The following is a 56148-nucleotide window of genomic DNA, read 5'->3' as shown; positions in this document are numbered from 1 at the left end:
GAGCTGCGCGAGGAAATGGCCGACTTCATCCTGCGCCACAAGGAATGTCCCGAAGCGCTGCAGAAGTCGATGGCCGAGCGGCTTTACCTCGAGGACGTCAAGAGCGAGACTACCTTCGGCCCGTTCACGCTGGCCCAGACGGTCAAGGTGTCGGTCAATCCGAAGACGTTGCGCCCCTATTATCTGGTCCACTGGGCCTGCTTCGACGGCAGCGCCAACCTGCCGCTTGTCTATATGGTGACGGTCGAGGATTCCTCGGACGACATGATCCGGCAGCTTGTCGACTCCAGCGGCAAACTTAATGAGAGGATCGACATTCCGCTGCCGGTCGACGGCTTGCTCAATCCCGAGCTTGCCCACCGTTTCGACGATTTCACCGAAAAGAATTCCGCCTACGCGCTGTCGCCGGCGACCATCGCGGTCAACCTCGACAAGGATTTCGAGCCGCTGCATCCCAAGCAACTGCGTCGCGTCGTGCTCGGCCCGTTCTATTCTGCAGGGATAACCGACAACAATTCGACGGTGAGCGAAGTGCTGGCCAAGGTGCGCAAGCCGGAAAACGCCTGGCTGCTGACCTGGACCATCCAGGAGGTCTTTTCCAAGGCCGAAAAGCCAGGCCGCAAGGGGCTGTTTTCGAGCGAAAAGACGACACAGGAATTCTTCATCAATACCGACGATCTCGAGGCCGCGCGGCAAGGCGTGTCCAACTACGAGAACCATGCGCTGATTCCGCACGAGGCCTATCAGGCGCTCTATGCCGCCGGCGAGGCGCAGAAGATCTTTTCGGGCTACAAGGTCCACATCCTGTCCAAAGGGCAGGTCATCAGCGACGTCTGACCGTCAAATCGCGGAGCATCCTCCATGGACACCGGCCTGACCACCATCCCGGAAGCGGCAATTGAAAAGCACCGTGCCACTGCGCAAAGTTTCATCACCCGCATCGTCGTGCTGGAGGACCCATCGCGCGAGTCCGGCACCGCGCTTGCCGGCACCAACCGCCGCTTCGTCTCTACCGTCTCGGTCGGCTCGGCGCGCCGCACGCGCGAGGTCGAGCTCTCCAAAACCGTCGCCGCCGTCCATTCCGACGACCAGTTGCTGACCATCCCGCAGCACACGCTGTTGTTTCGCGCCCGGCGCGGCACAGCGATAGCGCTGGCCATATCGGATGTCTTCGCCGAGGGCTCGGACCTCGAAAGTCTGCAGGCGAAAAACGCCCGCTCGCCGCTCGAAGGCGATGAAGCTGCCACCTTCAAGAAGCTGCTGTCGGCCTCTGCCTACATCTCCGCCTTCAGCCTTGCCTCCTATTTGTTCCAGCTGATCGACAGCGACGGCGAGGCGCCGAACGACACGCCCGAGCCGGACTTTCTGTTCGACACGCCACAGGATGCGGTGAAGTCGATCGTGGCCGGGCTCGACAGGGCGATAGCAGGTTCGAAGGACGATGCCGACCTGATGACCCGCGCCCGCGCCTTTGCCCGCGTCGCGATCGACGGGCTGTTGGCGCGAAAGGGCCGCTTCGACGGCATCGGTCCGTTCGAGAACGCGCATATCCGCATCGACGTCGACGATTTTACCCTTGACGGCTTCGACGTCGCGCCGGGTAAGCGGGCAAAGCCGCTGGTGATGACCTTCAAAAAACCGGAAGAGGTCGTCGGCAACCACATCGCCAAATACCAGTCGGTCAAGCTTGCCAAGATGCTGATGGCCTACGATTTCGAGCGTGAGCTGAACCCATTCGTCGAACTCGGCGGCTTCCTGTTCACCTTTATCGGCGATGGCGCGCCCGGCACCGGCAAGACAACCTTGATCCAGATGATCGCTGGTCTTCTCAATGGTTATTGCCAGGTCGCCGGCTATCCCTTCGCCTACGAGAATTTCGGCGTCGACCAGATCTCCTCCTACCAGGGCAAGTCGGGCCAGAACTGCCGCCAGTTCATCAACAATGTGCTGAACCCGCGCGTCATCGGCTTTGGCACCATCGACGATATCGACCAGGTGGCGGCACGCCGGTCCGACGACCGCGCCTCGGCCGGCCAGCAGGAAATCACCGGCGTCCTGATGGATGCCTTTGGAGGTGCGGCGACCGTGGTGCGCGGCAACTGCTCGTTCGGCATGTTCTCCAACTATCCCGAGAACGTCGACGACGCATTGCGCCAGCGCGCCGGCGCGCGCTGGCTGGTCGATGGCCCGCAGAGCCGCGACGACTACATCGACATCTTCGTTCTGCTCGCCGGCAAGAACCACAAGATCCCGCTCGGCGAGCACAAGCTCTACGCTGCCCAGGAAATCCAGCGCGCGGTGATGGAAGCCTACGAGGAGCATGAAAAGCCGCAGGAAGACGGGCTGATGAAGGTCTATGAGCGCTACATGAAGGAGAATGGCGCGCCGAAGACGATGGCTGACATCGGCACCTATCTGCACTTGATCAAGGATGCCGAGCCGCGCTTTACCGGCCGCGCCATCAAGAACGTTACCGATGCCATCAAGATGCGCGCCATGGACATCGAATTGCCGGACGAGTGGTTCGAAAAGCCGGAAGCCTTCATGCACAAGGGTTACGACGACAAGAAAGCGATGATCGAGGAGCTGCGCGGGCCATTCTCGATGGACATGGTCATGCAGGAGATCAACCGCTATGCGGATTCCGAATTCCGCTATTCCGACAAGTCCGATGATGCGGCGGTGACCAAGATGATCCGCGACACCCGTCTGCGGGAGCGTGCCGTCCGCGAGATCGAGGGGTTGAAGAAAAAGGGGCTGTGGAATGCGTGAGATGCGCCGACGCCACCTTCTCCCCTTGTGGGAGAAGGTGGCGTCGAAGGCGACGGATGAGGGGTATTCGTCAAGCTGGAACACCCCTCATCCGACCGAGCTTCGCTCGGCCACCTTCTCCCACAAGGGGAGAAGGAGCGTTCGCGCCCCTCATCCGCCCTTCGGGCACCGTCTCCCCGTGAACGCGGAGAAGGAATAATGGCCAAGAAACCCGATCTGTTGCGCGACAACGAGCTGATCTACGGCCGGCTGCTGACGATCGACGAGCCGCACCTGATCCAGCGCTACAACAAGGCGATGGTCGCGTTCGGCTTGAAGCCGACCAAGTTGAAAAGCTTCGAGATCGACCGCACTGGCTTCTCGCCGCAGGTCGCCGAGGAATGCGGCGACTACAGCTACCTCGATCCGAACGAGGTCAACCGCCGCTTCATTATCCTGACGCCGTCGCAGATCGACCTGCCGGTGGTGCACACGGCGTTCTCCAACACCTCGCTGCTGATGTACGAGTTCATGTCCAAGAACCAGCGCGCCATCGATGCGCTGACGATCAAGGACGTCATCTACGGCGAGATCGAGGATTCGGTCCCCAAGGTCGACGACATCGAGGACCTGCTGTCGATCAACCAGGTCGAGTTCAAGGTGCTGTCGGCCGAGGATGTGCTCGGCAAGGCCGCCGAGCTCGGCAAGCTGGTCGACCGGCTGAAGCAGGAGCCGGATGCCTGGCGCGACAACGCCATGCTGGCCCACATGGTCGAGCTGGCGAAGGTCTGCGGCGACATCCGCGAGAATGCGCTGGTGCCGGACCAGGTGATCTTCCGTCACAATGCCTATTGGACCAGCCATTTCGGCGGGCTCTATGTGTTCGTCGATCCCGACGTGACGACGGTGATCAGCGACCCGGCAGCGCCCGGTTTTCGCCGCTCGCGGCCGTGGCAGGTGAGTTACCTTTCGATCCACGATGCCGACAAGGTGTTCAAGTTCCTCGCCTCGACCGGCCGCATCGAGCTGCCGCGCGCCTCATGGATCGAAACCTCCGGTTATCTCGAGCATCGCGCCGAAATGGTGGTGCGCGCGCTGATCCGCGACGCCGATCCCGACCGCAATCTGACCGACGTCGACAAGGTCTGGCTGCAGACCTGGATCCACGGCCATACCGATCTGATCACCAGGGACGGCAATTTTCCCTTCCTCAACGCCGCCAAGCGCGAGATCGCCCAGCTCGGCCATCTCAAGATCGAGGACGTGTTCCCGCAGCAGCGCTTCCTGGTCATCCGCGCCAAGCCGGACCATCCCGACGCCTGGCTGACCAACCAGCTGATCTCGGACTTCGTGCCGCAGGACTTCGTTTCGCGTTACGTCTTCAACAAGCCGGGCTTCTACAGGGACTATGAGGGCTTCAGCGACGCCTGGCGATCGCATGTTGTGGACGTTCTGAAAACCACATATCTGAAGGACAAGGTGGCGTTTCGCACGCGCCTCTACGGCTTGACTGACTGAGGGGTGACATCGCCATGCTTGATCCGATCGTGAGTTTCTTCACCCGGATTTTCCAGTGGATTGGCCGCGGCATCGGCCTGCTCATCGGCGCGATCCTGTGGCCGTTCCTGTGGGCGGGGCGCTGGTACACGCAACGCGGCTGGATCCTGAAGGCGGTGCTCGGCCTGGCTGTGCTCGTGCTGATCGGTCTCTATGTCAACTTCTTCTACGCCACCCAGTGGTGGAACAATTTCGACCCGAATTACGTCGACAAATACACGTTCGAAAAACGCAACAGCTCCGCCGGTGAACAGGTTTCCGCCGGCGCCGGCACCGACACGGCCAAGACCTGCGGAAATTCAGCCATTGCCCAGGTTGCGGCCGACCTGACCGACTTCAACGTCAACCAGAATGCCTGGGTGTCGTCGATGATTCTTTACAAGCTCGGCCTGTTCGGCATCGACTGGGATCACACGCCGTTCATGGACAACAAGGCTTCGTTCCAGCGCGGCATCAACCAGGCGGTGCGGCGTACTGCGACCGAGCTTGCCGATAATCTCGGCCGCGTCCGCACCACCTCGCAGATCGACGCCGACCTGCAGGATGCCCGCGGCAATCTGCAGTTCGACGAGGAAACCTGGTATTTCGGCTTGAACCCGTTCGGCCCCAAGACGCCGACGCCGAGCTACTATCGCGACGCGGTGCGCAAGCTGCGTTCCTTCAACGCCCGCCTCGCAGCCTGCCAGGCGACGTTCGATGCCCGCGCCGACAATCTCAAGCAGTATATCGACCGCATTTCGTCCGATATCGGTTCGACCTCGGCGATCCTCAAGGAGCGTGCCGAAAACCACAATAATGGCTGGTTCGACACTCGCGCCGACGACCGCTTCTGGTTCGCCTATGGCCAGCTCTATGCCTATTACGGGCTGATGAAGGGCGCACAGGCCGACTTCGAGGACGTCATCAAGGAAAAGCACCTGCAGAACCTGTGGGATACGATGGACGCGCAGTTCGTCTCGGCACTGCGCATCCAGCCCTTCATCATCGCCAATGGCCGCGAGGACGGCTGGCTGTTGCCGACACATCTGACGACGATGGGTTTTTACATACTCAGGGTGCGCTCGAACATGGTCGAGATCAGCAACGTGCTGACGCAGTAGCGGATCGTCCCGCACAGCCGGCGCTGGTGAATTTGCGCCGTTGCTTCTGTCGCTTTTCGCGTATTACGCGGCTGTTTTGAGACGGCGGAACCGCGCCTGCTCTGGCTTCTATACGGCGCGGCAACCGGCGCGAAAAGAACCTGTAGCAGGGCAGCCGGCCGCAGAGGCATTTTCTTCGTAGGAAACATAGTTGCATGAAAGTTGACGCCGCGGCAGCGACAGGGGTAGAACATGCCCGCGCCTGCAATGCCGGGCTATTCTTGCGACCACACTAGTCAAATCCGTCCAATTCAGAGGGAAGTCGTCCATGGCCGAAGTGAAGTCCGACATCGAGATCGCGCGCGGCGCCAGGAAGAAGCAGATCCAGGAGATCGGCCAGAAGATCGGCATTCCGAGCGAACATCTTCTGCCCTACGGCCACGACAAGGCGAAGATCTCGGCCGAGTTCATCAAGTCGGTGAAGGGCAACAAGGATGGCAAGCTGATCCTCGTCACCGCCATCAACCCGACACCGGCCGGCGAAGGCAAGACGACGACGACGGTGGGCTTGGGCGATGGCCTCAACCGCCTCGGCAAGAAGGCCATCGTCTGCATCCGTGAGGCTTCGCTCGGACCGAATTTCGGCGTCAAAGGCGGTGCCGCCGGCGGTGGCTACGCGCAGGTCGTGCCGATGGAGGACATGAACCTCCACTTCACCGGCGATTTCCACGCCATCACCACCGCCCATAATCTGCTGTCGGCGCTGATCGACAACCACATCTACTGGGGCAACGAGCTCGGCATCGACACCCGCCGCGTCGTCTGGCGCCGCGTCATGGACATGAACGACCGGTCGCTGCGCGAGATCATCTGTTCGCTCGGCGGCGTCGCCAACGGTTTCCCGCGCGAGGCCGGTTTCGACATCACAGTCGCCTCGGAAGTCATGGCCATCCTGTGCCTGTCGACCGACCTGAAGGATCTGGAAAAGCGCCTCGGCGACATCATCGTCGCCTATCGTCGCGACAAGTCGGCCGTCTATGCCCGCGACCTCAAGGCCGACGGCGCCATGGCCGTACTCTTGAAGGACGCCATGCAGCCCAATCTCGTGCAGACGCTGGAGAACAACCCGGCCTTCGTGCATGGCGGCCCCTTCGCCAACATCGCGCATGGCTGCAACTCCGTCGTTGCCACGACGACGGCGCTGAAGCTTGCCGACTACGTCGTCACCGAAGCCGGTTTCGGCGCCGATCTCGGTGCCGAAAAGTTCTTCGACATCAAATGCCGCAAGGCCGGCCTGAGGCCCGCCGCGGCGGTCATCGTCGCCACGGTTCGCGCCATGAAGATGAATGGCGGCGTCAAGAAGGAGGACCTCGGCAAGGAGAACGTCGAGGCGGTCAAGAAGGGATGTGCGAATCTCGGCCGCCACATCGAGAACATCCGCCAGTTCGGTGTGCCGGCTGTGGTCGCCATCAACCATTTCTACTCCGACACAGAGGCCGAGATCCAGGCGATGAAGGATTACGTCGCCTCGATGGGCGAAGAGGCGATCCTGTGCAAGCACTGGGCCCAGGGATCGGCCGGTATCGAGGAACTGGCCAAAAGAGTCGTGGCGTTGGCCGAATCCGGCGCGTCGCAATTTGCCCCGCTGTATCCCGACGCCATGCCGCTGTTCGAGAAGATCAACACCATCGTCCAGCGCATCTATCGCGGTTCCGAAGCGATCGCCGACAAATCGGTGCGCGACCAGCTCCACGCCTGGGAGCACGCCGGCTATGGTCATTTGCCGGTCTGCATGGCCAAGACGCAATATTCCTTCTCCACCGATCCGAATCTGCGCGGCGCGCCGACCGGCCACACCGTACCGGTGCGCGAGGTCAGGCTGTCTGCCGGCGCCGGCTTCGTCGTCATCATCTGCGGCGAGGTGATGACCATGCCCGGCCTGCCCAAAGCGCCATCCTCGGAAAAGATTTTCCTGAACGAAATGGGCCAGATCGAAGGCCTGTTTTAGGGATAATCAACGCTTGAACGGCAAAGGGCGCCGCAACGCTGCGGCGTCCTTCTGCCTGTTCGCAACAGTCTCCTACGCCGCGCTTCGCGCTAGCGCGCGCTGGTTGGAGGCATAGGGTGTGTCGTGCTGGGGTACCACGCCGGTCTTCAGGCAATCGATCCACTCGGCGGTTTTGAGAACGGCCGCGAAGCGCGACTGCAGGACGATCGTCACGACGCGATGGATTTCCTCCCCCGAGGCGTAGCCGGCGCTGTTGGCGTACGGCAACGACCCCGTTGCGTCCGACAGGAACTCGACCTCGAAGCCCATATGCACGGCGTGGATGACCGTCGACAGATCGCAATTGTGAGTCATGTAGCCGATGACCGTGATCGTATCGATGGAGTTGGCGCGTAGCCACTCCTCGAGGTCCGTGCCGGTGAAGGCGCTGGGCAAGTTCTTTTCGATGTAGTGGTCGCGGTCTCGCCTGGCGATTTCCGGGTGCAACTCGGCGCCATGGCTGCCCTTGGCGAAGACCGGTGAGGTTTCCGGCGCCAACTGTTTGATGACCACCACCTTGACGCCTGCCTCGGTGGCCGCGTCCATCGCTCGCGCGACATTGACGACGCTGTCGCGGAAGGGCGGATGCTGGATGGCGAGGTTGCCGCCATCATAGTCGTTTTGAACATCGATGACGATGAGGGCGCGGCGCGGAGCTTTGCCTTTGGCTGGTTGCGACATGGGGTTTTCCTTTCCCGTTGGACATTGATGGGTGGACGATAAGCTCGGCACCGGATTGCAAAAAGTGTCCCGATTGACATTATTCGAAAGAATTGGGACAATCGGTCTCACCCGTTGCTGGAGCTCCCATGACCGATCCTGCCGTTGCCGCCATCGCCTTCGATGGCATCAGCCCGTTTCATCTCTCCGTGCCGTGTCTCGTGTTCGGAGCGGATCGCACGGAGCTCGGCCTGCCGCGCTTCGACTTCCGGGTCTGCGCGATTGAGGACGGGCCGATCCGCACCGATGCCGGGCTGACCATCAGCGTCCCGCACGGGCTTTCCGCGCTCAATGACGCCGACATCGTCATCGTGCCAAGCTGGACGGATCTCGGGAGCTCGCCTCCAGCCGCATTGATCGACGCGTTGCTTGGCGCGCACGAGCGCGGCGCGCTGATCGTCGGACTGTGCTTGGGAACGTTCGCTGTTGCGGCGACCGGACTGCTTTCGGGGCGGCGAGCGGCGACGCACTGGGCCTACGCGGATCAGCTGCAGGAACTCTATCCCGACATTCTCGTCGAACCGGAAGTGCTCTACATCGACAATGGCGATGTCGTGACATCCGCCGGCGTCGCCGCCGGGCTCGACTGCTGCCTGCACGTCGTACGGGCTCGTTACGGCGCCGAGGCGGCACTTCGCCTTGCCCGGCAGATCGTGCTTTCTCCGCATAGGCAGGGCGGGCAGGCGCAATTCATCGAACGTCCCATCGCCAGGACCGGCAATGCGGACCGCTTTACCCAGGCTCTCGAAACGGTGCGCAAAACCCTGGGTGATCCGCACAGTCTGGACAGCGTTGCCGGTCTCGCTGGCCTCACCCGCCGGACGTTCACGCGCCGTTTCCAGAAAACGATCGGCACCAGTTTCGGCGACTGGCTGACCGACCAGCGCGTTCAGCTGGCGCAGCGGCTGCTGGAAGCAACGGAAAAATCGATGGACACGGTTGCCTTCGAGGCCGGCTTCGGCAGCGCTACCTCGCTGCGCCAGCACTTCGCAGCGCGCCTCAGAACCTCGCCGGCGCAGTACCGGCGCGAATTCTCGAAGAGTGCTCAGGAGGAGCGCGTGGCGCATATGCCGAGGTGAAATTCGGCTCGCGCTCGATTCCAGGGCAATCGCTTCAGGCCGACGTTGGACTGCCATCTGGCCCGAGTAGGCTATCTTTTCTCTCGAAGCGATTGCCCTGCTCTCGATCCTGTCGTGCTTGAAAGGCTTTGCGTCATCTGTCATATATTAAAGCGACAGATGACGCGAAGAGGGCTCGCCGTGGCGATGGCATTGGAAAAGGCTGCGCCAGCAGCAAAAAACAATGAACTTCAGAAGGTGGCGAAATTGCTAGGCGGCAGCCGCATTCTGGCAAGGCGCCTCAGCAGCGCTTTGGATGCCCACGAGTTGCTTCTGCACGGCCTGCCGGCTTCAGCGCTGGACCATCTTATCGGGCAACTCGTCTTCATCCAGAAGACCGATTCGCTGGAGAAGGCCATCGGCATGAGCCTGCGCACCTACCAGCGCCGCAAGGATGCTCCGTCCAAGCCTCTCAGTCAGGACCAGAGCGGACGAACCTGGAAGTTCGCGGAGATCCTGTCGAAAGCGACCGACGTGTTCGGTTCGCAGGCGGAGGCAGAGCAATGGCTGGAGCGCCCGGCGATTGGGCTCGACCAGCGTCGTCCAATCGACCTTCTGGCGACGCCGGCGGGGATCGAGCTTGTAGAAGACTATCTGGAACGGCTTGAATATGGCGTTTATGCATGACGCCGCTGCCGGCGGCGCTTGGTGGCTCCGACCTCATCGGATGGCGCCTCGATCAAGCCGCGTTTGCGCCTACATGGGATAGTGGCGAGGGCGCATACAGGGTGGGCGGACGCTGGAACAGCAAGGGCGTGCGCGCCGTCTACTGCTCGATCGATCCGTCGACTGCGATCCTCGAGGTTGCGGTCCATAAGGGCTTCAGGGCGCTCGACACGATTGCGCATGTCATGACGGCAGCAATCGTCAGCGATGTCGCGGATGTGCATATCGTCGACCCCGCCGCCGTGCCCAACCCCAACTGGTTGCGCCCGGGCATTCCGAGCTCCGGGCAACAGGCGTTTGGCGACGATCTTCTGCAACGGCACCGGTTCGTGGTGATTCCGAGCGCCGTATCGCAGCATAGCTGGAACCTGATCTTCGACGCGAGCCTCGCCAGAGGGGCATACGCCATGAAGACCCAGGAGGCGTTTGCGCTCGACACACGGTTGCATCCACCTCCGGCCAAGTGACATAGCCGCCCCCATGTCCATCAGAACGAGGACGTGACCGGCGACAGAAGCACGGTGCTCAGTTGTTGCTGATTACCCGTGCCGGATTGCCGACCACCGTGGTGTTCACCGCGACGTCGCGCGTCACCACAGCACCGGCGCCGACGACGGCGCCATCGCCGATCCTGACTCCGCCGAGGATGACGGCACTGCCGCCGATCCAGGCATTGTCGCCGATCTCGACCGGCTTGGCGATCTCCAGCCCTGCCCGTCGCCCGGCAGCCTCCTTGTGGTGCTCGGCACAATAGATCTGCACATTGGGGCCGAGCAGCGTTCCCTTGCCGATGCGCACTGGCGCCGTATCGAGAATGGTGCAGCCGGCATTGAGAAAAACGCGGTCGCCGAGAAAGATGTTGAAGCCATAGGCGCAGTGGAACTGCGCCTCGATCCGGGCGCCCTCGCCCGCAGCGCCGAGCAGCGTCCGCAATCCAGGCCCGATGTCGCGACGCTGCCGGGGCGGCAGGCTGTTGTGCTCGAACACCGCGTCTCGCGCCGTGATGCGCAACGCCTCCAGTTCCGGATCGAGGCAGCAATACCACTCGCCCGCCGCCATTTTCGTGCGTTCGCTTTCGGCCATGGCCGCAACTCCAGTCTCAATCTTTGCCAAAGCACAAGTGCTGCAAATGCGGAAGCGCCGGCGGCGACACCACCTCTGGTCAAATACCGGACCTATGGTAGCTTGCTCTCTCGGACCTGTCCCAAGCCGGCCATCGAGGGGATCAATCATGCTGTACATTTTTGCACTCCTGATTGGCATCGTTGCCGGGCTTCGCGCCATGACCGCGCCCGCCGCCGTCGCCTGGGGCGCCTGGCTTGGCTGGTTGCCGGTCGCGGACACCTGGGCGAGCTTCATGGGCCACTGGATCGCCGTCGGCATCTTCACCATCCTGGCCATCGCCGAACTGGTCACCGACCAGCTGCCCTCGGCGCCGAGCCGCAAGGTGCCGCAGCAATTCGGCACGCGCATCGTCTTGGGCGCTTTCACCGGCGCGGTGATCGGCGCGACCGGCGGCGCCACCATCGGCGGCCTGATCGCCGGCGCCATCGGCGCGGTGATCGGCACGCTGGGCGGCGCCGAGGCGCGTAAACGCCTGGCCGCCGCCTTCGGCAAGGACCCGCCGGCCGCCTTCATCGAGGACGCGGTGGCGATCGTCGGCGGGCTTCTGATCGCGGCGGCGGCGGCATGACGGCAAAGACATTCGACGCCATTATCGTCGGTGCCGGGCAGGCCGGCCCACCGCTCGCCGGCCGGCTGAATGCGGCCGGCATGAGCGTGGCGCTGATCGAGCGAAAGCTGGTCGGCGGCACTTGCGTCAACACCGGCTGCACGCCGACCAAAACGATGGTGGCAAGCGCCTATGCCGCGCATCTCGCCCGCTCGGCCGCGGATTACGGGGTGACGCTGTCCGGTCCCGTCGGCGTAAACTACAAGGCGATCAAGGCGCGCAAGGACAAGGTCTCCAACGACGCCCGCGGCAATCTCGAAGACTGGATTGCCGGCATGGACAAATGCACGCTCTATCGCGGCCATGCGCGCTTCGTAAGCGCCAACACGGTGCGCGTCGGCGACGATCTGCTGAGCGCCGAAAAGATATTCCTCAACACCGGCGGGCGCGCCTCGGTGCCCGACCTGCCCGGCATCGACGGCATCTCTTACCTGACCAATTCCTCGATGATGGATCTCGACGTGCTGCCGCGCCATCTCATCGTCGTCGGCGGCAGCTATGTCTCGCTCGAATTCGCGCAGATGTTCCGCCGCTTCGGTTCCGAAGTCACGGTCATCGAAAAAAGCCCGCGTCTGATCGGTCGCGAGGACGAGGATGTCTCGGACGCCATTTTGTCGATCCTCGAAAACGAAGCCATTGCCGTCCATCTCGGCGCCGACGACATCCGCTTCGCCAGGCGAGGCAACGAAATCGCCGTGACCTTCTCGCCAGGCAAGGCGGCTGCGGTCGGCTCGCATGTGCTGCTGGCGCTCGGCCGCACGCCAAACACCGACGATCTCGGCCTCGACAAAGCCGGCGTCGAGGTCGACAAACGCGGCTTCATCGTCGTCGACGACCAGTTGCGCACCAGCGTGCCCGGCATCTGGGCGATGGGCGACTGCAACGGCAAGGGCGCCTTCACCCACACCTCGTACAACGATTACGAGATCGTCGCCGCCAACCTGCTCGACAACGATCCGCGCAAGGTCAGCGACCGCATCGAGGCCTATGCGCTCTATATCGACCCACCACTCGGCCGCTGCGGCATGACCGAAGCCGCGGTAAGGAAATCCGGCCGCCGCGCCCTGGTCGGCCAGCGGCCAATGACCCGCGTCAGCCGTGCAGTCGAAAAAGGCGAGACGCAAGGCTTCATGAAGATCCTGGTCGATGCCGACACCAGGGAGATCCTCGGCTGTTCGGTGCTCGGCCCGGGCGGCGACGAGGCGGTGCACTGCGTACTCGACCTGATGTATGCCAAGGCGCCGGTCAGCACGCTGGCGCGCGCCGTGCACATCCACCCGAACGTCTCGGAGCTTCTGCCGACCATCGCCCAGGAACTCAAGCCGCTGGTGTGACGGCCGGGTAGAATCTTGCGCCCATAGCGGCAGCGACTGGACCAATCGACAGCCCAGCGGCAAAAGGGCATGTGTTCCGCCTCTTCTTCCGGAGGCATCCCATGCAGAAGTCCATCGAACGCGTCGCCGGCGACAGCGAAGGCGCTTCCTACGAATTCCCCATCTTCCGCTTCGCCGGAACGGACAAGACGGCGCCTTCCGCCTATCTGCAGGCGGCACTTCATGCCGGCGAATTGCCGGGCGTCGTTGCCATCGATGCGCTGATGCCGATGCTCAGCAGGGCGGAAGCCGAAGGCCGCATCAGCGGCAATATGACCATCGTGCCCTGGGCCAATCCGATCGGCCGCGCGCAATATCTCTATGGCGACCATCAGGGCCGCTTCCATCTGGGGACGCGCACCAATTTCAATCGCGGCTTTCCGCGGCTCGCCGCGCCCGACCTCACGCTCCTGCCGGCGCACGGCACGGTCGATCAGCGGCTGAAGACGCGGCTGCTGCAGCTCTCCATCGGCCACGACATCGTGCTCGACCTGCACTGCGACGATGAAGGCCTCGCCTACCTCTACGTCCACACCAGCCTGTGGCCGGCCATGGCGGATTGTGCGGCGGCTATGGGCGTCGATGCGGTGATGCTGTGGCACGAAGATCCCGACGGCACCTTCGAAGGCGCCTCGATCATGCCGTATCAGAACGTTCCCGCCGACGTCGCGCGCCTCGATCGGCGCGTCGCCACCACCGTCGAATATCGCGGCATACTCGACGTCGACGGCGCCCTCGCCAGCGCCGACGCCGAAGGGCTCTACCGGCTGCTGGTGGCGCGCGGCGTCATCCGGGATCAGGCGCTGCCCGCGTCTGGCAGCTTCGGAGGACTCGTCGCGCCGATCGAAAATATCGAGATGATGCCGGCGCCCCGTTCGGGCGCGATCCTCTACCACGTGAAGCCGAGCGACCGCGTCACCAAGGGTGCGCGCCTTGCCACCATCGTCCACGCGCCCGGCGAGCCCGACGGCCGCACGGAAGTGTTGGCGCCGCAGGCGGGCCTCATCCTGACGCGGCGTTCCCGCCGCATCATTCGCGCCGGCGAAGACCTCTTGAAGCTGGTCGGCGACGGGACGAGCGCCGATGCAAGGTCGGGAACGCTGGAGGACTGACGCACCCCGCCAGGCTACCCCGAAATCGCCTGTCGCGCCTTGGCCTCCAGCCATTCGGCCATCTGCCGGTACGGCACCGGACCATGGCTCACGCGGGCGACGCCGAGTTCGGCAAGCCTCTGGCGCGGCGGCACATGCGCCAGGGTAACGCAGAGTCTAGGCAGGACAGCCGGTCTTGGCCATGTGCTGGGTTGCGAAAGCGGCAGCCACCCCACAGACTTTCAAACCTGTTGCGCATACCGCTTTTCGCGGCTATGGATTTCGCCATGAACATGCGCTCGATCAAGACCATTTGGTGGTGGGCTCGCTGACAGCGGCCTGTTCGAACGCGTTCGCGTGACAATAGAGGGTGGCCGCAGCGGAATGTCCGGGCGGCCATTTGTTTTTTCAAGCCATTCCCGGGTCCGTTGCCCCAAAGACGCTGATGGAGACGGCAATGACGACGAAAATTCTGGAGAATGGCGCCGAGCGCTTCGTCACGGCGGGTGGCGTGGCGATTACCCGCCAACGCCATGACCGGCCTTACGAGGGGGCGATCGACGGCTATGTCGATGGCCTGAATTCGCGCCGCGGCGCCGTGTTTTCCTCGAATTACGAATATCCCGGCCGCTATACGCGCTGGGACACCGCCATTATCGATCCGCCGCTGGTGATCTCGGCACACGGCCGCGCCATGCGCATCGAGGCCTTGAACAGCCGTGGCCAGGTGCTTTTGCCGGTGATCGGCAAGGCGCTTGCCGGTCTTGACGACGTAACGATCGCGGAGACAACGCAGAAACTCATCCGCCTCGAGGTCGCCAAGCCCGGCCGTGTCTTCACCGAGGAGGAACGCAGCCGCGTACCCTCCGTCTTCACCGTGCTGCGCGCCATCACGGCTTTGTTCAAGACCGAGGAAGACGCCAATCTCGGCCTCTATGGCGCCTTCGGCTATGACCTCGCCTTCCAGTTCGATCCGGTCGACTACAAGCTCGAGCGCAAGCCAAGCCAGCGCGATCTCGTGCTGTTCCTGCCCGACGAGATCCTCGTCGTCGACCACTATTCGACCAAGGCCTGGACCGACCGCTACGACTATTCCGGCGATGGCTTCTCGACCGAAGGCCTGCCGCGCGACGAAATCGTCGAGCCGTTCAGGACCGCCGACCGCATCCCGCCGCGCGGCGACCACGAGCCCGGCGAATATGCCAAGCTGGTGCGCAAGGCGATGAAGAGCTTCGAGCGCGGCGACCTGTTCGAAGTGGTGCCGGGGCAGATGTTCTACGAACGCTGCGAAACCCAGCCCTCCGAGATTTCCCGCAAGCTGAAGAGCATCAACCCTTCGCCCTATTCCTTCTTCATCAATCTCGGCGAGGGCGAATATCTGATCGGCGCCTCGCCGGAAATGTTCGTGCGCGTCAACGGCCGCCGCGTCGAGACCTGCCCGATCTCCGGTACCATCAAGCGCGGCGACGACGCCATCTCCGACAGCGAGCAGATCCTGAAGCTGCTCAATTCGAAGAAGGACGAATCCGAACTCACCATGTGCTCGGACGTCGACCGCAACGACAAGTCGAGGGTCTGTGAGCCGGGCTCGGTGCGCGTCATCGGCCGCCGCCAGATCGAAATGTACTCCCGCCTGATCCACACCGTCGACCACATCGAGGGGCGGCTGCGCGAAGGCATGGACGCCTTCGACGCCTTTCTGTCGCATGCCTGGGCGGTCACCGTCACCGGCGCGCCGAAATTATGGGCCATGCGCTTCATCGAGCAGAACGAGAAGAGCCCGCGCGCCTGGTATGGCGGGGCGATCGGCATGGTCAATTTCAACGGTGACATGAACACCGGCCTGACGCTTCGCACCATTCGCATCAAGGACGGCATCGCCGAGGTGCGCGCCGGCGCCACGCTGCTCTTCGACAGCATTCCCGAGGAAGAAGAAGCCGAAACCGAACTGAAGGCATCCGCCATGCTCTCCGCCATCCGCGACGCCAAATCAGGCAATGCCGCCAGCACCGAACGCAGCACCGCGCGTGTCGGCGACGGCGTCAACATCCTGCTGGTCGACCACGAGGACAGTTTCGTCCATACGCTCGCCAACTATTTCCGCCAGACCGGCGCCAATGTCTCGACGGTGCGCACACCAGTGCCGGACGAGATCTTCGACCGGCTGAAGCCAAACCTGGTCGTGCTGTCGCCCGGCCCCGGCACGCCGAAGGACTTCGACTGCGCCGCCACCATCAAGCGGGCCCGTGCGCGCGACCTGCCGATCTTCGGCGTCTGCCTCGGGCTGCAGGCGCTGGCCGAGGCCTATGGCGGCGAGCTGCGCCAACTGCACATCCCGATGCATGGCAAGCCGTCGCGCATCCGCGTGTCGAAGCCGGGCATCATCTTCTCCGGCCTGCCCAAGGAGGTGACGGTCGGCCGCTATCATTCGATCTTTGCAGATCCGGTGCGGCTGCCCGATGGTTTTGTCGTCACCGCCGAGACCGAGGACGGCATCATCATGGCCTTCGAGCACCGCAAGGAGCCGATCGCCGCAGTGCAGTTCCACCCGGAGTCGATCATGACGCTCGGCCACAATGCCGGCATGCGCATCATCGAGAACATCGTCGCGCACCTGCCGCGCAAGGCCAAGGAAAAGGCCGCTTAATTCGAGGGCTCAGTGTTGGGATCTTTTCCCCAGTGACCGCGGCAGAAATCAAAGCCGCCGCCAGGCAGAAGGTCGCCAGCCTCGCCTTCTGGTCGATCGTCGTCGCCTGCGTCGTGCTCGGCCTGAAGCTGGTGGCCTGGTACGTCACCGGTTCGGTCGCGCTTTATTCGGACGCGCTGGAATCGATCGTCAACGTCATTGCCTCTGCCGCCGCCTATTGGGCGATCCAGGTCAGCTACAAGCCAGCCGACCAGGACCATCCGTTCGGCCACCACAAGGCCGAGTATTTCTCAGCCGTCCTCGAAGGCGTGCTGATCGTGCTTGCCGCCTTGCTGATCCTCAACGAGGTCTGGTGGTCCTGGCAGCATCCCGCCCTGCTGGAAAAGCCATGGACCGGCCTTGCCGTCAATGGCGTCGCAACGGTCATCAACGCCGTCTGGGCCTTGACGCTGATCCGCACCGGCCGAAGCGAAAAATCGCCGGCTCTCGTTGCCGACGGCAGGCACATCATGACCGATGTGGCGACCTCGCTCGGTGTGTTCATCGGCCTGGTCGGCGCCGTACTGACCGGCTGGCAGGTTCTCGATCCGGCTCTTGCGGTGATCGTGGCGCTGAACATCCTGTGGCAGGGCTGGCACGTCATCGGCTCGTCGATGAACGGGCTGATGGACCGCGCCGTCGACACCCAGGAACATATCCGCATACGCGACATCATCTCGGCCAATTGCAAGGGCGCGCTCGAGGTCCACGACCTGAAGACGCGCATCGCCGGCCGCGCCACCTTCATAGAGTTCCACCTGGTCGTCGACGCCGACATGTCGGTCGGCGCCAGCCACGTCATCTGCGACCGCATCGAGGACGCGCTGCAGGCCGAAATCCCTTCCGTGCGGGTCATCATCCATGTCGAACCCGACGATGAAGCGAAACTGCCCAAAGGCACGACAGCCGTGCCTTTCGCGTGAGGCGATAGCGGGACGCCGCCATCCAAAACCTTGAGGTCGGCGGGACAGCACCCCCTCTGTCCCGCCGGCATCGCGTCTCTGAACTGCTACAGCCCGCAGGCAGCCTGCGGCATCGGCTCCAGCCGGTAGACCTTGTCGTCGGAGCTGGTGTCACCTTCCGCCGCTTTCGAGCACAGATCGATGATCGGCAGGCCGCTGTTCGGGTTGGCCAGCATCATCGTGCCGTTGGCGCCGCGGCGAAGGAAGACCTCCCTTTGCGCGATGTCACAGGACGCAGCACCCGTCTTCGCGCTCGCCGCACAGCGCCACTGGTCGCCCTCGCCCTGACAATTATAGACCTGCGTGACCTTGGCCGATTTCTGCCGCGTGGTAACCGAAACGGCGATATCGGCGCCGCTTGGCCAATTGGCCGGATCGCCCTCCTTGGCGAAAGACGCCAGCTCGACCGCTCCGCGGAACACCCTGATCGACTGGGTCAGCTGGTCGGGATGCGAGCCGAGATGCTCGGCGTCGTAGTCGCGTCCGTAGCAGAAGGCCTGGTCCGGCTTCAGCCGCTCGCGCAATGGCGGGCCAAGTGCCGGATCGATCGGGTCGATGCGCGCGAACTCCGCCTTGCAGGTGGCGGCCGGCATCGGATCGAGCCTGAAGCCGTTGTCGTCCTTGCCCAGCGCCTGCCTTTCGTACTCCGCCTTGCCGAGCTCGTCTTCCGATCCGGCGTCGAGATAGAGGTCGGGCTGCACGTCCGAGACGATCAGCCGGCCTTTGTCGTCGACCTTCAGCGAAGCCATGGTGCGGTCGCAGTCCATACCGCAGCGGATCGGGCCGGTCTTGCCGTCCTCCGACTCATGACTGCACCAGCCGCCAAGCCATTCAGGCGCCTCGGCGCCGCGCACCGTCGTCGCCATGAAGCCATTGTAGGAGGAATCGATGCCGGCGCTTGGCTCCTCGTTTGGCCGGCTGACCGGATCGCGGCCGTAATAGAAGAAGATGCGCGTCACCTTCTGCTGCGGATGCGACTTGAGATGCGCGGCGTCATAGACGCGGCCGAAGCAGGCGTCCTTGCCGTCGGGGCTGAGCTCGGTGAGTTTGAGCGTGTCGTCGGCGAAAGCAGAGCCGGCGACGGCGGCGAGCAAGGCAACCCCAACTCCGGCGCCCATCACGGTCCTTGATATCATGCTGGCGCCCCCTGCCCCGACAAGACGTGGCTTCAATTTATGTTAGGATCGAGGCCGAGGCCATGCAATTTGCGCCGGCCGGATAAATGGAGATAAAGCCATGCGACGCCGCGATATTTTCCGCGTCGGTCTTGCCGGGGCCGCCGGGCTTTTCGGGCTGCGCCCCACCAAGGCGGCAGCCATTAAAGTCAAGGCCGTCGAAGAGGAAAGGCAAAAGGTCGCCTATCACCTCAGCGATCTCGACAAGGTCAATTTCGTGCTCGGCAACATCAAGAACCACTTCGAAGGCACCGACGGCAAGGTCGACATCGCGCTTGTCGTGCACGGCCCAGCACTTGCCGCCTTCAAGTCGAAGGGCATATCGGCCGCCATTTCCGGGCGGTTCGCCGGCCTTGTCCAGGATGGGCTCAGCCCGCACGCCTGCGCCAACACCATGCACGGCATGGATATCGGCCTGGCCGACCTGCTCGACGGCTTCCATGCAGCCGACAGGGGCGGCGTCGTCAAGCTCGCCGAATTGCAACGCCAGGGCTACGCCTATCTCAGGCCATAGGGCAATTCCAGGAAAAGCGTGAAACGGTTTTCCGTCCGGAATTGCGTCAAGACAAAGAGGGAGCGGTTCGCCGTTTCCGTGAAACGGTGAACCGCTCAAGACTTTTACGGACTTGAACGCGAGGACTGCGAAGGCTTACGAAGAGCAGGCAGAGTCCCCGGAGGAATAGACGTGCCAGCCACCACCACCCTTGTCAGCCCCTCTCTGGTCATCCCCGACCTTGCCGGAAAGGCGGTCCTGGTCACCGGCGCCTCGACCGGCATCGGCGCGGCGCTTGCACTTGCCTATGCCGCGCAGAAATGCCGCGTCGCGCTGCATTACAATTCGAGCCGCGCGGCTGCCGAAAACCTGGCCGCGACCATTCGCAACGGCGGCGGCGACGTGTTCCTCGCCCAGGGCGATTTCTCGATCCCCGCCGATGTCGAGCGCGTCGTCGAGGACAGTGCGCAACATTTCGGCCGGCTCGACGGCCTCGTCAACAATGCCGGCGGCATGCTCGGCCGCGTGGCCTATGCCGAGCAGACCGAGGCGCATTACGACGCGGTGATGGACCTCAACGCGCGTTCCGTGCTGACAGCTTCGCGCAAGGCAATCCCATGGCTGAAGCGGCAGGGTGGCTTCATCGTCAACACCTCCTCGATCGCCGCGCGCAACGGCGCCGGCGGCGGCGCCGGCCTGTACGGCTCGGCCAAGGCCTTCGTCTCCAACGTCACGCGCGGCATGGCCAAGGAGCTGATCGGTTTCAACATCCGCGTCAACGCGGTGGCGCCCGGCACGATCGCGACACCTTTCCACGAGCGCTACTCGACCGACGACCAGATGAAGGGCATGATCGCCACCATCCCGCAGGGCCGCGCCGGCACCGCCGAGGACTGCGTTGGCGCCTATCTGTTCCTCTCCTCCGATCTGTTGAGCGGCTACATCACCGGCCAGGTGATCGAGGTGAATGGCGGGCAGTTGATGCCGTAGACGGCGAACTGCATACTCCTGGTTGCGTCATCTCAACGGAGCAAAGCGAATGTACGGACTGATCGGCAAGATGCGGGCGATGCGCGGCCAGCGTGACGCAATGATGGATATCCTGCTCGCCAGCACCGGCGCCATGCCCGGCTGCCTGAACTACATCATCGCCACCGACCCGGCCGATGCCGACGCGATCTGGGTGACCGAAGTGTGGACCGACGCCGAAAGCCACAAGGCTTCGCTGCAGCTGCCCGAAGTCCAGGCGGCAATCGCCAAGGCACGGCCGATCATCGCCGGCTTCGAGTTCCAGGTGGAGACGCATCCTGTTGGCGGGTTCGGCTTGCCGGCGGTGAAGGCGGGATAGAGGGAGAGGCCTATGGGACAGCGCCTCCTCTGGCCGGCAGGCCAGAGGGGGCGCGAAGGATCGCTGCGGATGGTTGGTGCCATTACCACCCAAGCCCTTTTCCGCGCAAAAAGGGTTCGCATTTTTTCGCGACCGGTCTAAGAGCCCATCTATGGATTCCTCCCCGAACCCGCCGGCCATCGAGCACCTGGCGCGGATCCACAAGGCCTGGCAGTGGCCCGTCCTGGTGGTGGTCTCGGTGCTGTTTGCCGGCGCGCTGGAGCTCGCCGCCCTGCCCGCCGCGCTCTTGATCGGACCGATGCTGGCGGCCATAGCTGCCGGCACCAACGGCGCCACGGTGCGTGTGCCGCGGGTTCTGTTCGGCTCAGCCCAGGCGGTCGTCGGCTGCCTGGTCGCCAGTTCCATCTCGGCCGATATCTTTCCCGTCTTCTACAGGGAATGGCCGCTGTTCCTTGGCGTCGTGATGGCGACGGTCGCGGCATCCAGCCTGCTCGGCTGGCTGATCAGCCGCTGGCGCATCCTGCCCGGCACCACCGCGGTCTGGGGCTCGTCGCCGGGCGCCGCCACCGCCATGGTGCTGATGGCCGGTGCCTTCGGCGCCGACCAGCGCCTCGTCGCCTTTATGCTGTATCTGCGCGTCATCTGCGTCTCGATGACGGCAGCCCTGGTGGCCAAGCTCTGGGTCGACACCTCGGGCATCGAGGTGCCGGGCATCGTCTGGTTTCCGCCGATAGACCCGCAAGGCTTGGCCGCAACATTCGGCGTGGCGCTGGTTGGCGGCCTCGCCGGAAAGCTTTTCCGGCTGCCGTCGCCGTTATTCCTCGGCACCTTCATTTTCGGCACCGTGATCCATCTCGGGCTCGGCGTGACCATGCAGTTGCCGCCCTGGCTGCTTGCCTTGAGCTATACGATGATCGGCTGGAGCATCGGCCTGAATTTCACCAGGGCCATTCTGCGCCACGCGGCCCGCGCGCTGCCGCAGATCGTCGGCTCGATCATTGCCCTGATCGTCTTTTGCGGCGGCCTCGCCTTCCTGATCAGCCGCCTGCTCGGCATCGATCCGCTGACCGCCTATCTGGCAACCAGCCCCGGCGGCATGGACAGCGTCGCCATCATCGCCGCCGCCGCACAGCATGTCGACATCTCCTTCGTCATGGCGCTGCAATCGGCACGCTTCCTGATCGTGCTTCTGGTCGGCCCAAGCGTGGCGCGGCTGGTGGCGAGAAGCCTCAAACCATAGCAGCTCGCCTCTCCCTGATTGATAGCCTTTTCTTGAAACCGGTCGCACTTTGCTGTCGCCGACCGTATCGGGCCAGCACCCGCACGAGCTCAAAAAATAACTTGACTCAAATACTCAGATTTGAGAGCCCCTTCCGTCAATGTACGGAAGAGTGGAGACGAGTTGATGCGGAAACGGACGATGACATGGCTCCTGGGGTTATCACTGCCGGGCAGCGTTGCCCTGCTCGGCCTGTCCGGGCCGGCTCACGCTCAGGACCAGGGCGGCGTCACGGTTCTCAACAAGATCGAGGTCGATGCCGAGAGCGACGAGATCCTCGTGCAGGACGGCTATGTCGCCAAGAAGGACCGCATCGGCACCAAGACTGACACGCCGATGGTCAAGGTTCCACAAGCCGTTTCGGTTGTGACGCAAAAGCAGATCGAGGACCAGAAGCCACGCACGCTGAACGAATCGCTCGGCTATGTCGCAAGCGCCAATCCCAACAGCTTCGGCTTCGACACCCGCTACGACGCCTTCTTCCTGCGCGGCTTCCAGGCCTTTTACAACGGCATGTTCCGCGACGGGCTGCGCCAGTACAACGGCCCCTCGGCCTGGTTCAAGACCGAGCCCTACGGCATCGAGGGCGTCACCATCCTGAAGGGTCCGGCCTCCTCGCTTTACGGCATCAGCGGTCCGGGCGGCATCGTCAATCTGGTCACCAAGCGCCCCAAGGAAGAACAGTTCCGCGAAATCGAAATGCTGCTAGGCGAACACAATCGCTTCCAGGCCGCACTCGACGCTTCCGGCCCGGTGAACGACGACGGCAGCATTCTCTACCGCTTCACCAGCCTCGGCCGCACCAGCGACACCGACCTGCCCGGTTATCCCGACGACAAGATCTATCTGGCGCCGGCCGTCACCTTCAAGCCGGACGAGGATACCAGGCTGACCATCCTCGGCGAATATTCGAAATCCGTCACCGGCGGCACCGCTGCCTTCTACAATTCAGGCGGCGCTCTGACGAACCTCTACGAGGGCGATCCCGCCTGGAACGACTTCGACCAGACCCAGGGCCGCATCGGCTACGAGTTCGAGCACCGTTTCAACGACGTGCTGACGGTCCGGCAGAACCTTCGCTACAGCGCCGTCGACAGCGACATCGAATATAGCGGTCATTACCCGGACGGCGTGGATCTGAAACGCTATTGGGGTCACTACACCGAGACCATGAAGAACTTCGTCGTCGACAACATGGCGCAGTTCGAATTCGATACCGGCCAGGTCAGGCACACGGCGGTAGCCGGCATCGACTACGCCTGGTCGAACTATGACGCCGGCAGCGGTATCTCCTATGTCTCCGTCGACGACATCAAGGCCGCTCCGGTTCCTTACTCTGGCGGGCAGGAGATGAACCAGCTCGGCGCCTATCTGCATGACCAGATGGAGTGGAACGATTTCACCCTGTTCGCCAGCGGTCGCTACGACTGGGCCGACACCACCTCGACCGCCGCCGACTTCACCAGGTCCAAGCAGGACGACAGTGCCCTTTCCGGCCGGCTCGGCCTGTCCTACCAGACCGAATGGGGCATCACGCCCTATGTCAACTATTCGACGTCGTTCTCGCCCAATATCGGCTTCGTCTATGACGATGTCAGCAGCCCTGTCGGTCGCGTCGCCCGTCCGACCATTGCGACGCAGAAGGAAATCGGCGTCAAATACGAATTTGCCGACTATAACGCCGCCGTCAGCGCCGCTCTGTTCGACATCGACCAGAAGGATGGCGTCGTCTTCGACGCCTCAACCGGCATCAACAAGCAGCGCCAGCTCGACCTGAACTCGCGCGGCGTCGAGCTGGAAGCCAGCGCTTCGCTCGACAACGGTCTCAGCATACTCGCCTCCTACACCTATCTGCGCGTGAAAATCGAACGCGGCGCCACGGGAACCGCAGGCAAGGAACTGTCGGCGACGCCAAATCACATCCTGTCGCTCTGGGGGCAGTACCAGTTCGAGGACGGCACGCTGCAGGGGCTCGGGCTGGGCAGCGGCGTTCGCGTCGCCGGCTCGAGCTATGGCGATGACACCAACACCTTCAAGAACGATGCGCGCGCCTTCGTCGACGCCTCGCTCTCCTACGATTTCGGCTACCGCAATCCCAAACTCGAGGGCGTGAAGCTGCAGGTCAACGCCAAGAACGTGTTCGACACTCAAAAACCCATCTGCTCGGCCGGCTATTGCTACCGCGACGAGGGCCGCTCGCTGTTCGCCAGCCTGCGCTACCGCTTCTGATGTCGATCGCCGTTTCCAGCCGGGCATCGACGCCTGTCGCGATCGTCCTGGCGATCGGCGGGCTCTACGTCGCGCAGAGCGTAATCGGCGGCATCACCTGGGCGGGCCTGCCGGCGGTGATGCGCGACCAGGGCCTGCCGCTCGACCGGATCGGCCTGGTTTCGCTGATCGCGCTGCCATGGGCGCTCAAGTTTCTATGGGCGCCGGCCGTCGAGCGCTATCGGCTGCCGCCGGTCGGCAAGAACCGCACCGGCACGATCGTCGCCGCCGGTGGGCTTGCGTCCATCGCCGGGCTGTGGGCCGTCGGCGCGCTCGGCCCGGAGGCCTGGTGGCCGGTCCTGGCCTGCCTGACCATCGTCGCCTTCGCCGCCTCGACGGTCGACATTGCCTGCGATGGTTTCGCCGTGCAGAGCCTGGCCAGGGAAAACCACGGTTGGGGCAATGCCGCGCAGGTCGGCGGCGCCTATCTCGGCTCGGCCATCGGCGCCGGCCTGTTTCTGCTTCTGGTCGACGCTTATGGCTGGCGCATCGCCGTTTGGGCGATGGCCTTGCTGCTCCTGCCGCTCGGCCTCCCCTTCCTGCTCGGCGCGGCCGGCCGCGCGCGCGAGGAGACGCGCGAGCATGTTCCCAGCCTCCTCGACGCGTTGAAGCGTCCCGAAATTCGGCGCGGCCTGGCAGCGTCGGCCATCTATGTCCTGGCCCAGAAGGCGGCACTCGCCATGCTCGGACCATTCCTGATCGACGCCGGGCTCGACCTCTCGATGGTCGGACTTGTCAACGGCGTCGGCAGCATGTTCGTCGGCCTGGCTGCCGCACTCGCCGGCGGCGCTCTCGTCAAATGGTTCGGCCCGCGCAACGTGCTCGTCCTGGCGCTTTTCCTGCAGGCCGGATCGCTGTTCTTCCTTTCGGTCTTCGATTTTCTTGGTGGCTTCTCGACCACCGCTTTGATGGCCATCGCGGTGCTCAGCTCGTCCGGCTTCATGGCTCTCGGTTTCGTCGCGCTTTACGCGCAGTTCATGCGCTGGTCAGATCCAAGACAGGCGGGCGTCGACTTCACGCTGTTCCAGTGCATGGACGCACTGATGAGCATGGCCGGCGGGATCGCGGCCGGCTACGCCGCGCAGTATTTCGGCTATGGCGCGTTCTTCGCAGGCGCCGGCCTCGTCGCGCTTCTGGCCGCACCGGCGATCGCCTTCGTATCCGACCGCGGCTGACCGCGGAGCATCGTCGCGCGCTATTCTTCGCTGCCGTCCGCCGCTTGCGCCCCGCGGCGCCAGTAGGCGGTGACCAGGTGCCGGTCGCGCGGCACACCCCATTCCTTGCGGACGATCCTGCGGATCTCGCGGAAATCGCCGAACTCGCATCCGGCCCAGACATAGAGATTGTCGGCAAGCGCGGTCCGGCTCCGCTGCTGCAGCACCGCCGGTAACAGCCTGGCTGTACCGGCCTCGCGCCCATGCCGATAGAACCAGGTGACGGCAACGGCCTCGCCCGCGGCCAGCGGCATCCGATCGTCGGGACCATCGACCTCGATGAACGCTTCGGCGCGGGTTGACGGCGAAAGCTGCTCCAGGATCCTGCCGATCGCCGGAAGCGCGGTGTCGTCGCCGAGCAGCAGCAGGTTTTGCGCCTCGGGCACGCCACCTCCGCCCGGTCCGATCATGCCGATGATCTCGCCGGTAACTGCCTTTTCGGCGAAAGCGGCCGCCGGCGTCTCCATACCGGGGTGGAGGACGAAATCGACATCCAGCCAGCCGCTTGCGGCGTCCAGCGCCCGGATCGTGTAGACCCGCACGACGAGCGCGTCCTCGCCCGACGGCCAGACCATCAGGCCGTCGGCGCCCATCGACGGCCACACCGGCAGCCTGCCGCGCGGCGGCAGCAGCAGCCGCACATGCAGGCCGCCACGGCCAAAGCGGCCGAGATCGTTGCCGGTGAAGCGGACGCGCTGCATATGCGGAGAAATCCGCGTCGAGGACAGCACCGTGATCTCGCGGAAGAACACCGGCGTGCCGGCATCGCTGCCGTCGCCCTGCCAGGCGATGCCCCTGGTCGTGCCGAGATGTTGCGAGAAATGGCCGGCGACCGCCATCTTCATGTAGGACAGGCAGGTTTCATCCTCGGCCGCGACGCGGATCAGCACGTTGTCGTCACCGAGCGTCGCTTTCAACGAGCCGTAATGCGTGCGAAATTCCCAATGATCGGCAAGGCCGGTATCGATCTCGGATTCGCCGTGCTCGGCGCGCAGCCTGTCCATCACCGACCGGATGGCGGCACCGCTGATCCGGGTTTGCGCACTCAATTGCTCCATCGCTCAGCCTTTCGATGCCGTTGAATTCGAGAACGCCCTGGACGTCGGCGCCTTTGCGGCATGCCACAGCCGGCCTGGCGTTTCCACTAAAAGATGATAAACATAGTCATGTTTTTGGCATCAAGCCAATGAGTCCCGCGCGAGCAACGGCGGCGTGTCGGCGAGATGGGCTAAAGGGCCCTCAAAATGTCCTTCAGCTGATCACCAGGCTGGAGATGCGGTTGCCGTCCAGGGTGAATGCCATGTCGCCCTCGCCGTTGAAGCCGTTGCCTGTGACGGCAATGCGGACGTGATAGGTCTCGCCCGCCGGTTCGATACGAATGATGCTAAGTTTGGACTGCACGCCGATATTGTCCGACTGGTTCCAGCGCGCAATCTGCTCGCCGCCCTTGAACGACCGGCCCCAGTCGCTCAGGAAGGCATCGGGCGTGAACGTCTCGAGGAAAGCCTTGGTGTCGCCGGCGTTGGTGGCTTCGACAAAGCGGCGGATGGCATCGGGCGTGGTCATTTTCCTTCCTCCAGGTGGCCTAATCCAGCCGGTGCATCAGATCGTCGTCCAGCCAGCGAGCGAAGAAATAGACCAGTTGCTTGTGCCACCACGGCCAGTCATGGGCGGCATCGCCGCCCCAGTAGTCGACCCAGGCCGGAATCGACTTGTCACGCAGGATCTGTTCCAGCGCCTGCGTATCGGCAAGCATCCGTTCCTCCCAGGCACCCTGCCCGCAGCAGAAGATCAGCCGCAGCGCCTTCAGCCTGACAAGCAGCCCCGGATCGACGATACCCGGCAGGTAGTCGAGCGGCGAGTTGAAGAAAATCTGTCCGTCGAGCGCGCTGCCGAAGAAATCGTGGGTGGAGTAAACCCCCGACAGCGCGATGACGCCGCTGGCCAGTTCCGGAAAGCGGAAGACGAAATTCGACGAATGGTAGCCGCCCATCGAGCAGCCGCAAAACAGCGGCTTCAGCGTACGCCCGCCATTGGCCTCGGCTGCGACAGACAGGAGTTCCGGCAGCGCCTCCTCGCGCACATAGCGGAAATACGCTTCATGCCGGGCGATGCGATGGGCCGGCTCGGCATGGCGGTCGAAGAAGGATTCCGCATCGATGCCGTCCAGCGTGAACAACTGGATGCGACCGGTGTCGACGAACTCGGCGAGAGCCGAGACCGCGCCGGAATCCTCGAACTGGTAGAACCGCCCTTGCGAAGTCGGGAACACAACCACGGGTCGGCCGGCATGGCCGTAGCGCTTGTATTCCATGTCGCGGCCGAGGTTGAGGCCAAAACCCTTGTGGTAGGAAACGTCCATCGCCTCACGCCTTTTCCGCATGGATGTAGTCGACCGCCCGGCGCAGCGCCTTCGGGTCGGTGGAGCGCAGCTGATAGGCGTAGTTTCCCATGGCGCGGCTGAAAACCTCCTCGATGGCGTGATGATGGACGATCATGTCGCCATGGGCGGCCAGCACGTCGGCGTGGCTGTGCACATAGTTGAGGTGCCGCTTGCGGCTGGCATAGGCGGTGAAATACTTGCCCCTGTAAGGGCCGCCGGCGGCGTCCTTGACCACCATGTCGGCCCATGCGGCATAGACATCGATATCGAAGGTGTAATTGATGGCATCGGTCATCCAGGCGCCAGGCGGCCGCATGTTGACCTCCAGCGCGATGACCCTGTCGTCCCTGGTTTCGAACAGCTCGATGTGGAAGAAGCGCTCGCGCACGTCGAACGCCTTGAGGATTTTCCTGCCGGCCTCCTCGACCGCCCGGCTGATCTCGGGAAAACAGACATAGCTCATATGGCGGTCGCGGTTGACCACCTCCATGACGCTCTGGTCGTAGCGGTGGCTGGCGGCCAGCACCACCTCGCCGTCGCGGTTGACCAGCCCGTCATAGGTCACCACCAGTCCTTCGATGAATTGCTCCATGACGAAGCTGACGCCTTCCGGCTTGTCCCTGAAGAAGCTGTCGAGTTCGCCGGCGTTGGAGATTTTGAAAGTGTTCGAGGCGCCGGAGCCGGAATCCGGCTTCACCACCACGGGATAGCCGACACGTCGGATGAAGGTCATGGCGCCGGCGCGGTCGGAGCATTTGCGTTGCGGGATGGTTTCGACGCCGCTCTTGCGGAAGAACGCCCGCATGCGGCTCTTGCGTTTCAAATTCTTCACGAAGTCGAGCTTGGTGCCGAAGATGTTGAAGTCGGTGCGGATATTGGCTTCCAGCTCCAGCCAATGCTCGTTGAGCGATTCGAACCGGTCGACGCGGCCCCATTTGTGGATGAAATGGCCGATCGCCCGGAACACCGGCTCGTACTCCTCCATGTCGTCGATGCGGTAATATTCCGAAAGGGCTGCCTTCAATTTGCCGTCCAGCGCATCGAACGGGGCGTCGCCAATGCCGAGCACGGTGGCGCCGGCCTTCTTCAGCCGGTCGCAGAAATCGGCGCCATTGGCTGGAAAATGCGGCGAGAAGAACACGAAGTTCATGGACGATCCCTCCCGGCGGCAAGCCATCGCACCCCGCCGACAATCGACTCTGGCGCATTTGCCGGGCTCGGGGAAGAGCAACTGGATCAGGTGAGCGGCTGGGCCCGCGAAAGGTGACGCCAAAACCGTGAAATAAAAAACCCGCCACGACAGCGGGTCCTCGGCGCCAGTCAGCACCATACCCAAATTAGTAGCATAGCTGCCGGCACAAAGCAAGAACAAAGTTGCTGTAATCAGGAAAAATCGCTTGATGTCGGCGCCGCGCCTTCATTGCAGCTTGGGTTCCTCGCCCCACAAAAATGGGGATAGGTGGCTCGGCGAAGCCGAGACGGAGAGGGGACTGCGCCCTGCGAAGGCCTCCTCTCCGGCCGCGGAGCCTGTTCCCGGGCTTGCCTAAGGCAAGACCCGTGGGCGGCCACCTCTCCCCCGTTTCGCGACGGCGCGGAACCCCGGTCTTGAGGCTGGATCGGCAGCTTCTGCGACAGCGAGGCCCCCACTTGCCTCGCTTTGCCCGCTCCTGTATGAAATCCGCCATGAGCCCGCGCGCCACCTCTTTTGCGTCCCGTCCGACCGGCATTGCCGGTCAGACCGTTCGCGCGCTTGCCTCCACCCTGCTGCTTCTCGGCCTTATCGGCGATCGCCGGGTTCGCTGAAGGAGCGCCCGGCGGTCGAATTCGCCGCTCACGCGCACGCTCCTTGGCCAGTTACAAAATTGGCACGTCACATCAAGCGAACGAAATTCTGGTAAAGGCGCCGCTCGCCACCAATCCGCCTGAAGCTGGATCCGCGAGCCGCCGGGAGAAAAGACGATGAACGCACGAGAAGATATCCGTCTGAATGTAGAGGAAACCGCCAGCCCCGCGGGGGGCATGCCGGATGCTGCCCGGAAGTACCAGCCCTATCCGACCGTCGGTCTTGCCGATCGCACCTGGCCCTCGAAAGTGATCGACAAGGCGCCGATCTGGTGCTCGGTCGACCTGCGCGACGGCAACCAGGCGCTGATCGATCCGATGGGCCAAGAACGCAAGGCGCGCATGTTCGCCCTGCTGCTCGACATGGGCTTCAAGGAGATCGAGATCGGCTTCCCGTCGGCCTCGCAGACCGACTTCGATTTCGCCCGCTGGTGCATCAAACAAGGCAACGTGCCCGCCGACGTCTCGCTGCAGGTGCTGGTGCAGTGCCGGCCCGAACTGATCACCCGCACTTTCGAGGCGCTGAAGGGCGCCACCAACCCGATCGTCCATTTCTATAACTCGACCAGCGAATTGCAGCGCCGCGTCGTCTTCGAGAAGGACGTCGCCGGCATCAAGCGCATCGCCACCGATGCGGCCAAGATGATCACCGACATGGCGGCCAAGGCCGGCGGCGGCTACCGTTTCGAATATTCGCCGGAGAGCTTTACCGGCACCGAGCTCGAAGTGGCGCTGGAGATCTGCAACGCAGTCACCGAGATCGTCAAGCCGACGGCGGAGAACAAGCTGATCATCAACCTGCCCTCCACGGTCGAGATGTCGACGCCCAACATCTACGCCGACCGCATCGAATGGATGTGCCGCAATCTCGACAACCGCGAGAACCTGTTGATCTCGCTGCATCCGCACAATGACCGCGGCACCGGCATCGCCACCACCGAACTCGGCCTGATGGCGGGCGCCGACCGCGTCGAAGGCACGCTGTTCGGCAACGGCGAGCGCACCGGCAATGTCGACATCGTGACGCTGGCGCTCAACATGTACACGCAAGGCGTCGATCCCGGGCTCGACTGCTCCGACATCAACCGCATGAAGGACGTCTACGAATACTCCAACCAGCTGAAGATCCCCGAGCGCCATCCCTATGTCGGCGAGCTCGTCTACACCGCCTTTTCCGGCTCGCACCAGGACGCTATCAACAAGGGCATGAAGGCGCTGCGCAAGGCCAACACGCCGCATTGGGAGGTGCCCTATCTGCCGATCGACCCGGCCGATGTCGGCCGCAGCTATGAAGCCATCATCCGCATCAACTCGCAGTCCGGCAAGGGCGGCATCGCCTATGTGCTGCATGCGGATTACGGCCTCAACCTGCCGCGCAACCTGCAGATCGAGTTCAGCCAGGCCATCCAGGCGATCACCGACGCCGAAGGCAAGGAGGTGCCGGCCAGGCGCATCTACGAGCGCTTTCTCGACACCTATGTCGACCAGCCCGGCGCGCGGCTGAAGTTCCTCGACCACCACACCTATCCCGACACCGAGGTCAAGGGCCGGCGCGTGGTCGAAGCGGTGATCCTCGACAAAGGCAAGGAGGTGACCATATCAGGCACCGGCACCGGCCCGATCGACGGCTTCGTCGATGCGCTGTCGCGCCATGTCGGGGTGCCGATGTCGGTGCTGGATTATTCCGAGCATTCCATGCAGCGCGGCTCGAATGCCTCGGCCATTTCCTATGTCGAGATGGAACATCCGGGCGGCAAGCTGTTCGGCGCCGGCATCAACACCAACATCGTCGCCGCCTCGCTCGAAGCCGTGGTTTCGGCGGCCAACCGCATCGTCGGCCGAAAGGGCGGCTAGCCGAGACCGCCAGGCCCGCGCATCAGCCCACCGGAAATTTTATCCGGTGGGTACGCTATCGCACCATAAGCAGATGCTTGTATGGCGGCGCCAGCGCGATATGATTGTACCTCAACCTGTGCCGAATTCGAAGGGATCGACACTTGCAGCATACCACGCCTGCCGCCCCCGCAGTGCGCGAAACGTTGGAGCGATTGCTTGCCAGCGAAACGTTCGGACGATCCGAGCGCGCGCGCAAGCTGCTCCGCTACCTCGTCGAGCGCGAGCAGGCAGGCGAAGCCGATAGGCTCAAGGGCTTCTCCATAGCGATGGACGTTTTCGGCAAGGACGGCGATTTCGACCCGTCGACCGATGCGGTGGTGCGGGTGCAGGCCGGCAGGCTGCGCGAGCTTCTGCAGCAGTATTTCGCCAATGAGGGCGTTGCCGAACCGGTCCGCATCGCCATTCCGCGCGGCGGCTATGTTCCGTCCTACGAACTCAACGCCATTCGCTTGCCGGCAGAGACTGAGGCAGAGAGCAAGCCGCAGCCGGCGACAGAGGAGGCGACAAACGCCCCGCCCGGATCGCTGGAGGACGCCCGCAACCGGGCACATCCGGCCGCATTGCTGAGCGTTCCAGCCGTCGCTCCTGCTGCTCCTTCGCTGCAACGCCATTTGCAGTTCTTCTGGCTGGCGATCGCGCTGGTCATCCTAATGTTGGGTGTGCTGATCCTTCGCCAGGGCAGCGTGGTATTGCTGACCGGCGGCGACACGGCGGTCGAGACCGCGGTGGCGACCGGCAGCATTGCGGCGCCTCCGGTTGAAAACCTCCCCCAGGTCTACATCGCCATCAAGGCCGACAGCGACCTGGCTCGCCGTGTCGCCGCATCGCTGCGCGCCGGCCTCAGCGGCTTCGATACCATCAATTTCATCGGCCGTGATGCCGACAGCCCGCCCGATCCAGTAACCGACGCCGCCAGCTTCGTATTCGATGTCCTGCCCGGGCCGCGTAGCGGCGACATCATGCTCGAGCTGCAAAGCGTGGCGACCGGCCGCGTGCTGCTCTCACGCAACCTGACCGCCGGCGACAGCGCGAACACCGCCATCGAGGACCAGATCTCCGGCATTTTGACCTCGGCTCTTCCCGCCTCGGGCACGATCTACAACTACATCGAGCAGAGCGGCATCCAGACCGGGCTGACGGCGTGTCTGGTGCTCAACGGCAAATATTATCTCGACCAGAATGCCCAGACGCACGAAGCCGCCTACCGCTGCCTCGAAGATCTTGCCAACCGGGAGGCGAAGTCGTCGCTCGTCTATTCGGAACTTGCGTCCTTGCATCTCGAAGCGGTCACCGACCACTATCCCTACCCCGCCGACGCGACGATCGACAAAGCCATGACGTTTGCCCATCGCGCCATCCAGATGGGCCCGACCAGCCCCTACGCGCACCGCGCCCTTGGTTACCTCAATTCGCGCATGGGCGATTCCGCGGAATCGATCCGCTGGATGCGCAAGGCCTATGAGCTCAATCCCTACGATCTCGCAATGGCCGCCGCCTACGGCTACGGGCTGGTTTTCGCCGGCAAGTACAGCGAGGGCGCCCCGATCCTTGCTCACGCGGTGGACATCGCCAGCGCCCATCCGACATGGTGGGATTACGGGCTGTTCGCCGGAGAGTTCATGATGGGCGACATGAACAGGGCCACGCTTGCCAGCGACGGCTTGCGAACGACTGAAATGAAATCGCATTATCTGGCGGCGCGGCTGATCGGCGCCAAGGCTGCCGGCCGCGAGAAGCTGGCGAGCAGGCTGCTGCAGGAACTGACCACCAAATTTCCGAAATTCGCAGCCGATCCGCGCACAACCTTCGTCGAACGAAGATATCCCGCCGATCTGACCAACCGGCTGGTGGAGGCCCTGCGTGCCGCCGGGCTTGGCGGCGCCAGCTGACGTCTCCCGGCGCGTGCACGACGTCAGGTGATCGCGAAGATTTTACTGGCCATCCGGACGGCCAAAGCGCAATTCAGACACAATTTGAACCGGCCAATCTGATCCCCCATAGGTCTGATCCTGCATAGATTGATCTCCACATAAGTCTGACCTCCCGCAAAGACTGATCCTCGCATAAGACCGCCCCGGCATCCTGACTGATTCCGGCACCAAGCCATAAAGTTTGCATGACCCCATCCCTTTACGCTGCCGAACGGGGCGCCGGCCCGACAACGATTGCCTTCCTGCATGGTTTCGGTGGCTGCCACGACGACTGGCGCGATGTGGCCGAGTCTCTGGCGCCCGGCGCGCGGACCCTGGCCTATGATCTGCCGGGGCATGGGCTGTCGCTCGATTTTCCGGGCGGCGGTCCGGCCAGGATCGCAGCCAGTGCCGTCCTTGCCGATCTTTCCGCTCGCGGGATAAAGCGGGCTCATCTCGTCGGTCATTCGATGGGTGGGACAGTTGCTGCCCTGATGGCATTGAGCGAGCCCGAAAGAATGGCGTCGCTGACGCTGCTGGCGCCGGGCGGTTTTGGTCCTGAGATCAATGGTCCGCTGCTGCGTCGCTACGCCGCCGCTGCCGGCATGGATGAAATCCGCGCCTGTCTTGCCGCCATGTCGGGACCGCAAAGCCGGCCCTTGCAGCATAGGGTCGATCTCGTCAACGAGATGCGCCGGCGTCCCGGCCAGTCGCGGACACTTGTCGAGTTCGCAGCCGCCATGACCAGGGATGATCGGCAAGGCGTCATTCAGCGCGAACGGCTGGAAACGCTGAGCATGCCGGTCATGGTGGTTTGGGGAACCGACGACGCGGTGCTGCCCGTCAGCCAGGCGGACGGCGTGCCGAAGCATTTTCATCTGCACCACGTGCTGGAAGCCGGCCATATGCTGGTCGAGGAAGCGCCCGGCCTGGTCGTCGAGGCCGTCCGTCGCAATATGCGACGCCGCAGCAGGCGGCTTCGTCCGGGATTCGCCGCTGCGGCGAGCTGATCGGTCTTGGCGCAGGCACGGCGGCGGCGCTTGTGCTCATCCAGCGAACCCCTTGCCGGCCCATCGATCTCGCAAGTGCATTTTGCCGGCGGCTGTGTTAATTCGGTGTTAACCAAACCCGCGAGGCAACGCCGATGAAGGACGCAGGCGAGAACATCACCCAGATCGATCAGTCGCGAAAACTGTCCGATGCCATTCGCGACGTCAAGAACGCCTTCGCCGACCGCGATGACGTCGTCGTCGACATGCGCGAAGCGCATCGCATGCGGCTCGATCTGCTTGCCGCCGAACTCGCGTCGGTCTTCGCCGACGTGCCCACCGACATGGACAGTTTCGACTTCGCCGTCTCGTCCGGCCTGCAGCCACGGCTGTGGATCGACGCCGTCAGCCATGTCGCCATGGGACGCGACCGTCGCACCTACCGCTTTCTCAAGGACACGCGCATCGGCCGCGTCGTCCTCGCCGAATCGACCGACATGAAGGTCGTTGCCGACCAGGTGACGCGCTATGTCGCCGAGCGCGTCGTCGAACGCCAGAGGATGATGGAAGGCGGCATCGAGCAGGCCGTCGCCGGCCTGAAACGCGCCCTGGTGGCGGAGGCTGAGCCGCCGCTGCATGTCGCTGCGCGCAGCAACGGCTGGTCGGCGTTCTTCTCGGGCCTCGGCCTGATCGCCGCCGGCGCCCTGGTCGGCCTGGCGATTTCGCTCGTGTTGTTCTGGGACCGCATCGTTGCAATGAAAATCAGCTTTTAAAGCATTTGCAGCCAAGTGATGTCACTTGGCGTCGCAGAGTGCGGCTGACGACCGGCGAGACGCTCCCATCTGAGTTCACCGCGCCTCGGCAAGCGTGGCCTCGGCCCCCACGCCAAGCTCCATTGTCTGCAGGTCGCTGGGCGGCAATGCCGGCCCGGTCAGGCCGCGGCGCGTCAGCCTGATCCGCCAATTGTCCTTTTCACCGTCGATGTCGAGCAGATTGTATTGCGCCGGCGCATGCGAACTGCCGGGCGCCTGCCCGGCGGCGGCGACCCCGACCACCGGGATTTTGGTCTTGCGGGCGCCGATGAAGAAGAGCGACGGCACATGCGAATGGCCGTGCAGCACAAGCTCGGCACCATGCCGGTGAAGAACCTTGTGGAAGCGCGAGATGCCGAACAGCCGCTTGTTCTGCGAAACCGCGCCGCGCACCGGCGGATGGTGGATCATGATCACCCGGAACAGGCCGCGCTTGCCCGTGGCGTCGAGCATGTCGCGCAGCCGTTCCGCCTGGCCCTCCAGAAAGAAGCCGTTGGCCATGAACGGAGCCGTGGCGCGCGCCGTCGTGACGCCGACCAGCGCAACATTGCCGCGTACGCGCAAATAGGGAAAGGTGTTGCGATCGACCGGCGTATTGACGCCGTCGCCGGTCATCCACGCCGCCCAGGACCGGCAGGTCTTGTCGAAGGCGCCCGGCACATAGGCATCATGGTTTCCCGGCACCACCGACACGTCATTGGGCGAGCCCAACGTCTCCAGCCAGTGCTTGGCCATCTCGAGCTCACCGTCGAGCGCCAGATTGACCAGGTCGCCGGTGATGGTGAGATGGTCCGGCCCGCTGGCCTTCATGTCGGCGACGATCGTGTCGATGACGGCATCGTGCATGTAGCGGCGGCGGTTGCGCTGCCAGTTGACGTAACCGACCACGCGCTTGGAGGCGAGATCGCGATAGGTTACATCGGGAAGCGGCCCCAGATGGACATCGGAAATATGCGCGAGCCTGAACATCTTTTCTTCATAGGCGAGCCGCGCGCCGCTTTCCACTCACGGTTTCGCGGACGATGACGCCGGATCCCGAGCAAGCCCTGCGCCAGACCGGCTGGCCGGGCTTCAGGGCAAGGCTGTTTCACCTGTATTTCGTACTGCGGCGGCCGATGACGCTCGGCGTGCGCGGCTTGATCCACGACCGCCCCTCCAATTCCGTCTTCCTCATCCGCCACACCTATGTCCCGGGCTGGCACCTTCCGGGCGGTGGCGTCGAGTTGGGCGAGACGATGATCGAAGCGCTGACACGCGAAATCTTCGAGGAAGGCAACATCGCGCTGACCGGACCGCCGGTGCTGAAGTCGCTGCATTTCAACCGCCGCGCCAGCCGCCGCGACCATGTCGGCCTCTATCTGGTCGAGGCGTTCAACCAGACAGCGCCCAAGCTGCCCGACCGCGAGATCGCCGAAGCCGGCTTCTTCCCGCTCGACCGCTTGCCCCAGGGCACGACACCGGCGACGCTGCGGCGGATTGCCGAAGTTTTTGGGGGGAATTCGGCATCGCCTTACTGGTAGATCATCTCTTCAACAGCTTTGGCTACGTCGGTATAGACCGGCAGCATTCATTGTTCTCAGAGAGATAAATGCTGAGCGATGAGGAGAAAAAATGCAACACAGCCAAAACGATAGATTTAGAATCGCGCTCTATGTATCACTTTACACGGGAATTAATGTGACAACATTTTCCGTTATAGCGTTAATTTCGACAATAGTTCTTGGGATAGATCCATACATGTTAGCAAAAGTTGGAAGATTCATCCAATTCACAATACAATTAGTTGCGGCATTCGTGACATATTTCGTTTTTATAAAGCGACATGCTCAGCTTTTTACTCGCACTGAATTCTGGAAAATGGTCGGATTCTCAACCCTGATAGAAATGATTTTGGGAATGGCTGTGCTTCTGCCGTCGGGATTGTTACGCGCAATCCCGCCCCAGATGTCGGTCGTGATCGTCATGATCAGCGGCATCGTTGCGTTCCTTGCAACGTCGCTCGGCTACTCCAATCGATTTGGAAATACCATATTGAAAGCTGAACTCGTTAGAAGGGCAAAGATGGACTCCGAGACCTTCCGCTAGATCGCTGATTTCACGCCGCCTTCCTGAACCTGTCCCGGTCATGCGGCGCGCCGTAGTCCAGCTCCGGCCCGACCGGCACGATGCGCGTCGGGTTGATGGTCTCGTGGCTGCCGTAATAATGCGCCTTGATGTGGTGCAAATTCACCGTGCCGGCGACGCCCGGCACCTGGTAGAGATCGCGCAGGTAATTCGACAGGTTCGGATAGTCGGCGATGCGGCGCAGATTGCACTTGAAATGGCCGATATAGACCGGGTCGAAGCGGACCAGTGTCGTGAACAGCCGCCAGTCCGCCTCGGTGATGCGGCCGCCGACGAGATAGCGCTGCCTTGACAGACGGTCCTCCAGCATGTCGAGCGCCGAGAACAATTCGCCGAATGCCTCCTCGTAGGCTGCCTGCGTGGTGGCGAAGCCGGCACGGTAGACGCCGTTGTTGACCGCGGGATAGACCAGCGCATTGATCGCATCGATCTCGCCGCGCAACGGTTGCGGATAAAAATCGAGCCTGGCATCGCCCCATTCGTCGAAGGCCGAATTGAGCATGCGGATGATCTCGGAGGATTCGTTGGAAACGATGGTCTGCTCGCGTTTGTCCCACAGCACCGGAACGGTGACTCGGCCCGAATAGCCGGGATCGGCCCTGGTGTAGATCTGGTGCAGGAAATCGAGGCCGTAGAGCGTGTCGCCGGTGGCGCCGTCCTCGGCCAGGAACGTCCAGCCGTCGGCGCCCATGAAATGATGGACGACCGAGACGGAAATCACGTCCTCGAGTTTTTTGAGCACGCGAAAGATCAACGTCCGATGCGCCCACGGGCAGGCGAGCGAGACATAGAGGTGGTAGCGGCCGGGCTCGGCCTTGAAGCCGCGTTTTCGCCCTTCGGCCGGCGCGCCGTCGCGGGTCACCCAGTCGCGCCACTGCGACTGCGCGCGCACGAATTTGCCGCCGCTCTCCCCGCTATCGTACCGGCGGTCCTGCCATTGGCCTTCGACTAGCAATCCCATGCAATATCCTTTCGCGTTCCTACCCGATGTAGGGCACCAAGCGGCGCCGCGGAAATCCCCGATGCTGAACAGATCGTCAACGGCTGCGTCGTCGAGTGCGCGTCGGCTGCGCGGGCCGATTGCGGCGGCTGAAAATTGGTGCTAGCGGACATCCGCATGTTCGACTTTGCCGTGATCCGGTTCGACCGACGACGAAAGAGCGCCCGCGCTTGATGAAGCGCTGACTGGCGAACGCTGCCGCTTGCAGCAAACCTTTCCTCGCATACCGGAACGCAAAGACCATGAGCCTTGCCGACTTGAAATACCTGGCCGACGTGAAATACCTGCCGGAAACTCCGGCGCACGATCCTGAAATCGAAGCCATCAATGACGAGGCCTTCGGGCCAGGCCGTTTCGTGCTCGCCGCCTACAAGATCCGCCAAGGTGGCCCGCATGAACGGGCTTTGTCCTTCGTGGCCGTCGATGGCGCAATCGTCGTCGCCTCGGTACGGATGACGCGCATCGCCGCCGGTGCCGGCCGCGCGCTGATGCTCGGGCCGCTCGCTGTGCGGCCGGCCTTCAAAAATTTCGGCATCGGCCGCCGGCTGGTGGCAATCGCGCTGGAAGCCGCCGCCAAGGCCGGCGCGCCGGCGGTGATGCTGGTCGGCGACGAACCCTACTACGGCCCGCTCGGCTTCAGGAGGCTGCCGCGCGGGCAGATCTCGATGCCGCGTCCGGTCGACCCCGACCGGCTTTTGGCGCACGAGATCGTGCCGGGCGCGTTGGCGAGGCTGGCGGGCGAGGTTTGCCACGCCGACCAGGCAAGGATTGCCGCGCACATCGCCGCGATGGCATGACCATGCCGGTGCTGTCGCACGGTGGCTTGGCGGCATAGTCTGGGCACGGAGGAGGACGTCGAGATGAACCCGAACGGCCAGATTGCGATCGTCACCGGTGGCGGCTCCGGCCTTGGCGAGGCGACGGCGCGCGCTCTTGCCGCCGGCGGCGCCAGGGTTGCCGTCCTCGATCTCGGTATCGAGCGTGCGGCCAAGGTGGCGGCTGACGTCGGCGGCATCGCCGTCCGATGCGATGTGAGCGACGCCGAGAGCGGTGCCGCCGCAGTCGCGGAAGCGGCAGAGACGCTCGGCGCGCCGCGCATCCTGGTCAATTGCGCCGGCATCGTTGTCGGCATGAAGACGATCGGCAAGGACGGACCGCATCCGCTCGATCAATACCGCAAGGTGATCGAGGTCAATCTGATCGGCACCTTCAACATGATCCGCCTGGTCGCCGACCGGACCGCCAGGCTCGAGCCGCTGCAGGGCGGCGAGCGCGGTGTCATCGTCAACACCGCGTCGGTCGCGGCCCATGACGGCCAGATCGGCCAGGCCGCCTATTCCGCGTCCAAGGTCGGCGTCGTCGGCATGACGCTGCCGGTGGCGCGCGATCTCGCCCGCTCCGGCATTCGCGTCTGCACCATCGCACCCGGCATCTTCAGGACGCCGATGATGGCCGGCATGCCGCAGGAGGTGCAGGATTCGCTCGGCGCCGCTGTGCCCTTCCCTTCCCGTTTGGGCGAGCCTTCGGAATACGCGGCACTTGCCTTGCACATCATCGAGAACCAGATGCTCAACGGCGAGACAATTCGCCTCGACGGCGCCATCCGCATGGCGCCGAAATAAATGCGACGGTGATGCCTTGGACGAACCCAGGAAAGACGTGATCCGCGCGACCGATACCGAGGCGATCAGGCTGGCAAAGACGCTGATCCGCAGCGCCCGTTTCGGTGCGTTGGCAGTGCTCGAACCAGGAACCGGTTCGCCGCTGGCCAGCCGGGTCGGCGTCGCCACAGACATCGACGGCACGCCATTGATCCTGGTATCGATGCTGTCCGCTCATACCGGCGCCATCCTTGCCGACCCGCGCTGCTCATTGCTCGTCGGCGAACCCGGCAGGAGCGATCCGCTGGCGCATCCGCGATTGACGCTCGTCTGCCGCGCCGTGCGGCTGGAGCGCGGATCGAACGAACACGCCCGCGCCGAGCGGCGCTACCTCAACCGCAACCCCAAGGCAAAACTCTATGCCGGGCTCGGCGACTTCTCGATTTTCCGGCTCGAACCGGAGCGCGCCAGCCTGAACGGAGGCTTCGGCAAGGCCTATCTGCTCGACCGCACCGATCTGGTCGCGACGGGAGCGATCGTCGAAGAGCTTGCCGCCGGCGAGCAATCGGCGCTCGACCACATGAACGCCGACCATCTCGATGCGATTGCCCTCTACGCAAGTCATTTCGGCGGGGCCGAGAGTGACGGCTGGATCGTCACCGGGTTCGACGCCGACGGGATGGATCTCATATCGGGCGACAATGTCTGTCGGGTTTTCTTCCCCGAGCCGCTGAGAGCGGCGCGCGACCTCAGGCCTGTCCTGGTTGACATGGCCAAGGCGGCCCGATCGGCAAATTAATCACAGCCGCACAGTTAATCGGCTTGCGTGGAAAGCAAGCCTTGAGATTTGAGCGAAATGTTCTACCTTTGCGAGTGACGCTGAATCGCTGGCGTGCATCTATAGGGAAAGTCTATGGAATCCGACGCTATTGCCCCCATAGCGGCGGATGAGCAAGAAGGCATGGGGGATCTATGGTCTCGAACAAACTAGTCGCCAACGCCGGAACCGCGGCTGCGTTTCTGACGCTGATGGGCAACGAAAAACGTTTGTTGATCATGAGCTATCTGGCCGAGGGCGAGATGTCGGTCGGCGCCATAGCCGAGAAGGTGTCGCTCAGCCAATCCGCCCTGTCACAGCATCTGGCCAAGCTCAGGGCTTCCGACCTTGTCGAGACCCGCCGCGACCGGCAAATGATCTATTATTCCTGCAAGTCCGCGGCGGTGCACGAATTGCTGCACATGCTGGACGGCATTTTCGGCGAAGGTGAACTGTCGCAGATGGCTCACCGGCTGCGTCGCGCCGGGACCTGAGCGGCCGGAGCGGAGAACGCCCCGCCAAATCCGCTTTGCTGCCAAGTCCGCCTTGCTGCCAAGTCCGCTTTGCTACTGAACGCGCTCGTCGGCGGCCTGCGCAATCTCGCCCTTGAACTCGACATTCGTGCCCGGCTGCACCATGGAGGCAAGGTCTTCGGCATCCCAATTGGTCAACCGGATGCAGCCATGCGAAAAGGTCGTGCCGATCTTGCCCGGTTCGGGCGTGCCGTGGATGCCGTAGCTTTCGATCGAGAGATCGATCCAGACCGATCCCACGGGGTTGTTCGGCCCGGCAGCGATGGTGAAGGGCCGCTTGGTCTTGACCCCCTTGAAAGCGAAGTCCGGATCGTAGTGATAGGTAGGGTTGTGCACCACGCGCCTGACCTCCGCCATGCCGCTTGGCGCCGGCTTCTCCTCGCTCCCGATCGAGGCGGGGTAGACCGCCAGCCATTTGCCGGCACGGTCGAGCACACGCACCAGGCGAGCGCCCTTGTCGACCTCGACGGTGGCGACGCCGGCGGGAGGGTCGCCTCTGCCGACATCAGGCACCACCAAGGTCCTGCCTGGTTTCCTGAGGCTGGTGCCCGGATTGAGCATTCGCAGCAATTGGTCGCTGACGTGGAAGCGCTCGGCCAACCTCTCCACCGCATTGCGGTAGCCGAGCCGCCGCAAGCGGGCCATCCTCTCCAAGCGAGCCGGAATACGCCTGGTGAAAGGTCCGCGCACATCCTTGCGCATCACCTCATAGGTCACCAGCACCGGCCTGGCGGAGGTTGCGATGAGTTTGCTCCAGGTTTGTGGACTGAGCTTGCCCTCGGGCGGAAGTCCGTTTGCCGCCTGAAACGCGGCGACGGCCTTGGCGAAGTTCTGGGAAAGGCGCCCGTCGATCAGGCCCGGCGAGAAGCGGGCCCGATCCAGAAGGATCTGCGCCTTCAGCAGCATCGGATCGACACCCTTCGGTTCGCCGATAGTGAATTGGGCCTGATTGACGGTGGCTGGATCGAGCTTGGCCGCGCTGGCCACGCCACATGCAAGGGCAAGCGTGGCGGTAAAGACGAGGAGGAGCCTGATCATCGATGTCCTCCCAGGACCGCAGCAGGAGCCCGCCTCTATGACGCGGCATGGCCCCGTGGGGTTCCTTCGCCCCATCGAAATTCTGCATTGAAGCGGCTTGGCCGAAGTGCCGTGCCGCGGGAATCAATATCTCCATGCCGCCAGGAGGCCAGGCAAGGCGTCTCGGCCCGGCGCCTTGTGATTGGATTTGACCGTTAGAACGGCGTGCATCCATTTGGACGCTGAGATACGGTCAGAGCTTCGGATCCGGCATCATGCCTTCCGAAGCCGAATCCCGATTCGCGGCCGACGCCAAGATCCGCCGAGGAAGCCATGAATCCGATCCGCATAGACGACCCGCAGGATCCTCGCGTCGCCGCCTATCTCGACATCCGGGAACGCGATCTTGCCGGCCGGCAGGGCCGTTTCGTCGCCGAAGGCAAGGTGGTGCTCGACACGCTGCTTGCCGCCCGTCGCTTCGAGGCAGAATCGGTGCTGGTGCTCGAGAACCGGCTGGCCGGCCTCGATGACGTCCTGCGCAAGGCGCCTGCCGGGCTTCCGATCTATGTCGCATCCGGCGAAGTCATGGACAGGATTGCCGGATTCCACATGCATCGCGGCATATTGGCGATCGGCCGCAAGGGCGCGGCCGTCTCCGCTGAAGCTTTGCTCGGCGCACTGCCCGCCCGCGCGCTGATCGTGGTGCTGGTCGGCATCGCCAATCATGACAATATGGGATCGATCTTCCGCAATGCCGCCGCCTTTGGCGCGGATGCCGCGCTTCTCGATCCGACCTGCTGCGATCCGCTGTACCGCAAGGCAATCCGCGTCTCGGTGGGCGCGGCCTTGAAAGTCCCCTTCGCCTGCTTTGCCGATACCGCGGGCTGCACCGCAATGCTCGACCGGCAAGGCTTCAGCCAATTCGCCTTGTCGCCGCGCGGGCAGATCGACATTCGCGATGCCAAGAGAAACGAGCGGCTGGCGCTCTATCTCGGCACCGAGGGCGAAGGCCTGCCGGAAAGCCTGCTTGCCCGCCTGCAGACGCTGCGGATCGGTATGGCGCAGGGCTTCGACAGCCTGAACGTCGCCGCCGCATCAGCCATCGCGCTGCATCATTTTTCCGGAGCCTAATTTAGAGCCGGGGCGTCCCGCTCGCGCTTGTGGAATCTTAGTCGGTCGAAGCGGCCTTCTGCAGCGCCCGCACCCGATCGGCAAGGCTGCGTCCGCCGCTCCCCGGCCGCGTATCCTCAGGCGCTGCAAGCGCCCGGGCGATCGGCGAATCCGGCCCGTCGAGCTTTGCCGTCAAGGCCACGACTTGCGCCGCCAGATCGTTCATCTCTTCGCGCAATGCCGCGCTGGCGCTGCCGGTATCGTCTCCGGTCCGCGATTTCGACGTTTCGACGGCAGCAAGATCTGTCTTCAGCCGCCTGTTCTCGCGTGCCAGCGACGTCAGCCTGGCCTCCAGCCGCTCGCGGTCGGCGTCGAGCTTGGCGGTTGTCTGTTCGATGTCGCCGTTGGCGGCCACATTGACCTGACTGCCTGGCACGCCGGCAAGACCCACCGCAGGCGCCCTTTCAGCGCCTTTCGGCTTTTCGCGAAGGCGCACCAGTTCCTTCTCGCGGCGCTCGAGCCTGTCCTCGCGATCGGCCAGCGAGGCGAGCAGGCGTTCGACCTTCTTTTCCAGGTCGCCGGTTCTTTTCTTCTCGGCCTTCAGCGCGTCCCGCAAAACCTTGCTTTCGGCTGCCAATTCCTGGCTGCGCCTGTCCGCCTCCTTGCGCTGGCCGCGCAGCAGCGAAATGTCGCTTGCCAACTTCTGCAGCTCGGATTCGCGCGCCACCAGCTCGATCTGCCGGCTGCTGGATGAAAAACTGGCGTCGTCATACATGTGCTCCAGTTTCCGCAGTTCGAGCCCGCGCTTTTCGAGGGCGCGCTCGGTCTCCGCAAGCCGTTCCGACAGCTGCTGCAGTTGCTCATCGCGCTTGCGAAGCTCCTCGCCGCTGGCTGTAAGATCGGCGACGACCCGGTTCTTGTCCTGTCGCTCGGCCGCCAATTCCTTCAGGGCTTCGCGGTCGCGGCCGATCTCGACCAGCTGTTCGGCGGCTTTCTCGCGCAATGACTTGACGTTCATTTCAAGCCGGCGCACCGAAACCGCGAACTCGGCGCGAATGCGATCCTTGTCCGCCTGGATCTCGGCCAGCGTCAACGGCATCGAGCCCTCGACGCGCTTGCGCGTCAGCGCCACCGCCCGCCGCCACACGGCCGGAGCAATCATCAGCGCCAGAAAGCCGGCGCAGAGAAAGCCGAGAACAAAGAACAGGATCGACTGGACCAAGATGACTATCCGTTGTGCATGGCAACCGCCAAAGGTCGACTTTGCCATCTTCGCATGACGGAAATCCGGCACCACGGCAAGAGTATGCTGCGGCAAAGCTCAGACCGTGGGATCACAGCTCCAATCGCAGTGGCGCCATCATGCAGGTCAGAACGGATTCCAGGTCGCGCGCTGGGTGAGCTTGAGGTAGCCGAGATTGACGCCGAGACGAGCGCCGACGCCGGTACGGATCGGCACGAGCAGCACATTGTTGTTCTTCAGCACGTTGAAGCCGACGCCGGCGACGACATAGGCGGAGCCGGCGACGCCGCCAAAACGATTATACAGGCTGCTCACATCGTCGAGATTGTAGACCAGCATCATGACGCGCGAGCCCTCGCCGCCGAAATCCCAGCCGAGCGAAGGGCCTTGCCAGAACACTTTGTGGTCGCCGGCATTCTTGGTGTAGAGCGTGCCTTCGCCATAGGTCAGGCCACCGATCAGCGCCCCGGACCCCTCTTCGCCGAGCAGATAGCCGTTCGGCAGGCCATAGGTGGCGAAAATCTTCTCGACGACGGTGGCGAGCCCGCCCGACGTCGCGCCGAAGAATTTATGACCGGAATCGACGATCTCCTGCGCGGTGTATTCCTGCGCCCGCGCGGCCGATGCCGAAAAGGCGACAAGGCCGATGAGCGCGATCGTCATTGAGATGACACGGAAAAAAGTCCGGTCGTAGAATCGGGAAACCATGCTTCCAATCTCCGTCAGGGAGCACTTTCGCCGACGCCTCGCACCCGTACGGCTCTTTGGCGGCCGTTAAGGATGACTGTTAGGGGCAAACTATGCCGTAATCCTTTTTCAACCATTAAACTCCCACATGAAGATGGCGGTTCGAAGGCTGTTTTCACATCGCCCGCGCAGCACCCTGCTGCGTGAACACGCCATTTTCGACAATCATGATTTCGGATTTGTTGCTGCACGCACAAGCGCTGTGTATTCAGAATGCTTGGGAGAGAGCGTGATTCGTGTGGACAGGCGTGATCATGATCGCCCGGTCATTGTGTTGTGAAATTTGCAGGGATTTTTGCCGATGGCCGAGCTTTTCACCCTTTCCGCACCCGATCTGGCAGCGCTGCTGTGCAGCCGGGTCTGCCACGACATCATTTCGCCGGTCGGCGCCATAAACAACGGGCTTGAGCTGCTCGACGAAGGCGGCGCCGACGAAGACGCCATGAAGCTGATCCGCCAAAGCGCCAAAAACGCCTCCGCCCGCCTGCAATTCGCCCGCATCGCCTTCGGCGCCGCCGGTTCCGCCGGCATGCTGATCGACACCGGGGACGCCGAGGCCGTGGCCATCGCCTTCCTGAAGAACGAGAAGCCGGAACTGATCTGGAACGGAACCCGCGCACTGTTGCCCAAGAACAAGGTCAAGCTGCTGCTCAATCTCATCCTCGTCGCTAACGCCGCCATTCCGCGCGGCGGCAGGCTGGTGGTCACGCTGGAGAACCTCGAGACCGAGCCGCGCTTTGCGCTCGCGGCGAGCGGCCCGATGCTCCGCGTGCCGCCCAAATTCCTGGAATTGCATTCCGGCCACAGGCCGGAAGAGCCGATCGACGCGCATTCGGTGCAGCCCTATTACACGCTGCTCCTGGCCCGCGAAGCCAACATGACGATTTCGATCCATGCGACCGCCGACGAGATCGTCCTTTCGGCAGCCTGAAGTTCTCCTAAAGAGTGGGGAAAGTATTTTTCTCAAGTCATATTTGCGGCGTTGTTCCTAACATCTGTGGGGCGGGCTTGCGGATTGATTGCGTGAAGCATTGCGAAAGAAGATTTCACTTAAAACACCTTCAGGAAAATTTTACCTAACGGCTTTTCGGCTTCTTTACCAGATCGGCCTATGTTCCCCGGCAGATGCCACGACGCTGCCGGTTCGCCGCATGGCAAAGAGGGTCCCGGAATGAAACGCTGCATGTTCGTCGACAATTCGAGCGTCATCAGGAAGGTCGCAAGGCGTATCCTGGGCGGTTCCGGCATGATGGTGATCGAAGCCGCCAGCGGCCACGAGGCGATCGAGATGTGCGCGGCCGACATGCCTGATATCATCGTCGTCGACGGCGCCTTGCCGGACATGCAGGCGCAGGACCTCATCCGCCGCCTGCGCGCCATGGAAAGCCCGGTATTGCCGCAGGTTTTGATTTCGCTGGTCGAGGTCGATGTCGGGGCGATCATGCGGGCAAAACGAGCCGGCGCCCAGGGCTACCTGCTGAAGCCGTTCAACCGGCCGCAACTGCTCGAGTGCTTCCGCGCCTTGAAGATTGCCGCCTGATCAGAGCTGTTCCATTCCGACGAAAATCGGATCGGCTCTATCTTGTTGTTCTGCCGGGTTCTTTTCCGAAAAAATCGGCGCCCACCTTGGGATCACGCCCCTAGTTCAGGCGCTGACGCGGATATCTTCGGGCTCACGCAGCACATAGCCGCGGCCCCAGACGGTCTCGATGTAATTCTGCCCGCCAGACGCGGCGTCAAGCTTCTTGCGCAGCTTGCAGATGAAGACGTCGATGATCTTCAGTTCTGGCTCATCCATGCCGCCATAGAGATGGTTAAGGAACATTTCCTTGGTCAGCGTGGTGCCCTTGCGCAGCGAGAGCAGTTCCAGCATCTGATATTCCTTGCCGGTCAGATGCACGCGCTGGCCACCGACCTCAACGGTCTTGGCATCGAGATTGACCACTAGGTCGCCGGTGGTGATGACCGACTGGGCGTGGCCCTTGGAACGCCGCACGATGGCATGGATGCGGGCGACCAGTTCGTCCTTGTGAAAGGGCTTGGTCATGTAATCGTCGGCGCCGAAGCCGAGGCCGCGCACCTTGTCCTCGATGCCGGCCATGCCGGAGAGGATTAGGATCGGCGTCTTCACCTTGGACAGGCGAAGTGTTCTCAAAACTTCATAGCCCGACATGTCGGGGAGATTGAGGTCGAGGAGAATGATGTCGTAATCGTAAAGCTTGCCTAGATCGACGCCCTCTTCACCAAGGTCAGTCGTATAGACATTGAAACTTTCCGATTTCAGCATCAGCTCGATGCTTTGTGCGGTTGCACTGTCGTCTTCTATCAGCAGAACGCGCATTTCATTCCCCTTTTCTGCTGCCGGACCATTTCACGACCCGTCCAGGACCGGAGCAGTGATTGCCTGAGCAGAGGCTGCCATCGAATGGTTAATAAAACCTAATTCCCCGTCCATGACGGTATCAGATTTTTTAACCCCTTTCTACACCTTGTTGAATCCAATAACGAATCACAGACCCAAACCGTTAACGCAGCACATTAATAAGCCAGACTAAGTGACTCTTCGGACTCGTTGGCCGGGTTTCCCGACGAGAAGCAGAATTTTTACCCGCCCTTAAGTCCTGAGCCGTATGATTAACAATGCCCGTAAACGAATGGTTACCGCCGGCAAAAAACTTTAGGAGTTTGTTTCCCATAGTTCGGGGAAAGCCGGTGGAAACGGGTCAAGCCTGGGCCTTGCCGGGTGAATTGGACGATATGTGCAGGTGTGCGTTTCCGGGAGTACCGAATCATGAAGTCACGTGAAAACCTCGTTCGGCTGAAGCAATTTCAGGTGAGCGAGAAGCGGCGGCAGCTGCTGCAGCTCGACATGATGATCGCCGAATTCGAGCGCATGGCCGTCGAGCTGGAACTTCAGATTGCTGCCGAAGAGAAGAAGGCCGGCATCACCGACATCAATCACTTTGCTTATCCGACCTTCGCCAAGGCGGCACGTCTGCGCCGCGACAACCTTAGAAATTCGCAAAGCGACCTCGCCCAGCAGCGAAATGTCGCCGAATCATTGCTGAGCGAAGCCGAAGCGGAGCTTTCCAAGGCCGAGATGCTGGAATCGCGCGACACCAAGGCGCGCGACACAGAAGCCGGCGGCCGCAGCGCCATGATCGGGTGAAAACAAGACTTTAACGCGCGTCGCGCTTGCGCGCTATTGCTGCGCACCGAACTGTGCCCGCCTCAGGCATCCAGATCTTCTTGCTGTTCCGCCGCCCGTGCGCGCGCATTTTTGATGTCGGGCACATGCTGCTCCGACCAGGCTCTGATCTGATTGAGCAGCCCTGCCAGGTTCTGGCCAAGTTCGGTCAACTCATATTCGACCCGCGGCGGAATGACCGGGAAAACCTCGCGCCGCACAAGCCCGTCGCGTTCCAGGATACGCAGCGTCTGCGTCAGCATTTTCGGCGTGATGCCTTCGAGCTTGCGCGCCAATTCGCCGTTGCGGAGCCGGCCCCGGCGCAGCGCACAGATCACCAGGTAGACCCATTTGCTGGCGAGCGTCTCGAGCACGGCGTGTGACGGGCACGACCGCCGAAAGGCGTCATAGCCAAAAGGGGAACCATCTTCACTATCCATGGGGTGCATATATATCAAAAAGGTACATACTAGACAAGAGAAAATAACTATCCAAATGATAGTGGCACATCAAAACCAGCAGGAGAGCCTTCCATGCGTGCCATTATCCAGAATTCCTTCGGCGGACCCGATGTCCTCGTCATTGCCGATCGCCCCGCGCCATCACCCGAAGCCGGCGAAGTGCTCGTCCGCATCGAAGCGGCCGGCATCAATCCGGTCGATGGTGCGGTGCGCGGCGGCCACTATCCGCTGCTTGGCGAGCCGCCTTTTGTCCTTGGCTGGGATGTTTCGGGGACTGTCGAGGCGCTGGGCTCCGGCGTCTCCGGCCTCAAGGTCGGCGATGCCGTGTTCGGCATGCCGCGCTTTCCCAAACAGGCGGCAGCCTACGCCGAACTCGCCGCTGTCCCGGCTGATGAGCTTGCGCCGAAACCTGAAGGCATAGATCACGCGCAAGCCGCCGCGCTGCCGCTGGCCGGCCTGACGGCCTGGCAAGGCCTTGTCCGCCATGGCCGGCTCGATTCTGGCAAGCGCGTGCTGATCCACGCCGGAGCCGGCGGCGTCGGCCACCTGGCGGTGCAGATCGCCAAGGCGCACGGCGCTTACGTCGTCGCGACCGCCAGCCCGGAAAAGCTCGATTTCGTCCGCTCGCTCGGCGCCGACGAGGTGATCGACTACACAAGGGATGATTTCACCGCGAAGGCCCGCGACATCGATCTGGTTCTGGACCCGTTCGGCGGCGTGCATGCGGAGCAATCACTGAAAGTGCTCACTGCCGGCGGCGTTCTGGTGTCGCTGCTCGATGTCAGCGATGCCACCAAGGCAAAGGCCAGGACGCGAGGCATCCGCGTCGAGCGCATGTCCGTAGTGCCCGACCGTGCCGCTCTGGTGGAGCTCGGCAAATTGATCGACGCGAAAAAGCTGGCCGTCCACGTGGCAAAGGCGTTTCCGCTCGAACAGGCCGGTGCCGCCCATGCCTTTCTCGCCACCAGGCCGATCGGCAAGGTGGTGCTGACGGTCTGAAATTGCAGATCGTCGACCCTCGCAGACGTAAGGGCGCTGATCAGCGCCCTTATCGGCCTAATGCCGGTATTGCTGGATGCGCGTGGTGCGCAGGCCGGCAAGGCCGTATTCGTCGATCGACGCTTGCCAGGACAGGAATTCCTCGGTGGTGAGCTTGTAGCGCTGGCATGCCTCTTCGAGGCTCAAAAGCCCGCCACGCACCGCCGCCACCACTTCCGCCTTGCGCCGGATAACCCAGCGACGTGTGTTTGTCGGCGGCAGATCGGCGATGGTAAGTGGGCTGCCGTCCGGCCCGATAACATATTTGACTCGCGGTCTAATTAGATCGGTCATCGTACTCTCTACAAAAAACTCAAAGACCCAATCCCCACCACATTACCGCCACAGCTTTAAAATTTGCCTAAGCAGACCCTAATGGTTAGGTAAGGATCATGAACGCGGCGTTAGCCTTTTCATCGGCATTTGAAACATCTGCCGGCAAGCGCATTGAACCCGGCAGGAAAAATGAGCCGGCCCGGCAAAGCTGGCGCAGCCGAGACGCTTGACCTATATTCCGGCCATTGGCATTGAAGCGCCGCGCAGAACGAAAGAACCATGAACAGCCTCGATCTTCCCGGACGCCCCGAAAACACCCGCGTCGTCGTCGCCATGTCGGGCGGTGTCGATTCGTCGGTCGTTGCCGGCCTCCTGAAGCGCGAGGGCTACGACGTCGTCGGTGTCACGCTGCAGCTTTATGACCACGGCGCGGCAACGCACCGGGCCGGCTCATGCTGCGCCGGCCAGGACATCGACGATGCCCGCCGCGTCTCCGAGACGCTCGCCATCCCGCATTACGTCCTCGATTACGAGGAGCGCTTCCGCAAGGCGGTGATCGACCCGTTCGCCGAGAGCTATGTCGCCGGCGAAACGCCGATCCCTTGCGTTTCCTGCAATCAGACGGTGAAATTCGCCGACCTTCTTGCGACCGCCAAGGAACTCGGCGCCGACGCGCTGGCGACCGGCCACTACATCCGTTCCGGCGCCAATGGCGCCCACCGCGCGCTTTACCGGCCGGTCGACGCCGACCGCGACCAGAGCTACTTCCTGTTCGCCACCACCCAGGCACAGATCGACTATCTGCGTTTTCCGCTCGGCGGCCTGTCGAAGCCTGAGGTTCGCGCCATCGCCGAGGAGATGGGACTGACGGTTGCGGCCAAGCAGGACAGCCAGGACATCTGCTTCGTGCCGCAGGGCAAGTATTCCGACATCATCGCCAAGCTGAAGCCGGCTGCCGCCAATCCAGGCGACATCGTCCATATAGACGGGCGCGTGCTTGGCCGCCACGAGGGCATTTTGCGCTACACCGTCGGTCAGCGCCGCGGCATCGGCATCGCCTCGGGCGAGCCGCTCTACGTCGTTCATCTCGACGCCGACCGGGCCCGCGTCGTCGTCGGCCCGCGCGAGGCGCTGGAGACCCACAAGATCTTCTTGCGCAACATGAACTGGCTGGGCGATGGCCCGCTGACCGCTATCCCGGCGGCCGGGCTTGAGCTTTTCGCCAAGGTGCGCTCGACGCGGCCGCCGCGCCCGGCCGTGCTGCATCACCGCGCCGGTGTCACTTCGGTGGAACTGGTAGACGGCGAATCCGGCATCGCGCCCGGTCAGGCTTGCGTGCTCTATTCCGACGATGGCAACGAGGCGCGCGTGTTCGGCGGCGGCTTCATCGAGCGCTCCGAGCGCGGCGCCGAGGCCGAGGCGATGCTGACGCGGCTTGCCGTCCAGCCGGCGCGGGTACCCGCCGAATAGACGGCGTTTTCTCTTAGGGCCTTGTATGGGCGACGGTGCCGGCGGTCAGGATGCGCAGCACGCGGATGGCCTCCTCGCCGCTGGTGCGCGGTTCGGCCCGCGTCTCGATGCAGTGGATGAAATGCTCCAACTCGCGCGTCAGCGGCATGCCCTCACCGACCGCGACATAGGACGGCTCGTTGGCGGTGAACGCCCATTGGCCGCTGTCCTGCCACACCGCGTGGCGATAGACGGCAAGCTTGCGCTCCCACGGCTCGACATCGTCGAACACCGCCATCGCCTTGGTGCCGACAACGGTCAGCCGCCGTTCGCGGTAAGGGTTGAGCCGCGAGGCGAACAGATGGCCGCGCAGGCCGTTGGGAAAGCGCATGTGCAGATGCGCAAAGTCGCTGAGATTGTCGAGAAGAGCAGCGCCTTCGCCGCGCACTTCGACCGGTTCGGTGCCCGTGATGGCCAGGATCATCGACAGATCGTGCGGCGCCAGATCCCATAGCGCGTCGTTTTCGGTGTGGAACTTGCCGAGGCCGAGCCGATGCGAATGGATGTAGCGGACTTCGCCGAGTTCGCCATTGTCGATCAGCGCCTTCAGCGTCTCGAAGGCGGGATGAAAGCGCAGCACGTGGCCGACCATGAAGACACGGCCATTATCGGCGGCCGCCTGCACCGAGCGTTCGGCATCGGCCACCGTCAGCGCGATCGGCTTCTCCACCAGCACGTCCTTGCCGCCGAGCACGGCGCGCACCGCCATGTCGGCATGGAACTGCGGCGGCAGCGCCATGACGATGGCGTCGACATCGTCGCGGGCAAACAGCGCCTCCGGCTCTATGGCCAGGCAATCCTGCTCGCTGGCAAAACCCTCCGCGCGCGCGGGGTTGACGTCCGAAACCGCATGCAGCGCGCCGAGCGCCTTTAGGGTGCGGATGTGGTTGCTGCCCCAGTATCCGCAACCGAGGACTGCAATGCGCGGTTTCATGAATTCATGACCATGACTTTCGTGGCCGAGACATAGCGACGTGCCTCGCTGAACTCAACCCCGGCCTGTGCGCCCAAATGTCTGCCCGGCAAAGCTTTCGGCGCCAGCAATATGCCGGCGCGGCAGCCACTTCGATGCTTGACAGGCTTGGCCTCGCAACCTTATATCCGCGCGACCTTGGCGAACGCGCCGATATGCCTGCCGATTTAAGCTGGATTTCGGGCCTTCGCCGCCCTGGCGGGGTAGCTCAGTTGGTTAGAGCACGGGAATCATAATCCTGGGGTCGGGGGTTCAAGTCCCTCTCCCGCTACCACCTTAGACCCACTATCGTACGTAATAGTGGGATTTTGCCTGTCGCGCTCCTCGGCCACCGCGCGTTCTCCTGCATACCGCGCTTGGGGGAAGGTGTTGCCACCGATGAGGGCGGCAAGCTTGCCTTTAACCTCAATCTCAAAACCCTGTCGCGGCCCTTTGGGATGAACCGTCACACTATGAACGAGCGCGCGGAAGCTCCTCACCAGCGCCCCCCGATCGTCGTCCGCCTCCGCGTGATGAGCTAAGACCGAAGCGAGCTCATCGACCGTTTTGACATACTTCTCTATCGCTGCCGGATGCAGGGTAAGGGTCGATGGCGCCTCTTCAAGGTTGGCAAGTTCTACCTCCGCCTCGATGCGTCGATCTTTCAACTCGGCGATACGCTCTCGGGCGTCGTCATCGCCAATGACTCGCTTGACTACCAAGTCAATGTTGCGTTGTCGCTCGGCTTCAATACGCGCGATCTTTGTCTCGAGGGCGACCCGAGCGTTGGTCGCTTGGGCCGCCAGCCGGTGACGCTCTTCGTTATAGTTCCGCACGTAGATGTCAATGAGACGTGGATCCTTCAGTTCGTCACGCATTCCATCCAATACAGCATTCTCTACGCTCCGCAGGTAGACTATGCGACTATTGGAACAGCTGCCGCTCTCACGAACTGTCGAGCAGCGGATTCGTGTTTTGCCGGTCTTGTCGCGATCGTGCACCGACATGCCCGAACCGCAGCAACCACATCGCAACAAGCCCGAGAGGAGATGCGGTGGCCGACGCTTCACATTTGAGTTCAGACGAGATCTTTCTGTCTTCAAGTCCTGCGCGCGTCGCCATATCTCTTCGTCAACGATGCGCAGGTGTGGGACATCAATCGTCTGCCACTGGTCGCGGCTATTAGGACGGGACAAGCGCCTGCCGGTATCTGGGTCCTTAACCATCCGAACCTTGTTCCAGACGATGCGCCCAAAATATAGCTCGTTCAAAATCAGCCCCGCGCCGCGTTGTGCATTCCCGTTGATGGTAGAGGCGTTCCAACGAGTGCCGCGAGGCGGACAAACCCCTTCCCGATTTAGATCTTGTGCGATTTCGCGTGGTGGCCGGCCAGAGATGTAGGCCGCAAAAATCCGGCGAACAACCTCAGCCTCCTCTTCGACGATCTCCAGTTCACCGGGACGCCCAGGAAGTGCCCGATACCCGTACGCGCGACCGCCGGCGTGGCGCCCGTCCCGGACCACACCGGCCATTCCTCGACGTACCTTTTTTGCGCCATCCTCGCGCTGCATCTGGCCCACCAAACCTCGTATTCCGATCAAGATTGCGTCAGCTGTGCCGTCGTGAACAGCTTGGATCTCGATCCCTAGGAATGACAGTCGTTTGTGCAGTCCAGCGAGATCCTCCATATCGCGCGAAAGGCGATCGAGTGCCTCAACAATGACGACGTCAAACTTTCGTTCGCGCGCCGCATCCATCAATTTCATGAGGCCGTCACGGCCAAACATCGAAGATCCCGAGCGAGCTTTGTCCTCGTAAGCCGCAACCACATCAAGCTGATGCCGTGCTGCATACGCGCGACAAAGGACGATCTGGTCATCGGTGGATTTCTCGTTCTGCAGCTCGGTCGAGAACCGGGCGTAAATGGCTGCGCGTATCATTCACGAACCTCGCCGTTGCGGCCAATTGCTTCGACGACATCCAAGTTAGGTGCCGAAGCAGATAGCTTCACAGCGAGATGATCGCGCCTAGCGTCGGCAATCGCAAGAGCTTCCACGAACTGGACTAGCGTGGGATCGACCGCATGCTGCACCTCCCGAGGCGTGCAGGGATTTGGCCCAGCAGCGTTCCGCTGGTTCTCCGATTGTTTCATCGGAATGGAGAATGTGGGGGCATGCGGCGTTAAGAAAGGGGGCCAGGCGCCTGGTCGTACAGATCGGATACGACGACGTGCGAAAAGGACGTATCGGTCTACGCGGAATCAATATCTGGCCTCGGTGATCGGCTCAATGTCGAAGCTTACCGCTTCGCCGCATGCTAAATGGGCTGATGCCTGCGAGCGAACACTGCGAAACCTATTCTCCACGTAAGGTCCCGTGGCCATGGGAACGCTGTCCCCTTGGCCATTTTCTCGCAGAATTTGCGCGTCAGCGTCGGTGACGGGCCCAAGGCGGTAATTCTCTGTTGCTGGGGACGATCAATCAAAGATCCGACCGATGTCGTATCTCTGATCGGCCAAGGGTGCTTGAAAGATAGCCTCCCGCGCCTTCACAAAATTTCCCTGTGGATATTGCCTCTGTGACGACTTGGTGTCGTATTCGTTTGGCGGTGGCTGAGTAGAAGTAAGCAACTTGGGCCGGGGGAATCATGAACAGGTTGCTTGTTGGAGCGGCAATGCTTGCCGCAGGCGTGTTTGGCGTAGATACATCTTTCATTTCTTATATTAGAAACTCTGCAGAAATGACGGCTTTTGCGCAGGGGGCGCAAGGGACTTCGCCAGATGTTGGCGCACCATCGGACGGCGGCTTTGGCAATGGCGGGGCAGCGCTGGGTTCGGGAACAGGCTCCGGTACGGATGATGCTGGTGCAACGCCGGCGGCAAATGCCACGGGAGATGCCGCGCCCGCGGCCGAGGCTCCCGACGCGGCGGCCGAGGTAGGAACGACAGATCAGTCGACCGACGGCGAGGCCGCGCCCGAGGCGCCGGCAGCGGGAGCGACGGTAGCGACGGCAACCACGACCACGACAAGCGGCGATGCCGAGGCGATCGGCACGCCGAAGGTGGATTTGCCGAAGAGTTCAGGCAATGGCAATCTGGGCTATGCCATCGGCATCGATGTCCCGGACTTCCACGGCATCGAAC

At 62.8% G+C, this 56148-nt stretch carries 52 protein-coding genes, 1 tRNA gene and 1 pseudogene (1 of these 54 only partly in view); 36 read left to right on the top strand and 18 right to left on the bottom strand.

The window, feature by feature from the left end; genetic code table 11:
- The 5 genes from NKJ81_RS15925 to NKJ81_RS15905 form a co-directional block, all read left to right on the top strand.
- A protein-coding gene (locus NKJ81_RS15925; protein ID WP_352540989.1) for a hypothetical protein crosses the window boundary here: on the top strand, positions 1-837 show its 3' portion. It extends 309 nt beyond the left edge of the window; the window shows 837 of its 1146 coding nt (coding positions 310-1146); its start codon lies off the left edge, out of view; it ends in the stop codon at positions 835-837.
- A 24-nt stretch (positions 838-861) separates the two neighbouring features.
- Complete coding sequence (locus NKJ81_RS15920) at positions 862-2772, top strand: AAA family ATPase (protein WP_352540988.1); 1911 nt, start codon at positions 862-864, stop codon at positions 2770-2772.
- A gap of 198 nt (positions 2773-2970) precedes the next feature.
- A complete protein-coding gene (locus NKJ81_RS15915; RefSeq protein WP_352540987.1) occupies positions 2971-4269 on the top strand; it encodes a DUF6638 family protein in 1299 nt (432 codons plus the stop codon).
- Between the two features lie 14 nt (positions 4270-4283).
- Positions 4284-5408 carry a DUF2333 family protein gene (locus tag NKJ81_RS15910; protein WP_352450540.1) on the top strand — a complete coding sequence of 375 codons (1125 nt, stop codon included), beginning with the start codon at positions 4284-4286 and terminating at the stop codon, positions 5406-5408.
- A gap of 307 nt (positions 5409-5715) precedes the next feature.
- On the top strand, positions 5716-7395 hold the full coding sequence (locus NKJ81_RS15905; protein WP_023679514.1) for a formate--tetrahydrofolate ligase: 1680 nt from the start codon (positions 5716-5718) through the stop codon (positions 7393-7395).
- Between the two features lie 72 nt (positions 7396-7467).
- Here NKJ81_RS15905 and NKJ81_RS15900 read toward each other — a convergent pair whose 3' ends face one another.
- Positions 7468-8115 carry a cysteine hydrolase family protein gene (locus tag NKJ81_RS15900; protein ID WP_352540986.1) on the bottom strand — a complete coding sequence of 216 codons (648 nt, stop codon included), beginning with the start codon at positions 8113-8115 and terminating at the stop codon, positions 7468-7470.
- Positions 8116-8243: 128 nt separating this feature from the next.
- Here NKJ81_RS15900 and NKJ81_RS15895 point away from each other — a divergent pair, with 128 nt between their 5' ends.
- The 3 genes from NKJ81_RS15895 to NKJ81_RS15885 all read left to right on the top strand — a co-directional run bounded on the left by NKJ81_RS15895 (position 8244) and on the right by NKJ81_RS15885 (position 10405).
- Entirely contained in the window at positions 8244-9233 is a 990-nt protein-coding gene (locus NKJ81_RS15895; protein ID WP_352540985.1) for a helix-turn-helix domain-containing protein, read from the top strand.
- A gap of 186 nt (positions 9234-9419) precedes the next feature.
- Positions 9420-9899, top strand: coding sequence for a type II RES/Xre toxin-antitoxin system antitoxin (gene parS / locus NKJ81_RS15890; protein WP_502904291.1), 480 nt, complete (start codon positions 9420-9422; stop codon positions 9897-9899).
- Entirely contained in the window at positions 9896-10405 is a 510-nt protein-coding gene (locus tag NKJ81_RS15885) for an RES family NAD+ phosphorylase (RefSeq protein ID WP_352466798.1), read from the top strand. Before parS ends, NKJ81_RS15885 begins: the two co-directional genes overlap by 4 nt.
- Positions 10406-10463: 58 nt before the next feature.
- On the opposite strand, the gene NKJ81_RS15880 is transcribed toward NKJ81_RS15885, so the two are convergent.
- Positions 10464-11021 carry a sugar O-acetyltransferase gene (locus NKJ81_RS15880; protein WP_352540984.1) on the bottom strand — a complete coding sequence of 186 codons (558 nt, stop codon included), beginning with the start codon at positions 11019-11021 and terminating at the stop codon, positions 10464-10466.
- 148 nt (positions 11022-11169) lie between these two features.
- Here NKJ81_RS15880 and NKJ81_RS15875 point away from each other — a divergent pair, with 148 nt between their 5' ends.
- From NKJ81_RS15875 to NKJ81_RS15855, 5 genes are all read left to right on the top strand, one after another.
- On the top strand, positions 11170-11631 hold the full coding sequence (locus NKJ81_RS15875; RefSeq protein WP_352450545.1) for a DUF4126 domain-containing protein: 462 nt from the start codon (positions 11170-11172) through the stop codon (positions 11629-11631).
- Positions 11628-13004 carry an FAD-containing oxidoreductase gene (locus NKJ81_RS15870; protein ID WP_352540983.1) on the top strand — a complete coding sequence of 459 codons (1377 nt, stop codon included), beginning with the start codon at positions 11628-11630 and terminating at the stop codon, positions 13002-13004. Before NKJ81_RS15875 ends, NKJ81_RS15870 begins: the two co-directional genes overlap by 4 nt.
- A 101-nt stretch (positions 13005-13105) precedes the next feature.
- Positions 13106-14155 carry a M14 family metallopeptidase gene (locus NKJ81_RS15865; RefSeq protein ID WP_352540982.1) on the top strand — a complete coding sequence of 350 codons (1050 nt, stop codon included), beginning with the start codon at positions 13106-13108 and terminating at the stop codon, positions 14153-14155.
- A gap of 436 nt (positions 14156-14591) precedes the next feature.
- Positions 14592-16781 carry an anthranilate synthase gene (locus NKJ81_RS15860; protein WP_352540981.1) on the top strand — a complete coding sequence of 730 codons (2190 nt, stop codon included), beginning with the start codon at positions 14592-14594 and terminating at the stop codon, positions 16779-16781.
- A gap of 32 nt (positions 16782-16813) precedes the next feature.
- On the top strand, positions 16814-17743 hold the full coding sequence (locus NKJ81_RS15855) for a cation diffusion facilitator family transporter (RefSeq protein ID WP_502896420.1): 930 nt from the start codon (positions 16814-16816) through the stop codon (positions 17741-17743).
- Positions 17744-17829: 86 nt separating this feature from the next.
- Here the strand turns inward: NKJ81_RS15855 and NKJ81_RS15850 are convergent, their stop codons facing one another.
- Positions 17830-18918 (bottom strand): hypothetical protein, encoded by a 1089-nt coding sequence (locus NKJ81_RS15850; protein WP_352540980.1) that lies wholly within the window; start codon positions 18916-18918, stop codon positions 17830-17832.
- Positions 18919-19018: 100 nt separating this feature from the next.
- Here NKJ81_RS15850 and NKJ81_RS15845 point away from each other — a divergent pair, with 100 nt between their 5' ends.
- The 6 genes from NKJ81_RS15845 to NKJ81_RS15820 all read left to right on the top strand — a co-directional run bounded on the left by NKJ81_RS15845 (position 19019) and on the right by NKJ81_RS15820 (position 25520).
- Positions 19019-19471: a DsrE family protein gene (locus NKJ81_RS15845; RefSeq protein ID WP_352540979.1), complete on the top strand. Its 453-nt coding sequence runs from the start codon at positions 19019-19021 to the stop codon at positions 19469-19471.
- A 171-nt stretch (positions 19472-19642) separates the two neighbouring features.
- Positions 19643-20440, top strand: a complete 798-nt coding sequence (locus tag NKJ81_RS15840; protein WP_352450552.1) for an SDR family NAD(P)-dependent oxidoreductase — start codon at positions 19643-19645, stop codon at positions 20438-20440.
- Between the two features lie 49 nt (positions 20441-20489).
- Positions 20490-20798 carry a putative quinol monooxygenase gene (locus NKJ81_RS15835; RefSeq protein ID WP_352450553.1) on the top strand — a complete coding sequence of 103 codons (309 nt, stop codon included), beginning with the start codon at positions 20490-20492 and terminating at the stop codon, positions 20796-20798.
- Between the two features lie 151 nt (positions 20799-20949).
- A complete protein-coding gene (locus tag NKJ81_RS15830) occupies positions 20950-22038 on the top strand; it encodes an AbrB family transcriptional regulator (RefSeq protein ID WP_352540978.1) in 1089 nt (362 codons plus the stop codon).
- Between the two features lie 180 nt (positions 22039-22218).
- Positions 22219-24306: a TonB-dependent siderophore receptor gene (locus NKJ81_RS15825; RefSeq protein ID WP_352540977.1), complete on the top strand. Its 2088-nt coding sequence runs from the start codon at positions 22219-22221 to the stop codon at positions 24304-24306.
- Positions 24306-25520 carry an MFS transporter gene (locus tag NKJ81_RS15820; RefSeq protein WP_352540976.1) on the top strand — a complete coding sequence of 405 codons (1215 nt, stop codon included), beginning with the start codon at positions 24306-24308 and terminating at the stop codon, positions 25518-25520. Before NKJ81_RS15825 ends, NKJ81_RS15820 begins: the two co-directional genes overlap by 1 nt.
- Positions 25521-25540: 20 nt before the next feature.
- On the opposite strand, the gene NKJ81_RS15815 is transcribed toward NKJ81_RS15820, so the two are convergent.
- From NKJ81_RS15815 to NKJ81_RS15800, 4 genes are all read right to left on the bottom strand, one after another.
- Complete coding sequence (locus NKJ81_RS15815) at positions 25541-26617, bottom strand: siderophore-interacting protein (RefSeq protein ID WP_352540975.1); 1077 nt, start codon at positions 26615-26617, stop codon at positions 25541-25543.
- Positions 26618-26810: 193 nt separating this feature from the next.
- Entirely contained in the window at positions 26811-27125 is a 315-nt protein-coding gene (locus tag NKJ81_RS15810; protein WP_352540974.1) for a nuclear transport factor 2 family protein, read from the bottom strand.
- Between the two features lie 19 nt (positions 27126-27144).
- A complete protein-coding gene (locus tag NKJ81_RS15805) occupies positions 27145-27921 on the bottom strand; it encodes an esterase family protein (protein ID WP_352540973.1) in 777 nt (258 codons plus the stop codon).
- 4 nt (positions 27922-27925) lie between these two features.
- The gene (locus NKJ81_RS15800; protein ID WP_352540972.1) at positions 27926-29092 is read right to left on the bottom strand and encodes an ATP-grasp domain-containing protein; all 1167 of its coding nucleotides are present in this window, start codon (positions 29090-29092) and stop codon (positions 27926-27928) included.
- Between the two features lie 809 nt (positions 29093-29901).
- Here NKJ81_RS15800 and leuA point away from each other — a divergent pair.
- The 4 genes from leuA to NKJ81_RS15780 all read left to right on the top strand — a co-directional run bounded on the left by leuA (position 29902) and on the right by NKJ81_RS15780 (position 35352).
- Complete coding sequence (leuA, locus tag NKJ81_RS15795; protein ID WP_352540971.1) at positions 29902-31638, top strand: 2-isopropylmalate synthase; 1737 nt, start codon at positions 29902-29904, stop codon at positions 31636-31638.
- Positions 31639-31781: 143 nt separating this feature from the next.
- Positions 31782-33569: a tetratricopeptide repeat protein gene (locus NKJ81_RS15790; RefSeq protein WP_352540970.1), complete on the top strand. Its 1788-nt coding sequence runs from the start codon at positions 31782-31784 to the stop codon at positions 33567-33569.
- A gap of 227 nt (positions 33570-33796) precedes the next feature.
- Positions 33797-34600: an alpha/beta fold hydrolase gene (locus tag NKJ81_RS15785; RefSeq protein WP_352540969.1), complete on the top strand. Its 804-nt coding sequence runs from the start codon at positions 33797-33799 to the stop codon at positions 34598-34600.
- Between the two features lie 134 nt (positions 34601-34734).
- Positions 34735-35352: a hypothetical protein gene (locus NKJ81_RS15780; RefSeq protein ID WP_352540968.1), complete on the top strand. Its 618-nt coding sequence runs from the start codon at positions 34735-34737 to the stop codon at positions 35350-35352.
- Positions 35353-35427: 75 nt separating this feature from the next.
- Here NKJ81_RS15780 and NKJ81_RS15775 read toward each other — a convergent pair whose 3' ends face one another.
- A complete protein-coding gene (locus tag NKJ81_RS15775) occupies positions 35428-36360 on the bottom strand; it encodes a metallophosphoesterase family protein (RefSeq protein ID WP_352541097.1) in 933 nt (310 codons plus the stop codon).
- Between the two features lie 53 nt (positions 36361-36413).
- Here NKJ81_RS15775 and NKJ81_RS15770 point away from each other — a divergent pair, with 53 nt between their 5' ends.
- Entirely contained in the window at positions 36414-36911 is a 498-nt protein-coding gene (locus tag NKJ81_RS15770) for an NUDIX domain-containing protein (RefSeq protein WP_352540967.1), read from the top strand.
- Positions 36912-37217: 306 nt separating this feature from the next.
- Here NKJ81_RS15770 and NKJ81_RS15765 read toward each other — a convergent pair whose 3' ends face one another.
- Positions 37218-37367, bottom strand: coding sequence for a hypothetical protein (locus tag NKJ81_RS15765; protein WP_352540966.1), 150 nt, complete (start codon positions 37365-37367; stop codon positions 37218-37220).
- Between the two features lie 119 nt (positions 37368-37486).
- Positions 37487-38476, bottom strand: a complete 990-nt coding sequence (locus NKJ81_RS15760) for a glutathione S-transferase family protein (protein ID WP_352540965.1) — start codon at positions 38474-38476, stop codon at positions 37487-37489.
- A gap of 281 nt (positions 38477-38757) precedes the next feature.
- On the opposite strand from NKJ81_RS15760, the gene NKJ81_RS15755 reads away from it, so the two are divergent.
- The 4 genes from NKJ81_RS15755 to NKJ81_RS15740 all read left to right on the top strand — a co-directional run bounded on the left by NKJ81_RS15755 (position 38758) and on the right by NKJ81_RS15740 (position 41427).
- A complete protein-coding gene (locus NKJ81_RS15755; protein WP_352540964.1) occupies positions 38758-39312 on the top strand; it encodes a GNAT family N-acetyltransferase in 555 nt (184 codons plus the stop codon).
- A 63-nt stretch (positions 39313-39375) separates the two neighbouring features.
- Positions 39376-40137: an SDR family NAD(P)-dependent oxidoreductase gene (locus NKJ81_RS15750; RefSeq protein ID WP_352540963.1), complete on the top strand. Its 762-nt coding sequence runs from the start codon at positions 39376-39378 to the stop codon at positions 40135-40137.
- 16 nt (positions 40138-40153) lie between these two features.
- Positions 40154-40915, top strand: a complete 762-nt coding sequence (locus NKJ81_RS15745; RefSeq protein ID WP_352540962.1) for a HugZ family pyridoxamine 5'-phosphate oxidase — start codon at positions 40154-40156, stop codon at positions 40913-40915.
- A 173-nt stretch (positions 40916-41088) separates the two neighbouring features.
- Positions 41089-41427, top strand: coding sequence for an ArsR/SmtB family transcription factor (locus NKJ81_RS15740; RefSeq protein ID WP_352540961.1), 339 nt, complete (start codon positions 41089-41091; stop codon positions 41425-41427).
- 72 nt (positions 41428-41499) lie between these two features.
- On the opposite strand, the gene NKJ81_RS15735 is transcribed toward NKJ81_RS15740, so the two are convergent.
- A complete protein-coding gene (locus NKJ81_RS15735; protein ID WP_352540960.1) occupies positions 41500-42504 on the bottom strand; it encodes a L,D-transpeptidase in 1005 nt (334 codons plus the stop codon).
- A 312-nt stretch (positions 42505-42816) separates the two neighbouring features.
- Here NKJ81_RS15735 and NKJ81_RS15730 point away from each other — a divergent pair, with 312 nt between their 5' ends.
- A complete protein-coding gene (locus tag NKJ81_RS15730; RefSeq protein ID WP_352502237.1) occupies positions 42817-43614 on the top strand; it encodes a TrmH family RNA methyltransferase in 798 nt (265 codons plus the stop codon).
- A 37-nt stretch (positions 43615-43651) separates the two neighbouring features.
- Here NKJ81_RS15730 and NKJ81_RS15725 read toward each other — a convergent pair whose 3' ends face one another.
- Positions 43652-44815 (bottom strand): coiled-coil domain-containing protein, encoded by a 1164-nt coding sequence (locus NKJ81_RS15725; protein WP_352540959.1) that lies wholly within the window; start codon positions 44813-44815, stop codon positions 43652-43654.
- 147 nt (positions 44816-44962) lie between these two features.
- A complete protein-coding gene (locus NKJ81_RS15720) occupies positions 44963-45544 on the bottom strand; it encodes a DUF1134 domain-containing protein (protein WP_023679557.1) in 582 nt (193 codons plus the stop codon).
- A 340-nt stretch (positions 45545-45884) separates the two neighbouring features.
- On the opposite strand from NKJ81_RS15720, the gene chpT reads away from it, so the two are divergent.
- Entirely contained in the window at positions 45885-46514 is a 630-nt protein-coding gene (gene chpT / locus NKJ81_RS15715; protein ID WP_352452917.1) for a histidine phosphotransferase ChpT, read from the top strand.
- Positions 46515-46754: 240 nt separating this feature from the next.
- Positions 46755-47123 (top strand): response regulator, encoded by a 369-nt coding sequence (locus NKJ81_RS15710; RefSeq protein WP_352452918.1) that lies wholly within the window; start codon positions 46755-46757, stop codon positions 47121-47123.
- Between the two features lie 105 nt (positions 47124-47228).
- Here NKJ81_RS15710 and ctrA read toward each other — a convergent pair whose 3' ends face one another.
- A complete protein-coding gene (gene ctrA / locus NKJ81_RS15705) occupies positions 47229-47924 on the bottom strand; it encodes a response regulator transcription factor CtrA (protein WP_006203583.1) in 696 nt (231 codons plus the stop codon).
- 450 nt (positions 47925-48374) lie between these two features.
- Here ctrA and NKJ81_RS15700 point away from each other — a divergent pair, with 450 nt between their 5' ends.
- On the top strand, positions 48375-48752 hold the full coding sequence (locus NKJ81_RS15700) for a flagellar export protein FliJ (RefSeq protein ID WP_023719275.1): 378 nt from the start codon (positions 48375-48377) through the stop codon (positions 48750-48752).
- A 62-nt stretch (positions 48753-48814) separates the two neighbouring features.
- Here NKJ81_RS15700 and NKJ81_RS15695 read toward each other — a convergent pair whose 3' ends face one another.
- Positions 48815-49210: a winged helix-turn-helix transcriptional regulator gene (locus NKJ81_RS15695; RefSeq protein ID WP_352540958.1), complete on the bottom strand. Its 396-nt coding sequence runs from the start codon at positions 49208-49210 to the stop codon at positions 48815-48817.
- A 93-nt stretch (positions 49211-49303) separates the two neighbouring features.
- Between NKJ81_RS15695 and NKJ81_RS15690 the strand changes: the two genes are divergently transcribed.
- Positions 49304-50230, top strand: coding sequence for an NADP-dependent oxidoreductase (locus NKJ81_RS15690; RefSeq protein ID WP_352540957.1), 927 nt, complete (start codon positions 49304-49306; stop codon positions 50228-50230).
- Positions 50231-50287: 57 nt separating this feature from the next.
- Here the strand turns inward: NKJ81_RS15690 and sciP are convergent, their stop codons facing one another.
- Positions 50288-50563, bottom strand: coding sequence for a CtrA inhibitor SciP (sciP, locus tag NKJ81_RS15685; protein WP_023679563.1), 276 nt, complete (start codon positions 50561-50563; stop codon positions 50288-50290).
- A gap of 261 nt (positions 50564-50824) precedes the next feature.
- Between sciP and mnmA the strand changes: the two genes are divergently transcribed.
- Positions 50825-52015, top strand: coding sequence for a tRNA 2-thiouridine(34) synthase MnmA (mnmA, locus tag NKJ81_RS15680; RefSeq protein WP_352456412.1), 1191 nt, complete (start codon positions 50825-50827; stop codon positions 52013-52015).
- A 13-nt stretch (positions 52016-52028) separates the two neighbouring features.
- On the opposite strand, the gene NKJ81_RS15675 is transcribed toward mnmA, so the two are convergent.
- Positions 52029-52988, bottom strand: a complete 960-nt coding sequence (locus tag NKJ81_RS15675; protein ID WP_352466761.1) for a Gfo/Idh/MocA family protein — start codon at positions 52986-52988, stop codon at positions 52029-52031.
- 236 nt (positions 52989-53224) lie between these two features.
- On the opposite strand from NKJ81_RS15675, the gene NKJ81_RS15670 reads away from it, so the two are divergent.
- A tRNA-Met gene (locus tag NKJ81_RS15670) sits at positions 53225-53301 on the top strand.
- On the opposite strand, the gene NKJ81_RS15665 is transcribed toward NKJ81_RS15670, so the two are convergent.
- On the bottom strand, positions 53258-54946 hold the full coding sequence (locus tag NKJ81_RS15665; protein WP_352541096.1) for a recombinase family protein: 1689 nt from the start codon (positions 54944-54946) through the stop codon (positions 53258-53260). The genes NKJ81_RS15670 and NKJ81_RS15665 overlap by 44 nt on opposite strands.
- A gap of 799 nt (positions 54947-55745) precedes the next feature.
- On the opposite strand from NKJ81_RS15665, the pseudogene NKJ81_RS15660 reads away from it, so the two are divergent.
- Positions 55746-56148, top strand: a pseudogene (locus tag NKJ81_RS15660) (hypothetical protein); the annotation flags it as partial.

The organism is Mesorhizobium sp. M0018 (assembly GCF_040323955.1).
In the GTDB taxonomy this organism is placed as follows: Bacteria; Pseudomonadota; Alphaproteobacteria; order Rhizobiales; family Rhizobiaceae; genus Mesorhizobium.
The sequence above is the reverse complement of the archived record's forward strand: the minus strand, read 5'-3'. Positions and strand labels throughout refer to the sequence as shown.

Bases quoted from the DNA above. Each gene is read 5' to 3' on its own strand.
- NKJ81_RS15815 (WP_352540975.1), bottom strand. From the start codon at position 26,617: ATGGAGCAATTGAGTGCGCAAACCCGGATCAGCGGTGCCGCCATCCGG.
- NKJ81_RS15750 (WP_352540963.1), top strand. From the start codon at position 39,376: ATGAACCCGAACGGCCAGATTGCGATCGTCACCGGTGGCGGCTCCGGC.
- NKJ81_RS15800 (WP_352540972.1), bottom strand. From the start codon at position 29,092: ATGAACTTCGTGTTCTTCTCGCCGCATTTTCCAGCCAATGGCGCCGAT.
- NKJ81_RS15755 (WP_352540964.1), top strand. From the start codon at position 38,758: ATGAGCCTTGCCGACTTGAAATACCTGGCCGACGTGAAATACCTGCCG.
- NKJ81_RS15765 (WP_352540966.1), bottom strand. From the start codon at position 37,367: ATGCCGCTGATCATGACGATCACGACCGACATCTGGGGCGGGATTGCG.
- ctrA (WP_006203583.1), bottom strand. From the start codon at position 47,924: ATGCGCGTTCTGCTGATAGAAGACGACAGTGCAACCGCACAAAGCATC.
- NKJ81_RS15825 (WP_352540977.1), top strand. From the start codon at position 22,219: ATGACATGGCTCCTGGGGTTATCACTGCCGGGCAGCGTTGCCCTGCTC.
- parS (WP_502904291.1), top strand. From the start codon at position 9,420: ATGGCATTGGAAAAGGCTGCGCCAGCAGCAAAAAACAATGAACTTCAG.
- NKJ81_RS15735 (WP_352540960.1), bottom strand. From the start codon at position 42,504: ATGATCAGGCTCCTCCTCGTCTTTACCGCCACGCTTGCCCTTGCATGT.
- NKJ81_RS15875 (WP_352450545.1), top strand. From the start codon at position 11,170: ATGCTGTACATTTTTGCACTCCTGATTGGCATCGTTGCCGGGCTTCGC.
- NKJ81_RS15860 (WP_352540981.1), top strand. From the start codon at position 14,592: ATGACGACGAAAATTCTGGAGAATGGCGCCGAGCGCTTCGTCACGGCG.
- NKJ81_RS15870 (WP_352540983.1), top strand. From the start codon at position 11,628: ATGACGGCAAAGACATTCGACGCCATTATCGTCGGTGCCGGGCAGGCC.
- NKJ81_RS15880 (WP_352540984.1), bottom strand. From the start codon at position 11,021: ATGGCCGAAAGCGAACGCACGAAAATGGCGGCGGGCGAGTGGTATTGC.
- NKJ81_RS15675 (WP_352466761.1), bottom strand. From the start codon at position 52,988: ATGAAACCGCGCATTGCAGTCCTCGGTTGCGGATACTGGGGCAGCAAC.
- NKJ81_RS15905 (WP_023679514.1), top strand. From the start codon at position 5,716: ATGGCCGAAGTGAAGTCCGACATCGAGATCGCGCGCGGCGCCAGGAAG.
- NKJ81_RS15835 (WP_352450553.1), top strand. From the start codon at position 20,490: ATGTACGGACTGATCGGCAAGATGCGGGCGATGCGCGGCCAGCGTGAC.
- leuA (WP_352540971.1), top strand. From the start codon at position 29,902: ATGAACGCACGAGAAGATATCCGTCTGAATGTAGAGGAAACCGCCAGC.
- NKJ81_RS15920 (WP_352540988.1), top strand. From the start codon at position 862: ATGGACACCGGCCTGACCACCATCCCGGAAGCGGCAATTGAAAAGCAC.
- NKJ81_RS15895 (WP_352540985.1), top strand. From the start codon at position 8,244: ATGACCGATCCTGCCGTTGCCGCCATCGCCTTCGATGGCATCAGCCCG.
- NKJ81_RS15720 (WP_023679557.1), bottom strand. From the start codon at position 45,544: ATGGTTTCCCGATTCTACGACCGGACTTTTTTCCGTGTCATCTCAATG.
- NKJ81_RS15830 (WP_352540978.1), top strand. From the start codon at position 20,950: ATGGATTCCTCCCCGAACCCGCCGGCCATCGAGCACCTGGCGCGGATC.
- NKJ81_RS15695 (WP_352540958.1), bottom strand. From the start codon at position 49,210: ATGGATAGTGAAGATGGTTCCCCTTTTGGCTATGACGCCTTTCGGCGG.
- NKJ81_RS15690 (WP_352540957.1), top strand. From the start codon at position 49,304: ATGCGTGCCATTATCCAGAATTCCTTCGGCGGACCCGATGTCCTCGTC.
- chpT (WP_352452917.1), top strand. From the start codon at position 45,885: ATGGCCGAGCTTTTCACCCTTTCCGCACCCGATCTGGCAGCGCTGCTG.
- NKJ81_RS15910 (WP_352450540.1), top strand. From the start codon at position 4,284: ATGCTTGATCCGATCGTGAGTTTCTTCACCCGGATTTTCCAGTGGATT.
- NKJ81_RS15810 (WP_352540974.1), bottom strand. From the start codon at position 27,125: ATGACCACGCCCGATGCCATCCGCCGCTTTGTCGAAGCCACCAACGCC.
- NKJ81_RS15665 (WP_352541096.1), bottom strand. From the start codon at position 54,946: ATGATACGCGCAGCCATTTACGCCCGGTTCTCGACCGAGCTGCAGAAC.
- mnmA (WP_352456412.1), top strand. From the start codon at position 50,825: ATGAACAGCCTCGATCTTCCCGGACGCCCCGAAAACACCCGCGTCGTC.
- NKJ81_RS15740 (WP_352540961.1), top strand. From the start codon at position 41,089: ATGGTCTCGAACAAACTAGTCGCCAACGCCGGAACCGCGGCTGCGTTT.
- NKJ81_RS15775 (WP_352541097.1), bottom strand. From the start codon at position 36,360: ATGTTCAGGCTCGCGCATATTTCCGATGTCCATCTGGGGCCGCTTCCC.
- NKJ81_RS15710 (WP_352452918.1), top strand. From the start codon at position 46,755: ATGAAACGCTGCATGTTCGTCGACAATTCGAGCGTCATCAGGAAGGTC.
- NKJ81_RS15700 (WP_023719275.1), top strand. From the start codon at position 48,375: ATGAAGTCACGTGAAAACCTCGTTCGGCTGAAGCAATTTCAGGTGAGC.
- NKJ81_RS15730 (WP_352502237.1), top strand. From the start codon at position 42,817: ATGAATCCGATCCGCATAGACGACCCGCAGGATCCTCGCGTCGCCGCC.
- NKJ81_RS15845 (WP_352540979.1), top strand. From the start codon at position 19,019: ATGCGACGCCGCGATATTTTCCGCGTCGGTCTTGCCGGGGCCGCCGGG.
- NKJ81_RS15785 (WP_352540969.1), top strand. From the start codon at position 33,797: ATGACCCCATCCCTTTACGCTGCCGAACGGGGCGCCGGCCCGACAACG.
- NKJ81_RS15865 (WP_352540982.1), top strand. From the start codon at position 13,106: ATGCAGAAGTCCATCGAACGCGTCGCCGGCGACAGCGAAGGCGCTTCC.
- NKJ81_RS15805 (WP_352540973.1), bottom strand. From the start codon at position 27,921: ATGGACGTTTCCTACCACAAGGGTTTTGGCCTCAACCTCGGCCGCGAC.
- NKJ81_RS15820 (WP_352540976.1), top strand. From the start codon at position 24,306: ATGTCGATCGCCGTTTCCAGCCGGGCATCGACGCCTGTCGCGATCGTC.
- NKJ81_RS15770 (WP_352540967.1), top strand. From the start codon at position 36,414: ATGACGCCGGATCCCGAGCAAGCCCTGCGCCAGACCGGCTGGCCGGGC.
- NKJ81_RS15760 (WP_352540965.1), bottom strand. From the start codon at position 38,476: ATGGGATTGCTAGTCGAAGGCCAATGGCAGGACCGCCGGTACGATAGC.
- NKJ81_RS15780 (WP_352540968.1), top strand. From the start codon at position 34,735: ATGAAGGACGCAGGCGAGAACATCACCCAGATCGATCAGTCGCGAAAA.
- NKJ81_RS15900 (WP_352540986.1), bottom strand. From the start codon at position 8,115: ATGTCGCAACCAGCCAAAGGCAAAGCTCCGCGCCGCGCCCTCATCGTC.
- NKJ81_RS15915 (WP_352540987.1), top strand. From the start codon at position 2,971: ATGGCCAAGAAACCCGATCTGTTGCGCGACAACGAGCTGATCTACGGC.
- NKJ81_RS15885 (WP_352466798.1), top strand. From the start codon at position 9,896: ATGACGCCGCTGCCGGCGGCGCTTGGTGGCTCCGACCTCATCGGATGG.
- NKJ81_RS15850 (WP_352540980.1), bottom strand. From the start codon at position 18,918: ATGATATCAAGGACCGTGATGGGCGCCGGAGTTGGGGTTGCCTTGCTC.
- sciP (WP_023679563.1), bottom strand. From the start codon at position 50,563: ATGACCGATCTAATTAGACCGCGAGTCAAATATGTTATCGGGCCGGAC.